Source organism: Halomonas sp. MCCC 1A11062 (assembly GCF_021404355.1).
In the GTDB taxonomy this organism is placed as follows: Bacteria; Pseudomonadota; Gammaproteobacteria; order Pseudomonadales; family Halomonadaceae; genus Halomonas; species Halomonas aerodenitrificans.
This window is the reverse complement of record NZ_JABFTW010000001.1, coordinates 114,022-169,051: the sequence shown is the minus strand read 5'-3', so window position 1 is coordinate 169,051 and position 55,030 is coordinate 114,022. Positions and strand designations below refer to the sequence as shown.

Below are 55,030 nucleotides of genomic sequence, written 5' to 3'. Positions count from 1 at the left end.
ACAAGCGCTTCTATCTGCACTCGACCTCGCACTGGCTGGGACTCGACGTGCACGACGTGGGCAGCTATCGCCTCGACGGCAAGCCGCGGCCGCTGGAAGCGGGCATGGTGCTGACGGTGGAGCCCGGGCTGTACGTGCCGGCCGATGACGACATCCCGCTGCCCTATCGTGGCATTGGCATTCGTATCGAAGACGATGTGGCGGTGACGGCCGAGGGATGCGAGGTGTTGACTGGCGATGTGCCAAAGCGGGTGGCAGATATCGAGACGTTGATGGCTAGCGAGTAACCAGTAAAGGACGTTTTCTTCATGTTATTACGTAATTTACGTTACGAAACGGCAGGCTGTAGTACGGGTCTGGCCTCATGACGGCGGTCGCTGCGCGTCAGGTGGATGTCGCCATCGTCGGCGGCGGCCTGGTGGGGGCCAGTCTGGCCTGTGCCCTGGCGCCGCTGATCGAGCGCCACGGGCTGTCGGTGGCCGTGATCGAGGCCGCTCCCATGCCCGAGCTGGCGGCCACAGCGTGGCAGCCCAGCTTCGATGCGCGCTCCAGTGCCATCGCCCAGGGCTCGGCGGAGCGCTTTCGCGCCATGGGCCTGTGGCAAGAGATGGCCGAACAGGCCGCCGCCATCCGGCGCATTCATGTCAGCGAAAGGGGGCGTCTGGGGGTGACCCGGCTCACCGCCGCCGAGCTCGATCAGCCGGCGCTGGGCTACGTACTGCCCAACGCCTGGATGGGGCAGGTGCTGCATCGACGCTTGGCCGAGCTGCCCATCGAGTGGCACTGCCCGGCCGGCGTCGAGGCGGTCGTGCCCGAGGGAGAGGGGCATCGGCTCACCCTTTCCGATGGCTGTACGCTGCAGGCGGCATTGACGGTGCTGGCCGATGGCGGCCGCTCGGGGCTCAAGGAGCAGTTGGGCATCGCCAGCGACTCGGCGTCCTACGACCAGGTGGCGCTGATCGCCAACGTCGAAGTCAGTCGCCCTCACGACGGTATCGCCTACGAGCGCTTCACCCGTGAGGGGCCCATCGCCCTGCTGCCGCTGCCGGGCCAGCAGATGGCGCTGATCTGGACCCTGCCTGCCGGGCGTGAAGCGGCCCACCTCGCGCTTGGTGACGGCGACTTCCTTGCCGAGCTGCAGCAAGCGTTCGGCGACCGCGTCGGGCGCTTCCGCCGCGTCGGCAGGCGTCACGCTTATCCGCTGAGCCTGGTCACCGCCAAGGAGACGATACGGCCCGGCCTGGCGGTGCTGGGCAACGCCGCCCACTCGCTGCACCCGGTAGCGGGGCAAGGGTTCAACCTGGCGCTGCGCGGCGTGACCGACCTGACGGCTGCGCTCGAACAGGCCTTGGCCAGCGGCGAGTCGCTGGGCGGCATGCTGACGCTGCGCGACTTCGAGGCCAGGCGCATCGTCGACCGTCATCAGGTGATTCGCTTCAGCGATGGCCTGGTACGCCTGTTCGGCATCGACAGCGGCCTGCTGGCCCACGCCCGGGCGGCCGGGCTGGTGGGGCTCAACCTGTTCGGCCCGCTGCGCCGGGGGTTGGCGCGCCGCGCCATGGGGTTGGAGAGATGAGGTTGGAGCGAGCAATGACGGAAACGGCACGGCAGCCAGCGACCCGATTCGAGGTGATCGTGGTCGGTGGCGGCATGGTAGGAGCTGCCCTGGCGGCGCTGCTGGGACAGGCGGGCATCAGCGTGGCGCTGCTCGATGCGCGCCCCGAGCCGCTGGCCGCCGAGGCGGTGGGTACGGGCAGGCCGGCGCTGCGTGTCAGCGCCCTGACGCCGATCTCCCAACGTCTGCTGGAGGGGCTCGGCGCCTGGCCGTGGATGGCGGTGCGCCGGGTGACTCCCTATCGCTTCATGCAGGTGTGGGACAGCGAGGGCAGCGGCGAGGTCAACTTCTCGGCGGAGCAGGCCGGCGTGCCGGTGCTGGGTCATATCGTCGAGAACGACGTGGTGCTGGCCGCACTGGAGCGGCGCCTGGCCGAGCTGCCCACGGTCTGCGTCGAGCTGGGCAGGCGCGTGACCGGGCTCGAAGAGGCGGGCGGTGAGCGCAGCGTACTGCTCGAGGATGGCCGCCGTCTCACGGCACCGCTGGTGGTGGCCGCCGATGGCGCCCAGTCGCCGCTGCGCGAGATGGCGGGCATCGCCGTGGATGCCCGCGACACCGGTCATGTGGCGGTGGTCACGACGGTGCGTACCCAACTGGGGCATGGCGGCGTGGCGCGCCAGGTGTTCCGCGACAGCGGCCCGCTGGCGTTCCTGCCGCTGACTATCGACGGCGACGCGCACTACTGCTCGATCGTCTGGTCGACTACCCCCGAGGAAGCCGAGCGGCTCACAGGGCTCGATGCCAAGACGCTGGGGCAGGCTCTCGAGGTCGCCTTCGAGGCGCGCCTGGGAGCGGTGGAGGTCGTCGATCGGGCAGTGTCGGTGCCGCTTACCCAGCGTCACGCACAAGATTACGTGCAGCCCGGCTTCGCCCTGGTGGGCGATGCGGCGCACAGCATTCACCCGCTGGCGGGCCAGGGCGTCAATCTGGGATTGATGGATGTGGCGGTGCTGGCCGAAGAGCTCGTCACGGCGCGGCGGCGCGGCATCGACCTGGGCGAGCCGCGCATGCTGGCGCGCTATGCGCGGCGTCGGCGCGGCGACAATAGCGCCATGCTGGCGCTGATGGATGGCTTCCGGCTGCTGTTCGGAACGCGTCACCCGCTGGTGACGATGTCCCGTAACCTGGGACTTTCCGGGGTCGACCGGCTGGTGCCGATCAAGCGCCTGCTGATGCGTCAGGCCATCGGCGAGCGGGGGCGGTTACCGGCCTCCTGCCGTTAGACCATGAATGATGGGGAGCCGGCAAGTGCAGCCGGCTCCCTGCGGTCCGTTCAAGCATCAGTCCATTCAACCGCCAGCCCGTTCAGCTATCAGCAATGGCCTAGCGGCGCTCGAGTACGTTGAGCGCCTTCAGCAGATTGAGTGCTTCGCCGAGTTGGTAGTCCTCGCGCAGCCGCTCGCTCATTTCCTGGGTCATGGCCCGCGGCTCGCTGCGCGAGCGCAGATGGCCTTCCAGGTCCGCTTCACGCAGCTGGCGGCTGCTCTCGGTTACTTCCAGGCGGCCGCGCACCACCCTGACGTCGGGCTCGATGCCCATAGCCTGGATCGAGCGGCCGTTGGGCGTGTAGTAGAGCGCCGTGGTCAGCTTCAGCCCTTCACCGTTGCCCAACGGCATCACCTGCTGCACCGAGCCCTTGCCGAAGCTCTCGGTGCCCATGATCACGCCGCGGCGCTGGTCCTGCAGCGCGCCGGCGACGATTTCCGCGGCGGAGGCGCTGCCGCCGTTGATCAGAACCACGAGGGGTACGTCGGGGGCGGCCGTCTCGCGGCTGGCGGAGAAGCGCATCTGGGTGTCCGGCAGGCGCCCTTCGGTGTAGACCACCAAGCCGCTCTGCAGGAAGGCGTCGGCCACGGCGACGGCGGCCTGCAGTACGCCGCCCGGGTTGTTACGCAGATCGAGCACCAGGCCCTGCAGCGGGCCGTCGCGCTCCATTCGGCGAATGGCGTTGTTGACCTGCTCGCCGCTGCGGCTCTGGAATTGGCTGACCCGCAGGTAGCCGTAGCCTGGCTCCAGCATCTCGCTGCGCACGCTTTCGGTGCGAATGATTTCGCGGGTCAGGGTGACGTCGAGAGGCGCCTCCTGGCCGCTGCGCAGGATGTTCAGGCGAATCTGGCTGCCGGGCTCGCCGCGCATCAGCGTCACCGACTCCTGCAGCGACAGTCGTTCGGTGGGGTTGCCGTCGATCTCCAGAATCACGTCGCGGGCCTGCAGGCCCGCGCGGGAAGCGGGCGTGTCGTCGATCGGCGTGATGATCGTCAGACGCCCCTCTTCCAGGCCGACCTCGATGCCGATACCGCCGAACTCGCCTTCGGTGGATTCGCGCAGGCTCTGGAATTCGCTCCGGTCGAGGTAGGCGGAGTGAGGATCGAGTTCGCTGAGCATGCCGCGCATGGCGTTGCGCAGAAGGGTGCTGTCGTCCACCTCTTCCACGTAGGCGCGCTTGATGCGTTCGAACACCTCGGCGAAGGTCTGGATGTCCTCCAGCGGCAGCTCGTCCACGGGAGAGGACTGGGCAAGGGCCGGCGGGGCGGCCAGGGCCAGCATCAACAGCGTTGCCGACGCTAGCGCGCTCATCGTTCGGCTGGCGGCGGAAGGTCGGCGGGCGGTACGTGAAGACATGCTAACTCCGCTGTTACGAGGCGAGGCTGTCCAGCATAGCCCGTGGCCAGGAGCTTGTGAAACACCACGGGTCATCTTCGTGCCATCCAGGCCTGGGGGTCGATGGGGTCGCCGTTGCGGCGGACTTCGAAGTAGAGGGCCGGCGAGGTGTGGCCGCCACTGTTGCCCACCGCGCCGAGCGTGTCGCCGCGTGAGACGGCTCGGCCGACTTGGGCGTCGAAGCGCTGCAGATGGGCATACAGCGTCATCACGTTGTCGCCGTGGTCGATGATCAGCAGATTGCCGAAGCCGCGCATCCAATCGGCGAAGACCACTCGACCGGCATGCACGGCTGCCACCGGCGTGCCCTCGCGGGCTTCGATCAGGATGCCGTTGTAGTGCACGCCGTCGCCGCGCCGGTAGTTCGAGGTCACGTTGCCCTGCACCGGCCAGGGCAGGTCGCCGCGGGTGCGCTCGATGGCGGTGGAGGGCGGTGGGCGCTGCATGCGGGCGAGTTCCTCGCGCACCCGTTCGAGCACCCGCTCCGCCTCGCCGCGGTCACGGTCGAGGCGTGCCATGCGCGACTGCTCGTCGCTGTAGCGCTCGCCCAACTCCGCCACCAGACGCTCACGATCTGCCATGCGCTCGGCCAGCTCGCTGCTGCGGGTTTCCAGCTCGTCGGCCAGGGCGTCGAGCTGCCGACCGCGGGCCTCCCGCTCGCGTCGATTCTCGGCCAGTTCGGCATCGAGGCGGGCGATCTCGTCGAGGCGCTCGTTGCGCGCCCGGGCCAGATGGTTGAGGTAGGTCTGCAGGCGGTCGAGGCGGGCCGGATCATCCTGGTTGAGCAGCAGTTTCAGCTGCGGTGTGAGCCCCAGGCGATAGAGGGCATCGAGCTGGGCATTGAGCATCTCGACCTGTTCGGCCCGCTCGACTTGCAGCTCGTCGCGGGCGGACTCCAGCGCGGCAAGCTCGTCGGCGAGGCTGCGACGGTCGGCCTGGATGCCGTCCAGCCGGCGGTGGGTCTCGCCGAGCGCCGTCTCCACCTGGCGCAATTCGCGGTTGGCCTCGTCCTGGGCCTCACGGGTCTGGCCCAGGCGCCGACTTAGCGCCTGGATCTCGCTGCCGATGGCGTCGAGACGCTCCTGGGCCTCACGTTCGCTGGGCTGGGCCTGTGCGCCGGCCAGCCCCGGCCCGAGCCAGGCCAGGCCCGACAGCAGGAGCAGGATGGCGGTCAAGGCCCGTCGCGGTTGCCGTCGGGCTCGCCTCATGGCCGGTGGTGCTCGCAGACGATGATCATGCCGGCTCGATCAGCACCCGACCGCTCATCTCCTCGGGAATCGGCTGGCGCATCATGGTCAGCAGCGTCGGCGCGATGTCGCACAGGCGGCCGTCGTCGAGCAGCGTCACGGCGTCGGGGCCGACGTAGATCAGCGGCACCTCGAAGGTGGTGTGGGCGGTCTGGGCCACGCCGGTGGCGGGGTTGACCATCTGCTCGGCGTTGCCGTGGTCGGCGGTGATCAGGCCGGCGCCGCCGGCGCGCTCGATGGCTTCCACCACCCGGCCGACGCAGGCGTCCACCGCCTCGATGGCTTTCACCGCGGCGTCGAAGTCGCCGGTATGGCCGACCATGTCGCCGTTGGCGTAGTTGCACACGATCAGGTCGTAGCGGCCCGAGTCGATCGCCTCCACCAGGCGGTCGGTCACTTCCACGGCGCTCATCTCGGGCTTCTCGTCGTAGGTCTTGACGTCCTGGGGCGAGGGCACCAGCACGCGGGTCTCGCCTTCGAACTCGGCCTCGCGGCCGCCGGAGAAGAAGAAGGTGACGTGGGCGTACTTCTCGGTCTCTGCGATGCGCAGCTGGGTCAGGCCGCGCTGCTCCATCACTTCGCCCAGGGTGTTGTGCAGGTCCGACGGCGGGAAGGCGGCCGGGGCGGGAATGTCGGCGGCGTACTGGGTCAGGGTGACCAGGCTGCCGCCGGCAAGCCGCGGGCACACGCGGCGCTCGAAGCCGCTGAAGCCGTCCTCGACGAAGGCACGGGTCAGCTCGCGGGCGCGGTCAGCACGGAAGTTCATGAAGATGGCGGCATCGCCGTCGGCGATGCTGGCCGGCCCCTGCTCGGTGTGGATCACGGTGGCCGAGACGAACTCGTCGTTCTCGCCGCGCTCGTAGGCGTCGCGCAGCCCCTGCTCGGCGCTGGAGGCCTCGAATTCGCCGACGCCCTCGGTGAGCAGCCGGTAGGCCTTCTCGACGCGGTCCCAGCGGTTGTCGCGGTCCATGGCGAAGTAGCGGCCGACGATGGAGGCGACGAAGCCGTTGTCGGCGCCGACCAGCTCGGAGAGGCGCGCGTTGGTGCGCTCGATGGAGGCCAGAGCGCTGCGCGGCGCGGTATCGCGGCCGTCGAGGAAGCCGTGCACGTAGATGCGCTGGGCACCGCGGCGGGCGGCCAGCTCGGCCATGGCCAGGATGTGATCCTCGTGGCTGTGCACGCCGCCCGGCGAGAGCAGGCCCAGCAGGTGCACGGCGCGACCGGCGCTCACCGCGGCATCGATGGCGTCGGTCAGGGCGGGAATGAGGTCGAGATCGCCATCCTCGATCGCCTTGGAGATGCGGGTGAGCTCCTGATAAACGACTCGCCCTGCGCCCAGGTTCATGTGCCCCACCTCGGAGTTGCCCATCTGCCCCTCGGGCAGGCCCACGTACTTGCCGTCGGTATGCAGCAGCGCGTGGGGCTGCTGCTGCCACAGGCGGTCCATGTTGGGCGTGTGCGCGGCGGCCACGGCGTTGTCGGTGGGGTCGGGGTTGTGGCCGTAGCCATCGAGAATGATCAGCGCAACGGGGCGTGGGGCGGTCTGAGTCGTCATCGGGGTAATGAGCCTCTTGAGCGTGGTGGGCGCGACAGCGGGCCGTCCGGGAGGCTGTCCGCGCCGGTCGGGCTAGGTAGTGAAGAGCGCGGCGAGACAGGCTCCTGGACGACGGGGGTCGCGACTTGAGTCGGCTTGCGGCATCATAACGCACGGTCAGGCGAGCGTCATGACCCCGACACGTTGGCGGCGGCGTTGCCGCGGGGCATTGCCGCATGGTGTATACTCTCGCCTTCCGGGTGCCCTACCCTACCGATATTCTCGCTATTTCCGACAAAGAGTGTGCCGGACCCATGATCGATCAGCTGTTCGAATTCGTGCAGAATCACCCGCTTCTGGTGGGCGCCTTCCTCATGGTGCTGACCGCCTGGATCATCTACGAGGTCCGCAACAGTGCCGCCAGCGGCGTGACGTCCACCCAGGCGACCCAACTGATCAACCGTGAGGATGCCGTCGTGGTCGATACCCGCGAGGCGGGCGACTTCAAGGCCGGCCATATCGCCGGGGCGCGCAACATTCCCCAGAGCAAGGTCGACGAGCGCATGAAGGAGCTGGAAAAGCTCAAGGACAAGCCGATCATCGTGGTGTGCAAGAGCGGTCAGTCTTCCGGCATCACCGTGGCCAAGCTGGCCAAGGCCGGCTTCACCCGGGTCTTCAAGCTCAGGGGCGGCATGATGCAGTGGCAGGCCGACGGCCTGCCGATGGTCAAGAAATAGCCAACACACAAGACGCAAGAGAACGCAAAAGGAATCTTCCCATGGCCGAAGAGAACAGCCAGAACGCCGCCGGCGGCAACCAGGCCGCCGCCGACCAGCAGAAGCAGCAGCTTCAGTTCGCCGTGCAGCGCATCTACGTCAAGGACATCTCCTTCGAGGCGCCCAACTCGCCGGCGGTCTTTCAGCAGCCGTTCAAGCCCAAGGTCGGTCTGGATCTGAACACCAGCAGCCGCAAGGTCGGCGAGGATCTCTACGAGGTCTCGATCAAGGTGACCGCCCAGGTGCGTCACAGCGAGGAAGGCACCACCTCCTTCCTGGCCGAGATCGAGCAGGCCGGCCTGTTCCGCATCAGTGGCATCGAGGGTGCCCAGCTCGAGCACACCCTGGGTGCCTTCTGCCCCAACGTGCTGTTCCCCTACGCCCGCGAGTGCATCGACAATCTGGTCAACCGCGGCGGTTTCCCGCCCCTGATGCTGGCGCCGGTCAACTTCGAGGCGATCTTCGCCCAGAAGAAGAAGCGCGAGGCCGAGCAGGCCCAGCAGCAGGGCGAGCAGACCACCCAGTAAGGACAGGCTCGCCGTGTCTTCAGCGCCACGCATTCACGTCGCCGCCGACTTTACCGTCGGCGGCGACGTCGTTCTGCCCGAAGGGCCGGCGCACCACCTGGCTCGGGTATTGCGCCTTAGCGAGGGCGCGCCGGTGCGCCTGTTCGACGGTGCCGGCCTGGAGGCCCGGGCGGTGCTGGTCGAGGCCGGGCGCAAGCGCGTGGTGGCCCGCGTGGAGGCCGTCGAGGCGGGGCGCGGAGAGTCGCCGCTGGCGGTGCACCTGGGCCAGGCGATCTCCAAGGGCGACCGCATGGACTACGCCGTACAGAAGGCCGTCGAGCTGGGCGTGGCCGCCATCACCCCGCTCTATACCGAGCACGGTGACGTGCGCCTCAAGGGCGAGCGCGAAGCGAAGAAGCTGGCCCACTGGCAGGCGGTGGCCGTGAGCGCCTGCGAGCAGTGCGGTCGTGCCGTGGTGCCCGCCGTGCATCCGCCGAGGCCGCTGGCCGAATGGCTCGACCAGCGCCACGAGGCGCTGCGGCTGGTGCTGCATCCGGGCATGGAAAGGGCGCTCGAACAGGTCGACACGCCCGTCGATGCCGCGCTGCTGATCGGCCCCGAAGGCGGGCTCGCCGAGGCCGAAGTCGAAAGCGCCAAGGCCGCCGGCTTCGCCCCGCTCACCCTCGGTCCGCGCATCCTGCGCACCGAAACCGCGCCGGTGGTGGCGCTGTCGCTGCTGCAGCACCGCTTCGGCGATCTGAGCTGAAGTTCTTTTGATTGACACGATGTATTCGAATTAACAACGCTTTTTAGACTTTGGTCTATTTTTTTGCATTTTGTCTTGCAGGGCAGAGAGCAGGTTATTAGCTTGTCAGTTGTATGATGTATGACAACAAACGTGATCGGTCGTCCCAAGCTCGTACGCCAGCGGATCCATAGCCGGCGATGCGTGCAACCGAAGAGGAAGAGTTCGTGAAATTTTCCAGAGCAGCTGTGGTACACGCCGTAGGTGATGGATTGCTGTCGTTTCCCATTACTGATTTCGATAGCGAAGGACGCTTCGATGCGGAAAGCTATCGTCGTCGTCTGGAGTGGTTCATTAGCCACGATATCTCGGCCGTCTTCGTCGCGGGAGGCACTGGAGAGTTCTTCAACCTCTCGCTCGATGAGTATCGTGAGATCGTGCGGGTGGCCGTCAAAGCGGTTGATGGCAAGCTGCCGGTGATCGCCAGCGCTGGTTTGAGCGTCGAGAGTGGCAAGGCCTTCACCAAGGTGGCCGAAGAAGAGGGCGCCGACGGCATCCTGCTGATGCCGCCTTACCTGACCGAGTGCCCACAGGATGGCCTGGTCGAGTATGCCCGGCAGATCTGCGATTCCACCTCGATCAATGTCATCTATTACAACCGCGGCAACGGCATCCTCGATGCCGACTCGGTGCAGGCGCTGGCGAACCAGTGTCCGAACCTGATCGGCCTGAAGGATGGCAAGGGCGATATCCAGGCGCTGAACAAGATCATCAAGACCATCGGCGATCGTCTGGTCTATGTGGGTGGCGTGCCCACCGCCGAGATATTCGCCGAGGCCTACCTCGCCATTGGCGTGAATACCTACTCATCCGCCGTGTTCAACTTCGTACCCGACATGGCGGTGAAGTTCTACCAGGAACTCCGCAAGGGAAACCGTGAGGTCGTCAAACGGATCACCAACGACTTCTTCATTCCTTTCGTGGATCTCAGGGATCGGAAAGCAGGTTATGCGGTTAGCCTGATCAAGGCAGGCGCCGAGATCATCGAACGTCCGGCCGGCAAGGTGCGGGCACCGTTGACCATGCCGACTTCCGAAGAGCGCCAGCAGCTAGAGAGGCTGGTGAATATTGCGAAGCAGTTATAAAGACACAACGCTGCAACAACACGCATAGCATCACGAGGTATAAACATGAAAAAGACAATGATCACACTTTCCCTCGCCGTGGTCGCTACGGGTGTCGCAATGACTTCCACGGCAGCCGACAGCTATCCAGAACGCAGCATCGAATTCATTGTGCCCTATGGACCGGGCGGTGGCTCCGACAATGTCGTTCGCGCGCTCCAGCCGAAAATCGAAGAGGCCTTGGGTGGCACCCTGGTGATTCGCAACATCTCAGGCGGGGGTGGTGCCGTTGGCTATAACCGTGCCGTCAATGCCGCGCCCGATGGTTATACCGTGACCACGCCGAACAATGCGAACTTCACACTTGAAGGCCTGGGCAACGTCGACTTCACCTATGGTGATTTCGAGTACATTGCTCGTGTTGTGGTTGAGCCATACATCCTGGCGGTTCGTCAGAATGATGACTGGACCGATTTCGAGTCACTGATGGAGTCGATCGAGGCGGGAAACCGGTTATCTGTAGGCTTCGCTGGCGTCGGCTCCTCGACCCATGTCACGGCAGTGGCTATCGGTGAAGAGCTGGGAGTCGACTTCAACTTCATTCCCTTCGATGGTGGTTCGGCTGCTGTGTCAGCGGCCATGGGCGGCCATGTGGATGCGGTTGTGCTCAACCCCAACGAGATCCTGTCCGCCGTGGAGGGAGGGCGACTCAGTCCCATGCTCTCTACCGGTGAGGACCGCAGCGACATTTTCCCAGATACTCCGACCATGGTCGAGCTGGGCTACGAACTCGAGCTGAACCAGTGGCGTGGCATAGCTGCACCCAAGGGCATCAGCCAAGAAGTCAAGGATAAGTGGGTCGAAGCCGTCAAGCATGCCGTCGAGGATCCAGCTTTCCAGAGGTTTGCCCTTGAAGGGGGCTCCGAGGTAATGCCGTTGTATGGGGATGATTTGGATGAGTTCGTTCGCCGTACGGCTGACCTCATGATTCCCATCGCCCAAAGCGTTCAGGAATAACCTAAAAGGTTCTTTTATGAACAGGCCTGTCAGTGAAATTGTGGTTCACCTGGTGCTGATGGGCCTTGCGGGATACTTCCTCGTCGAGTCCTTCTCGATACGTGGAAGCGCCGGCGGCGGTAGTCTGCCGCCGGCCTTTTTCCCCAAGGCGATCTGCACGCTTCTCCTGGTGCTTTTGAGTGTCTCTCTGCTCAAGCTGATTTATGCAATGGTCAAGCATAAGGAAGGTGGCGTAGAAATGACTTTCTCTCGGAACGCGATCATCCCTGTTGTCAGCTGGGCCGTGGTTTTCTCTCTGCTTGTCCTCTATGCCGTGGTGCTGGAATCTCTAGGTTATGTAATGTCGACAGCACTGCTGGTGTTTAGTGTGGTGGGCACTCTGGTGATTTTGAGCCCCGGCGATGAAAGCGGGATATCGGCCAAGGGTATCGCCAAGCTAGGCGCATTTTCGCTAATCGTGTCTCTTTCGATCTTTTTCCTGTTTAGCCAAGGGTTCGGCATCATCCTGCCAACCCTTGGCGTGATGGGGGTATAACATGGCGGATTATCTAGACGCCTTTGGGCTGGTGTTTCAGGGCTATGTCCTACTGGCCATCGCTGGCGGCACCCTGCTCGGACTCATCATGGGGGCCTTGCCTGGCCTGACGGCAGCCATGGCCATTGCGCTACTGCTGCCCCTGACCTTCGGCATGCCGCCGGTGATGGGCATCGGTATGCTACTGGGCACCCTCTGCGGTGCCATCGCCGGCGGCTCCGTGTCGGCTACGCTGCTCAATATACCCGGTACGCCGTCTTCGGTGGCGACGACCCTGGACGCCTTCCCCATGGCACGCAAGGGGCAAGCGGGTCGTGCCTTGGGCATCGCCATCGTTGCCTCCTTCCTTGGGGGGATCTTCAGTGCCCTGGTACTGAGCGTGCTGGCTCCCCCCATCGCGGAATTTGCACTGCGTTTCGGTGCAGCTGAATATTTCGCGCTGAGTATCTTTGGACTGGTGATCATAGCCTCGGTGGCCAAGAGTCTGATCAAAGGGTTGGTGGCCGGGATGATCGGCCTGCTGTTGGCTACCGTCGGCACCGACCCTATTGCCGGGGTCACGCGTTTTACCTATGGCAATCCTTCTCTTCTGACGGGTATCAATCTGCTACCAGCGCTGATAGGCCTCTTTGCGGTATCCCAGGTACTGGCCGATGTCGTCGACTACTTCAAGACGGAGAAGGCTGACACATCCAAGACAAAGCTGGACAAGGCGGCGCCACGTTGGCTGGAGGTGCTAAGAAGCTGGAAAGTGCTTATCTCCAGTTCCATCATTGGCACTATCGTGGGTGCGATTCCCGGGGCTGGCGGTAGCATCGCCTCCTTCCTCTCCTACGACCAAGCCAAGAAGATGTCCAAGACGCCCGAGAAGTTCGGGACCGGGCACCCCGAGGGCATAGTGGCCTCCGAGTCCTCCAATAACTCACTGGTGGGCGGCTCGCTGATTCCAATGCTGACGCTTGGCGTGCCCGGCGAGGCGGCAACAGCCGTACTGATGGGGGGGTTGATGATCCAGGGGATTCGCCCCGGGCCCACGCTCTTCGCCGAGCAGGGGGCGATCATCTACGGAATTTTCATTGCCTTTTTCGTCGCCAATATCTTCATGTTGATGTTTCAGTGGTTTGGCATCCGGCTCTTCGTCAAGGTACTGCAGATTCCGCGTAAGTTACTGATGGCGATGATCCTGGTGTTCTGTGTGATCGGTGTCTATGCCGTCGATTCCGACATCTTCAATGTCTATCTGATGCTCGGTTTCGGCGTGCTCGGCTATTTCCTCAACAAGTATGGCTTCGGTACGGCACCGGTCATCCTGGGGCTGATCCTGGGCCCCATCGCTGAGTCCAATCTACGTCGGGCACTGCTGATGTCAGGAGGGGACTGGTCGGTCTTTGTGACCCGTCCCATTAGTCTGACGTTCCTGGCCGTTGCCCTGATCTTCCTGGTCTTCACCTATTGGCAGAACACCCGCCACAAGACTTTATTGACCTAACGAGAGGTGATCCATGTTTCCTTCGATCAAGAGCATGCGTGTGGTCCCGGTAGCCGGCTACGATGGCTTCTTGTTGAACCTCAGCGGCGGGCACGCCCCCTGGTTCATTCGCTGCGTGGTGATTCTCGAGGACGACGCCGGCAACCAGGGCGTCGGCGAAATCCCCGCCAGCACCGGCATCCTCAAGGGGTTGGAGCAGTGCCGCTCCCTGGTGGTGGGCTCGCGGATCAACGATATCAAGCAGACCCTGAACCAGTTGCGCCTATTGCTGGCTCAGAACGGTCGTGAGGAGCGCGGTCGCCAGACCTTCGATCTGCGTGTGGCGGTGCATGTAATCACCGGTATTGAGTCGGCCCTGTTCGACCTCTATGGTCAGGCGCTGCAGATGCCGGTAGCTGACTTGCTGGGTCAGTACGGTCGCCAGCGCGATGAGGTCGAAGCCTTGGGCTATCTGTTCCTTCTCGGAGACCCCGCCAAGACGGATCTGCCCTATCCCAAGACGGAAAATCCGCAGGATGCCTGGGACGAGGTGCGCTACCGCGAGGCGCTGACGCCCGAGGCGGTGGCCGACCTGGCCAAGGCGGCCTATGAGCGCTATGGCTTCAAGGACTTCAAGCTCAAGGGTGGTGTGCTACGCGGTGAGGAGGAAGCGGAGTGCATCCGTGCACTGCACGATGCCTTCCCCGAGGCACGGCTGACGCTCGACCCCAACGGCGCCTGGAAGCTCGACGAGGCAGTACGGGTCCTCGATCCTATCAAGCACCTGCTCAGTTATGCCGAGGATCCTTGCGGCCAGGAGGAGGGCTACTCCGGTCGCGAGACCATGGCCGAGTTCAAGAAGCGCACCGGACTGCCTACCGCGACCAATATGATCGCCACCGATTTCAAGCAGCTGCAGTATGCCGTTCAGCTCAACTCGGTGGATATCCCTCTGGCAGACTGCCATTTCTGGACCATGCAGGGCGCTGTGGCGGTTGGCGAGCTGTGCAACGAGTGGGGCATGACCTGGGGCTCGCACAGTAACAACCACTTCGATATTTCGCTTGCCATGATGACCCATGTGGCCGCGGCTTGCCCCGGCGAGATCACGGCCATCGATACTCATTGGATCTGGCAGGATGGCCAGCGAATCACCAAGAATCCGTTCGCGATCCGCGATGGCAAGCTGAGCGTGCCGAAGGTGCCGGGTCTAGGGGTCGAGCTGGACGAGGAGAAGCTGATGGAGGCGCATCGTCTGTATCAGAGCCTCGACGTGACACAGCGCAACGATGCCATGGCCATGCAGTACCTGATTCCCGGCTGGGAGTTCGACCCCAAGAGGCCGGCTCTCGTCCGCTAGCCCCTGGCCGAGCTAGCCTGGATAAATAGGCGTATGTTTGTGAGAGATACATTCATGCCGAGGAAGTTGATATGCCAGCTGAACTAGGGCAGCTCAATGTGCGCAGGGTCGGCCAGCAGGGAAGCCTCTCTGTACACGTGGCGGACCAGCTTGAAGTCCTGATCACTGAAGGCAAGATCGCGGTTGGTGACAAGTTGCCGCCTGAGAGCAGCTTGTGCGATTCCTTCGGCGTCAGCCGTACGGTGATCCGCGAGGCCATCACCCACCTCAAGTCGCTGGGGCTGGTGGAGACGCGCCGCGGCGTTGGCACCACCGTGCTGCGCTCGACCACCGTCGAGGCGATGCCGGCGAAGCGCATCAGCCCGACCACCGTGGAGGACATCCTCCATGTGCTCGAATTGCGGCTCAACCTGGAGCCGGCGGCGGCGGCCCTGGCGGCCGAGCGGCACGACGAGGAGGACAGTCGCATCCTCGAGGAGAAGCATGCGGCCTTCCTCGAGGCACGTGCGGCCAAGTCCCAGGCCCGGGTCGAAGACTACGAGTTCCACTATGCAATTGCTGCCGCCACCAAGAATCCCTTCTTCAAGGTCTTCTACGAGCAGCTCAGCCAGGGCGCCATTCCCCGCGCCAAGCTGATGAGCATCGAGATCAACACCGCGGCCACCGACAAGTACCTGGCCCGGGTGGAGGAAGAGCACACCTATATCCTCGAGGCCATTCTGGCCCGTGACTCCGAAGCTGCGCGCGAGATGATGTACCAGCATCTCAACCGCGCGCGGACCATGTACGCCAAATACCAGGAAGCCTGAAATGTGGCTCTCCTGGCCACGCCATACCGGAAGACAGGAGCCAACATGACCCTGCTAGGCAAGATGCTGATCGGCCGTGAAGCCATCAGCGGCAGTTCCACGCCCATTCATGCCGTCGACCCCGCCACCGGCGAGCGGCTGGCGCCTGCCTACGCCGGTGGCAGCCAGGCCGAGGTGGCGCGCGCCTGTGCCTTGGCCGAAGAGGCCTTCGGCGTCTATCGCGAAACCACCCTCGACGCGCGTGCGGCGTTCCTCGAAAGCGTGGCCGGCGAGATCGAGGCCATCGGCGATGAGCTGATCGAGCGTGCCATGGCCGAGACCGGCCTGCCCCGTGCCCGCCTGGAGGGCGAGCGCGGCCGCACCTGCGGCCAGCTGCGCCTGTTCGCGTCGGTGGTGCGCGCCGGCGAGTGGCTTGACCTGCGTCTCGATCCGGCGCTGCCGGAGCGTGAGCCGCTGCCCCGCGCCGATCTGCGCCAGCGCCATATTCCGCTGGGCCCCGTCGCCGTGTTCGGCGCCTCGAACTTCCCGCTGGCCTTCTCCGTGGCCGGCGGCGACACCGCCTCGGCGCTGGCCGCCGGCTGTCCGGTGATCGTCAAGGCGCACTCCGCCCACCCCGGCACCTCGGAGCTGGTGGGCCGCGCGGTGCAGCAGGCGGTGGAGAAGAGCGACTTGCCCGAAGGGGTGTTCTCGCTGCTGTTCGGTTCCGGCCGTGAGGTGGGCCAAGCCCTGGTGGCCGATCCGCGCATTCAAGCCGTCGGCTTCACCGGCTCCCGCGCCGGCGGTACCGCGCTGATGAAGACCGCCCAGTCTCGCCCCCAGCCGATCCCGGTCTACGCCGAGATGAGCTCGATCAACCCGGTGTTCCTGCTGCCCGAGGCGCTCAAGGCGCGCGGTGCCCAGCTCGCCGAGGGCTTCGTCGCCTCGCTCAACATGGGCGCCGGGCAGTTCTGCACCAACCCCGGGCTGGTGATCGGCGTGAAGGGGCCTGAGCTGGCCGCCTTCGTCGAGGCCGCAAGCGCCGCCGTCAAACAGAGCGCCGGTCAGACCATGCTCACCCCGGGCATCCACGCGGCGTACGAACAGGGCGTGGACCGACTGGCATCGAACATAAAAGTCAGGGAAGCGGCCCGCGGTCAGGTGGGCGAGACCGCCCATGCCTGTCAGGCGGGGCTGTTCGTCACCACCGCCCAGGACTTCCTCGCCGAGCCTGAGCTGCAGGAAGAGGTATTCGGTGCCACCTCGCTGGTGATCGAGTGCGCCGACACGAGCGAGATGCGCCAGGTTGCCTCGCAGCTCGAAGGCCAGCTCACCGCCACCCTGCAGATGGACGACGGCGATCTCAACGCGGCGAAACAGCTGCTGCCGATCCTCGAACGCAAGGCGGGGCGGATACTCGCCAACGGCTGGCCTACCGGGGTCGAGGTGTGTCACGCCATGGTTCACGGCGGCCCCTTCCCGGCCACCTCGGACGCGCGCACCACCTCGGTGGGCAGCGCGGCCATTCATCGCTTCCTGCGCCCGGTGTGCTATCAGGCGTTGCCACAGGGGCTCTTGCCCGAGCCGCTGCGTGACGGCAATCCCTGGGGCGTGAGCCGGTTAGTCGACGGCAAGCGAGAAATCTAGCGTTTCCCTCTCCCCTATCTCCCTGGAACCTTTGGCGGCCTTCGGGCCGCCTTTTTTCCTCGTATTTGCCATAATGGCTCCCTACCCACCTGTGGAGCTGTGCATGGCCTCTTCCTCCAACGATCGCCGCCAGGGTCGCCCGACCTCTTCTCGGCCCCCCGCGTCCGGCTCGCGGGAACGCGCCTCACGCGTGCCCAAGGCTCAGCTCGGCGAGGTGGCCTATCTGGAGGTGGTCACGGTCAACGAGACCGGCGCCTTTCTCGACTGGGGGCACCCGCGCGACGTGCTGCTGCCCTTCGGCGAGCAGCGCTTCCGACCCACGCCGGGCAAGCGGGTGCTGGTGCGGCTCTACGAGGATCAGCAGGGGCGGCCGGTGGCTTCGCAGAAGCTCGACCGCTTCGTGCAGGACGAGGCGACGGGGTTGGCGCCGGGCGAGGAGGTCGAGCTGATCGTCGCCGACGCCACTGATCTCGGCTACAAGGTGGTGGTCAACCACCGTTACTGGGGGCTGCTCTATCGCGACGACGTCACCCGGCCGCTGCGGCGTGGGCAGCGCACCCAGGGCTACGTCAAACGGGTGCGCGACGATGGGCGCCTGGACCTCTCGCTGCTGCCGCCGGGGCCAGCGCGCCTCGACGTGGTGGGCGAACAGATACTCAAGGCGCTGCGCGAGAGCGGCGGCTATCTGCCGCTCTCCGACAGCAGCGATGCCGCCGCGATCAAGGCTCGCCTGGGGGTGAGCAAGAACGCCTTCAAGCAGGCCATCGGGCGGCTCTACAAGCAGCGCCTGATCGTCATCGAGGCCCACGGCATCCGCCTGGTGCCGGGGGCCACGGCAGATCCGACCTGAGTTCGGCTTGAATGAGGCGCTCAGTCGAGCGCCTTGAACTCCTCCTCGTGCAGCCAGGCGGCGTGCTTGGGTGCGCGCTTGGTCTTCGACCACTCCTCGATCATTGCCGGTGCCACCTCCTTGAGCTGACGCATCTGCTCCGGCGTGCCCTTCACGTAGGTCAGCTCCAGGCGATGGCCGTTGGGGTCGAAGAAGTAGATCGAGCGGATGATGCCGTGTTCGGTAGGGCCGACCACCTCCACTCCCTTGCTCTCCAGTTGCTCCTTGGCTGACAGCAGAGCCGCTTCGTCGGCCACGCGGAAGGCGATGTGCTGCACCCACTCTGGGGTGTTGGGGTCGCGGCCCATCTCGGGGGAGTTGGGCAGCTCGAAGAAGGCCAGGATGTTGCCGTTGCCGGCATCCAGGAACAGGTGCATGTAGGGGTCGGGCGCCTTGGTGGAGGGCACGCGGTCCTCGGCGATGGCGACCAGGAACTCCATGTCGAGCTTGTCCTGGTACCACTCGACGGTTTCCTTGGCGTCGCGGCAGCGATAGGCGACGTGGTGAATCTGCTGGATCTGGATCATGACGGGGCTCGCGGTGGTGGGCTGGGGAGCGTCAGGGCCTGTTCTGCTATTTTTAGTTTCATTTGAAACTAAAAATAGAGGCGCCGCCGTGCCGTGTCAAGCCGCCGTGCCGTGTCAAGCCGCCTTGGTGTTGCCGGGAAGCCTGCGTCATACTGCGCTCATTTCCCCGGTCATGATGGAACGCTGCCGATGAGCCGACAGACGAGCGCACGATCCCTGCGGGTGGGGGTGGTGATGGACTCCATCGCCCATCTCACCTACAAGAAAGACACCACCCTGGCCATGCTGTGGGCGGCCCAGCAGCGTGGCTGGTCGCTGCACTACATGGAGCAGGAGGACCTCTACCTGCGCGATGGCCGCGCCCATGCGCGCATGCGCGACCTCGCCGCCTTCCGCAACCCGGATGACTGGTATGCGCTGGGGGCACCGGAGGAGCGCTCGCTGGCCGAACTCGACGTGATCCTGATGCGCAAGGATCCGCCGGTAGACGCACACTTCCTCAATGCCGTGCACCTGCTGGGCTTTGCGGAACGCGAGGGCGTGCTGGTGGTCAATCCCACACGGGCGCTGCTGGAGTGCAACGAGAAGCTGTTCGCCCAGCAGTTCCCGCAGTGCTGCACACCCACCGTGGTGTCGTGCAGCGAAGCGGTACTGCGCGCCTTCCACACCGAGCACCGCGACGTGATCTTCAAGCCGCTGGACGGCATGGGCGGCAGCGGGATCTTCCACGTGCAGCCCGAGGGGCGCAATCTGGGCGCCATCATCGAGACGCTGACCGAACGTGGTCAGCGCCAGATCATGGCCCAGCGCTACATTCCCGAGATCAAGGATGGCGACACGCGCATTCTGCTGGTGGACGGCGAGCCGGTGCCCTACGGCCTGGCCCGGGTGCCCATGGCCGGCGAGACCCGTGGCAACCTGGCGGCCGGCGGCACCGGTGTCAGCCGCGAGCTGACTGCCCGCGATCACTGGCTGATCGAGCAGGTGCAGCCGATGATCCGCGAGAAGGGGCTGATGTTCGTCGGCCTCGACGTGATCGGCGATTACATCACCGAGATCAACGTGACGAGCCCCACCTGCGTGCGCGAGATCGACGACCAGCGCGGCACCGACATCGCTGGCCTGCTGATGGACGCCATCGAGCGGCGCCTGGCCCAGCGCTGAACGAAGCGACGAGCGAAATACCGGAGGACCCAGCCCACCCATGGTGGCCCCGATCAGCGACCCGATCCACTATGCCCCGGTCACGCGGCCCTATCGCCGCTGGCTGGCGCTGTCGGTCGCGCTGCTGCTGCATCTGTTGCTGATCGGGCTGGTAGCGAGCTGGCAGTTCGCCCCGGCACCGGCAGAGCGCACCAGCCTGGACGTGGTGCTGGTGACCCGACCGGCCGAGGCGCCCGAGGAAGCACAGGCCATTGCCGAGGCGGACCAGCAAGCCGCCGGCGAGCAGGCCGAGGAGGCACCTGCCGAGCAGCGTGCCGCACCGCTCGACGAGCTGCCGGTACTCGAGGCGGCGGAGAGCGCCGTGGACCCCACCACCCCGACAGAGGCCGAGCCGGAGGAGCGCCCCGCCACCGAGCCCGAGGCTCTCGACGAGGCGCCTGCCGACGCCGCGCAGGAACGCCCGGCCCAGCCTGCGGCGGAGCCGCGCGAGAGCGCGCCCCAGGCCGCGGAGTTGCCGTCGGAGCCGGCCGTTGCGGCGCCTTCGGCCTCGGGGCGCGACCTGCTGGCCCAGGCCACCAGCAGCATTCGTCAGCAGGGGCTCGACCAGCACCTTGCCGGGCCGGCCGACGACACGCCCCGCAGCGCGGCACAGCGGGCCGCCGAGGCGCGCTACGTCGACGACTGGACCCGCCGCGTCGAGGACTACGGCAACCGGGTGCATCCCGCACCGAGCCACCTGCACGGCCAACTACGCATACGCGTGGTGATCGGACGAGATGGTCAGCTTCGCCAGGCGGAGGTGGTACAATCCTCAGGACATACCGAACTCGATCAGGCGGCACTGGATACCGTGCACGGTGCCGGGCCCTATCGGCCCTTCGACGGCACCATGGGGGAGCTGGACAGTCTCTCCATCACCCGCGTCTGGCGGTTCGGGCAAGGCAATCATTTCGGTGGCGTGCGCTAGGACGACTGCCCACCGCCCGGGAGTCCCATGCAATCCGTGCAAAACCTAGGCTTGAGAGGTCATTTCCTGCTGGCGATGCCGCATCTGGAAGATCCCAACTTTACCGGCAGCCTCAGCTATCTGTGCGATCACGATGAGAACGGCACCATGGGCGTGATCGTCAACCGCCCGCTGGAGATCACTCTGGACGCGCTGTTCGAGCAGCTCGAGCTCGACGGCGAGGAGAGTCCGCATCGCAACGCGCCGGTCTACTACGGCGGCCCGACTCACAAGGACCGCGGCTTCATCCTGCATCGCGGCTCCAGCACCCCGTGGGATTCCAGCATCCAGGTGGAGGACGACATCGCCCTGACCACCTCCATGGATATCCTGCTGGCGCTGGCCGCCGGCCGCGGCCCCGAGGAGTTCCTGGTGTGCCTGGGCTGTGCCGGCTGGGAGGCGGGCCAGCTCGAGCAGGAGCTGAAGGACAATGCCTGGCTCACCGTCGAGGCGGAGGGCGACATCCTGTTCAAGGTGCCGCCGGAACAGCGCTTGAGTGCCGCCGCCGGCATTCTCGGCGTGGACCTCAATCTGATGTCGCGGGAAGCCGGGCATTCGTGATGACCGCTGCGGGAAAGCGTCTGATCCTGGCGTTCGACTTCGGCACCCGCCGTATCGGCGTGGCGGTGGGCAACGAGCTGCTGGCCAGCGCCCGCCAGCTCGAGCCGCTGCCGGCCCGCGACGGCATCCCCGACTGGAACGTCGTCACGCGGCTGGTCGAGGAGTGGCAACCGGACCTGTTCGTGGTCGGGCTGCCGCTCAACATGGATGGCAGCGAATCGGAGATGAGTGCCAGGGCGCGCAAGTTCGGCAAGCGGCTCTACGGCCGCTACGGCAAGCCCTGCGAGATGGTCGACGAGCGCGGCTCCACCCGTGAGGCCAAGGCCATCGCGCGGGAGTCCGGGCTGCTGCGCAATCCCGCCAAGAGCTACCGCGACGACGGCGTCGACGGCATTGCCGCGGTCTTGATCCTCGAGAGCTGGTTCGCTCGCCAGGAGGGGCTGCCGGAGCGTTGAGCGTCGCCCGGCCCCCGGTCTCTCTCAGCGAGGCTGGCCGGTGCTCATCAGCTCGTGGAACTCCGCCACGGCCGCCGCCGCGAATTCCGGGTCGTTGATATGCCAGGGGCAGCGAATCAGCTGCCGCTCGGACGTTTGCCGTACCGTCGCCTCCAGGGCTGCGAACAGCGCCGCGTCGGCCGCCGGGTCATGGAAGGGCTGGCCGGGGGCATCCAGCGCCGAGACCCCGCCTTCGGGCAGCAGGAAGCGCACCGGCCCCCGGCTGCGATTCAACTTCTCCCCGATCCACTGCCCCATCCAGGCATTCTCCTCGACGGTGGTGCGCATCAGGGTGATCTGGGGGTTGTGCTCGTAGACGAGGCGCTGCCGATAGTGCGCCGGCAAGGTTTCCCGCCCGGCGAAATTGACCATGTCGAGGGCGCCGCAGGAGCCCACGTAGGGCAGCTCGGTATGCGCCAGAACGTCCAGCCGTGTGTCACCGGCGCTGAAGATGCCGCCCATCAGCAGGTCGCAGATCTCGGTGGTGGTGATGTCCAGCAGGCCCTTGAGCAAACCGCTGGTCGCCAGTTTCTCCATCGAGACGCCGCCCGTGCCGGTGGCGTGGAACACCAGGCAGTCGTAGTCTGCGCCCAGCGCACCGGTGATCCCGTTGACGCAGGCGGTGGTCACGCCGAACATGCTCAAGCCGATGGCCGGCTTGTCGTCGTCGGCCTCGGGCACCTGCCCCGCGAGCATGCCGAGCAGTGCATGGGCGGCATTGCCCAGCACCCGGCGCGATATTCGGTTGAGTCCCGCCACGTCGGTGACGGAGTAGATCATGGCGATGTCGCTGGCGCCGACATAAGGCGCCACGTTGCCCGAGGCGATGGTCGAGACCATCACCTTGGGCACGCCGATGTCCAGGTCGCGCATGGCCGGGGTGATCAGCGCGGTGCCGCCGGAGCCGCCAATGCCGATGACGCCGGCCACGTCGTCGCGGCCTGCCAGCAGCTGGCGCAACGCCTCGGCCATGTTCGCCACCGCCTTGCCCCGATCGTCGACGAACACCGCCTGGCTGCCCTGGGGATGGCAGGCGGCCACCTGGTGGGAGGTGATGTCTGCCGCCTGCGCAGCGTTGCCGCTGGTTCCCACGTCGACGATCCGGGCGTCGACCCCGGCAGAGCGCAGCAGCTCGCGAAGGTAGCGCAACTCCTCGGCCTTGGTGTCGCAGGTGCCGATGACGAAGGCTGTCTTTGCCATGATGCCTCCCGGCCGGCGTTCGTCGCGCCGGCCTCGTTGTTGTGAATGAGCGCCTTGATCGATACCGTCAGGCCTTGGCCAGGCTCTCGGCGGCGCATTCGAAGGCGAGCCGGAAGGTATCCGAGACCCGCTGCACGACGTCTTCTCGGTCGGCCTCGGCCACCTCGAACTCCGCCCACCATTCGCCGAAGCACTGCCCGCTGGTGGTGATCGGCTTGAGGCGCATTTCCGCCACGTAGTCCTGAACCGGCAGCGCCGGAGCCTCGAGGATGCGGTAGCAGCAGCGGTGCTCGCGGTCCGAGAGGGTGAGCAGCTCCTCGCGGATGAAGTTGCCGTCGTGGTCGTGGAAGTGGCGCACACAGCCGACCTGGTCGGCTGGCTTGCCCCCCTCGATCTCGCTCCTGGCGAAGAAGGGATGGTAGTTCGGCAGGCCGTTGAAATCGCGCAGCACGCTCCAGGCCTGGGCCAGGGAAATGGGCATCACTGCGCTGACGTAGACACGGGTCATGAGGCGGTCTCCTGATAGTCGCTGATGGCCTTGAAGCGGCGAATCTGCTCGGTGAGGGCGATCTCCGTGGGCAGCCGCTCCATGCTGCTGGCGCCGTAGAAGCCGTTGCAGTGCTCGCTTTCGCGCATCACGTAGGCGGCATCTTCCGGGGTGGCGATGGGGCCGCCGTGGCACAGGATGATCACGTCCCGCCGCACCCGCCTGGCGGCTTCGGCCCAGTCATCGATGAGGCGTACCGACTCGTCGAGGCTCTTGGCCGACTCGGCGCCGATGGTGCCGCCCACGGTGACACCCATGTGCGCCACGATGATGTCGGCGCCCGCCTCCGCCATGGCCACGGCCTCGTCGGCCGAAAACACATAGGGCGTGGTGAGCATGTCCATCTCATGGGCCAGGCGAATCATGTCCACTTCGCTGCCGTAGGAGATCCCCGTCTCCTCCAGGCTGACGCGGAAGGTACCGTCGATCAGGCCCACGGTGGGAAAGTTCTGCACCCCGGAGAAGCCCAACTCCTTCAGCTCCCGCAACAGCTTGGGCATGATCACGAAGGGATCGGTGCCGTTGACCCCGGCCAGCACCGGGGTGCGCTTGACCACCGGCAGCACCTCCAGCGCCATCTCCTGCACGATCTGGTTGGCATTGCCGTAGGCCAGCAGGCCGGCGGAGGAGGCGCGGCCCGCCATGCGGTAGCGGCCGGAGTTGTAGATCACGATCAAATCGATGCCGCCGGCCTCCTCGCACTTGGCCGAGATGCCGGTACCGGCGCCGCCGCCGATGATCGGCTGGCCGCGGGCGACCATCTCCTGGAAGCGGGCCATGAGGGTGTTGCGGTCGAAAACGGGCATGTCAGTACTCCTAGTCAGTGCTGCTGAACGTGTGAGCGGTGCTGAACCTTGGCGGAAGGTGTCGGGGTGCGGCGTGAGCGGAGCCATTGGCCGAGCTGGCCGACCACGCCTTGGCGGAAGGTCAGCACGCAGGTCATGAAGACCAGCCCGGTGATGACCGTGACCCAGGCGCCGAAAGGGTCCATGTAGTGGTTGAGTGCGGAGACCAGGGCAGCGCCTACCGCCGGGCCGAATACCGTGTTCATGCCGCCCAGCAAGGTCATCAGGATCACGTCGCCCGAGGTGTGCCAGTGCACGTCGTAGAGGGCGGCCAGCTGGAACACGATGGCCTTGAGCGAGCCGGCGATACCGGCCAGACCGGCAGAGATGGTGAACACCAGGATCTTGTAGCGCGCCACGGGGTAGCCCAGCGAGATCGCTCTCGGCTCATGCTCGCGGATGGCCCGCAGCACGTTGCCGAACGGCGAATTGACGGTACGCCATACCAGCCACAGCCCGGCAGCGACGATACCCAGCACCACGTAGTAGAGCGCCGTGTCGCTGCGCAGGTCGATCACTCCCAGGAAGGTGCCGCGGGGGATCCGCTGCAGGCCGTCCTCGGCGCCGGTGAACGGCGCCTGAAGGAAGAAGAAATAGACCAGCTGCGACAGCGCCAGGGTGATCATGGCCAGGTAGATTCCGCTGCGACGGATGGCCAGACTTCCGACTATCGCCCCCAGAACGGCCGCCACCAGGCCGCCGGCCAGAATGCCCAGATCGGTAGGGACGCCGTACGCCTTGACCAGCTGTCCGGTCACGTAGGCTCCCGTGCCGAAGAAGGCGGCGTGACCGAAGGAGAGGATGCCGGTATGCCCCAGCAGCAGATTGAAGGAGCAGGCGAAGAGCACGAAGCACAGCGTCTTCATGACGAAGACGATGTAGATCAGCTGGGGCACGAACGGAATGACCAGCAGTGTCAGCACCAGCAGGGCGAGGGCCGTGTAGGACAGAGTGCGCATGTCAGCCCTCCTCCCTGCCGAACAGACCGGCCGGGCGCAGCAGCAGCACCAGCACCATGACCAGGAAGACGATGGTGGAGGAGAACTCCGAGTAGAACACCCGGGTGAAGCCTTCCACCACGCCCAGGCCCAGCCCGGTGACGATGGCACCCATGATCGAGCCTAGCCCGCCGATCACCACCACGGCGAAGATGATGATGACCAGGCTGGAGCCCATGGAGGGATTGACGTGGAAGATGGGCGCGGCCAGCACCCCGGCGAAGGCCGCCAGGCCGACGCCGACGCCGTAGGTCAGGGTGATCAGGCGCGGCACGTTGATGCCGAAGGCCTGGGTTAGCTCCGAGCGCTCCGTGGCGGCGCGCAGGCTGGCGCCCAGCGAGGTGCGCTCGATGACGAACCAGGTGACCAGGCACAGCAGCAGCGCCGAGAGGATCACGAAGCCGCGATAGAGCGGCAGGATCATGAAGCCCAGGTTGATGGTGCCGCGCAGCAGTTCCGGGGTGGCGAAGGGCTGGCCGGAGGAGCCGAAGGCGACGCGGAAGCCACCCTCCAGCACCAGTACCAGGCTGAAGGTCAGCAGCAGGCCGTAGATCGGGTCGAGCCCGTAGAGCCGGCGCAGGAACAGGAACTCGAACAGCATGCCGAAGACGGCTACCAGCAGCGGGGCCACCAGCAGCGTGACCCAGTAGTTGAGCCCCATGTACTGGGCGAGCAGAAAGGCGGTGAAAGCCCCCAGCATGAAGAAGGCGCCATGGGCGAAATTGACGATCTTGAGTACCCCGAAGATGATCGCCAGCCCGAGGCTGAGCACCGCGTAGAAGGAGCCGTTGACGATGCCCAGCATGAGCTGTCCCAGCAGGGCCTGAATGGGAATGCCGAAAATGTCCATGATCACTTGCTCACAAGATCAACGAAGTAGGGGCGCATGCCGGGCCGTGGACCGGCATGCGCGGTAAGTCATCAGTTGCCGTTGAGCAGGTGACAGGTGCTCTCTTCGAGGGGCTGGAAGGCGTCTTCGCCGGGAATGGTGGCCAGCAGGCGCAGGAAGTCGTAGTCGTACTCCGACTCCTCGGGCGACTTCACCTCCCACAGATACTGGTCGTGGACCATGCGCCCATTGGGACGGATATAGCCGCCCGTGGCGAAGAAGTCGTTGATCTCCAGCTCCCGCATCTTCTCGGAGACGGCCGTCGCGTCGTCGGTGCCGGCGGCTTCGACGGCGTTCAGGTAGTGCATGGTGGAAGAGTAGTTGCCGGCGTGCGCCATGTTGGGCATGCGGCCGGTGCGCTCGTAGAAACGCTGCGAGAACTCGCGCGTCCCTTCGTTGGCGTCCCAGTAGAAGGCGTTGGTCAGCATCAGTCCCTGGGCGGTTTCCAGCCCCAGGCTGACGATGTCGTCGTACCACAGCAGCAGGGCGGCCGGGCGCTGGTCGGGCGTGACGCCGAACTCGGCCAGGGCATTGATGGCGTTGATGGCATCGGCGCCGGTGGAGGCGATGCCGATGATCTCTGCGCCCGAGGCCTGGGCCTGCAGCGCGTAGGAGGAGAAGTCGGTGGTGTTGAGCGGGTGGCGGGCCGCCCCGACGACTTGGCCACCGGCGTCGCGTACCACCTGGGACACCTGCTCCTCGAGCCCGATGCCGAAGGCGAAGTCCACCGTGAGGAAGAACCAGGTGTCGCCGCCATCCTCGACGATCGACTGACCGGTGCCCTGTGCCAGCGAGTAGGCGTCGTAGGTGTAGTGGGTCACGTAGGGCGAGCAGTAGTCGTTGGTCAGGCCGATGTTGGACGAAGAGTTGACGATGGCGTGGCGCTGCTGCTCGGCGGCCACGGCGGCCACCGCCAAGGCGACGCCGGAGTTGGACAGATCGTTGATCATGTCGACGCCGTCGTTGTTGTACCATTCCCGGGCACGGCTGGCGCCGGTGTCGGCGCGATTGCGATGGTCGCCATGGATGACCTCGATGGGCACGCCGTTGACCTCGCCGCCGAAGTCTTCGACGGCCATGCGTACGGCTTCCACCGCCGCCTCGCCGGACAGGTCGGTATAGATCCCCGACATGTCCGTCAGCACGCCGATTCGCACTACGCCGTCGGAGTAGGCCTCGCTGGCCATGGCGCTGGTGAAGCCGCCGAGGCTCAGCACCGCGGTGGAAAGGGCCAGGGTCTTGAAGGAGTGTTTGGCTGGCATTGTTATGTCTCCTGTTTCTCGACTCGCTATTGTTTTGGTTTTGCGTTGATTCGAACGGTAGGTACCGTTGGGCCTTTATCAGTTAGAGCCAACATGGGCGAACGCGCCATGGCTGCAGAACACGAACAGCTATCCGAAACCCACATCGTCGGCGACGATACCCAGCAGTGGATCGTGCGCGCCGAGGATTGCGCCGCGCTCGAGCAGCGGCATATCTCCCACGTTGGCGTGGGGGATGCCGCGGTGCCCTATCGCATCGTGCGTACCCGGCTGAGCGGCGCCTATATCCACGGCTCTCTCGGCGGCGAGGGGCGCATGCTGCTCGACGGGCGCTGGTGCACCATGCGCGGCAGCATGATGTCCTTCGCTCCGGCTCATGCGCTGCATGCCTTTCATGCCGTACCCGGGAAGCGCTGGCAGTATTGCTGGCTGCGCTACCTGCCCAGCGCCCCGCGCTCGGTGGTCGGCACCATCGCCCCGATCATGCAGCACTTCGACCCCGAGCCGATGAAGCACGCCGTGATGGGGCTCTACAGCGAGGTGTTCCACGGTCAGGCGGATCCGGCCAGCTGCGTGATGTGGATCGATACCATCGAGAACTACATCGCGCGCTTTGCCGACCCCTGGCGTCGGGATGCCCGCATCGTGGCGGTCTTCGATGCCGTGATCCCGACGCTGGAGCGGCACTGGACCATCGAGGAGATGGCCGAGATCGCCCATGTCAGCACCGAGCACCTGCGACGCATCAGCCGCAAGGTCTTCGGGCGCAGCCCGATGCAGCAGCTCACCCAGCTGCGCATGCAGCATGCCACCCACCTGCTGGCGACCAGCGACCTGCCGATCGAGGAGATCGCCGAGCGGGTGGGCTATCGCAGCGCCTTCGCCTTTTCCAAGACCTTCAAGCGCATGAACGGCATCTCGCCCTCGCACTTTCGCCATCGTTCCCGTAGCTGAGCCGGTGGCTAGACGCCAAGCCGGGAGAGCAGCTCGTCGGCATCCTGCTCGATGCCCTTGCGGTCGTAGCGGGCGGCCACCTGACCGTGATCGATGAGGTAGAAATGGTCGGCCACGCTCATGGCAAAGCGCAGGTTCTGTTCCACCAGCAGGATCGTGTACCCCTGCTCCTTGAGCTGATGGATGGTGCGACCGATCTGCTCCACGATGCTCGGCGCGAGCCCTTCGGTGGGCTCATCGAGCAGCAGCAGCCTGGCGCCGGTGCGCAGGGTGCGACCGATGGCCAGCATCTGCTGCTCGCCCCCGGAAAGCTTGCTGCCGGGGCTGTGCAGCCGCTCGCGCAGGTTGGGAAACAGGTTCAGCACCTGCTCGGTGCTCAGGCCGCTGTCGTCGACCAGGGGCGGCAGCTCGAGGTGCTCGCGCACATCGAGGGTGGCGTAGATGCCGCGATCCTCCGGGCAGTAAGCCACACCGTGGCGAGCGATCTGAAAAGGGCGCATGGCGATGGTTTCGCTGCCCTGGAGGCGGATGTGGCCCTGGCGCCGTGGCACGATACCCATGATCGATTTCAGCGTGGTGGACTTGCCGGCGCCATTACGTCCCAGCAGGGTTACCACCTGGCCCGGCAGCACCTCTAGGTCGATGCCGTGCAGCACGTGGCTCTCGCCGTACCAGGCGTGAAGGTCGCGAATGGCCAGCATCGGCTCGACGCTGTGTGCGATGGCGGCTTCAGGCATGCTGCGCTCCTCCGATATAGGACTCGATCACCCGCTCGTCCCGCGATACGGTGGCGTAATCGCCCTCCACCAGCACCTCGCCCCGCGCCAGCACGGTAATGCGGTCGCAGAGCTCGGCCACCACTCCCAGGTTGTGTTCCACCATCAGCACCGTGCGCTGTGCGGCCACACGCCGGATCAGCTCGGCGGTACGGCCCACGTCCTCGGTGCCCATGCCGGCCAGCGGTTCGTCGAGCAGCATCAGCTCGGGGTCCAGGGCCAGGGTGGTGGCGAGCTCCAGGGCGCGCTTGCGACCGTAGGGCAGCTCGGCGGCCGGGGTATCGGCCCACTCGCTCAAGCCCACCTCCTCCAGCAGGCCCATGGCGCGCTCGCGATATTCGTCGAGCCGACGCTGGGAGGCCCAGAAGTCGTAGGACTCGCCGCGCCGGCGCTGCAATGCCAGCTTGACGTTTTCGAGCACCGTCAGCTGGCTGAAGACCGCCGAGATCTGGAACGAGCGCACCATGCCCAGGCGTGCCACCTGGTCCGGCTTGAGTCGGGTGATGTCTCGGCCCTTGAAGAAGATGCTGCCCGCGCTGGGCTCGAGGAATTTGGTGAGCAGGTTGAAACAGGTGGTCTTGCCGGCGCCGTTGGCGCCGATCAGGGCATGAATGGTACCGGGCTCGACCCGGATGGAGATGCCATTGACCGCCTTGAAGCCCCGGAAGCTCTTGGTCAGCTGCCGGGTCTCGATGATTGCCTCCGCCATCGTGCGCTCCGCGATTGTTGTTGTCGGTATCGAGGCGACGGGCGTCTCGTCGTCAACCCGTCCGCTTCAGTGTTGACCCGGGGAGCAGGCGGCGCCATGGTTGCAGAACACGTGTGGATATCCAAAAACCACAACAGCCCTGTGGTCGAAAGGCCGCAATAGGTGACGGACAAACGCAGAACGGACCCCGTCGGGGTCCGTTCGAAACGAGACGAATGCATGTGGGCACACGAGCCGTTCAGGTCGTCAGCGCGCGCTCCTCTGCATACTGGGCGGCGATGTCGTTGACCGAGATGCAGGTGTACTTGATGACGAAGAAGGCCAGGGTGGCAGGGCAGGCGAACCGCTCTTCGAAGCGCTCCACCTCGACGCCGTTGCCGCGAGTGACGCTAGCGCGGTAGGTGTCGCCCTCCTTGGTCAACTTGACCGTGGCCTGGCGGTCGGCCTCCTGCTTTTCCAGCACCAGCTCGCGTTGCCTGGCCAGCAGCTCACGCAGCATCTTGCCGCCCTCGCACTCCTCGGGCGTGGCCCATACTTCCTGGTCCCGCTTGCCGTACTGGAACAGCATGATGGCCGGCAGCACGGAGAAGATGGCGCCGGTGAGCAGCCAGGTGAGCTCGGCCCCTGAGAGTGAGAGCGAGAACACGGCGAACAGCTGCAGCACGAAACCGACCGCCAGAATACCCGTCAGCGGGCGCCACATGCGTGGGTTCATCACCGGCTTGCCCAGGGTCTGGCCCCACAGGCCGGCGGCCACCAGGGCGCCGAGCAGCAGTATCGCCACCCCCCAGACAGGGCCGCCACCCACCAGCAGGGCGATGGCGCCGATCGCCACCAGGGCGCTATAGAAGACCGCCAGCAATATGTAAGCGCGTTCCAGAGTCATGCGTCACATCTCCTCTCTACGGTTGCCGTGGGCGACAACGCCGTTGTTATTCGTGCTCTTACATTACTCGTTACTGAACAGCATAGCGATGCCCAGCGTTGGTTGCAGCATCGTCAGAGTGCGCTGTCGTCCACACCCACCCGCTCGGGCACGAACCAGCGTACCGGACGCAGGTCCTTCTCGATCAGCTCGTCTACCTGCAGCAGGGTGGCGAAGATCGCCATGCGCACCGGGATGCCGTTGTCGGTCTGGCGGAAGATCGCCAGGCGCGGGTCGCCGTTGAGATCCACGTCGAGGTCGTTGGCCTCCGGCCGGCTGTCGCGGGGCAGCGGATGCATGACGATGGTGTCACGGCCGCAGCGCTTGTCCATGAAGGCGCGGTCGACGGTGAAGTCCCGCGACAGGCTGAAGCCCTCGCTCATCTCGGCGGTGAAGCGCTCCTTCTGGATGCGCGTGGTGTAGACCACGTCCACGTCCGTGTAGTCGTCGGCCAGGCTGGTGCGCTGCTCGATGCGGTGGCCGCGGGAGGCGACCAGATCGATGAGGTAGTCGGGCATCTCCAGCCCCGGCGGCGCCACCAGGGTGATGCGCATGGGGTCGTAGAGCGACAGCAGCTTGATCAGCGAGTGCACGGTACGCCCGTACTTGAGGTCGCCGGTGAGCAGCACGTGGGCGCCGGCGAGCTTCTTGCCCAGCCGGGTGAACTCCTTGTCGATGGTGTAGAAGTCGAGCAGCGCCTGGCTGGGGTGCTCGCCGGGGCCGTCGCCGCCGTTGATCACCGGCACGTGGGTGGCGGCGGCGAATTCGGCCACCGAGCCCTGATCCGGGTGGCGCATGACGATGGCGTCGCAGTAGCCGCTCATCACCCGGCTGGTGTCGTAGAGCGACTCGCCCTTGGCCATGGAGGAGAAGGTGAAGCCGGTGGTGTCGCACACGCTGCCGCCCAGGCGACAGAAGGCGGCGTGAAAGCTGACCCGGGTACGGGTGCTGGCCTCGAAGAAGAGGTTGCCGAGCACGGCGCCCTCCAGCACCCGGGTGACCTGGCGGCGCTGGGCGATGGGTTCCATGCGGGCGGCGACATGCATCAGGTGGTTGACGCTATCGCGGGTCAGGGAATCGACGGAGAGCAGGTGGCGACTCATCGAGGGCCTCGAAGGTGGCGGCGGAGGATGGTCCGTAGTGTAACGCTACCGGAGCCGGGCTTCACGGGCCGCGACGGCGTGCCGCTCAGCGACCGAGCAGCTCGGCCAGCTGGTGGGCGTGAGCCTTCACTTCGCGTATGGCCCGCTCGGTGTCGAGATCGTCCATCGCCACCACGCCCACGCAGGCCTCCACCCCGGGGCGGAACTGCGGCGTGGCCACGGGGCTGGCCACTCCCACTGCGCCGAGTTGCAGCTGGCCGCGGGTCAGGCTGTAGCCGTCGCTACGGGCCTGACGCACCGCCTCGCTGTCGTCTGCGCGCGGCGGGCGTCCGGCCAGAATGGCGATACCCGCCGCCCCCAGCGACAGCGGATGGCGGCTGCCGACCCGGTAGCCCACCCGCAGCAGCCCCTCGTCGGGCTCCGCCACCAGGATCACCACGCACTCCTCGCCCTGGGCCACCGAGACGAAAGCGGTGGCCCGGGTGGCCTTGGCCAGCGCCTGCAGCAGCGGCTGGGCCACCGCGCGCAGCTGCGGCTCGAAGCGTGCCGCCAGCAGGGAAATACCCGCCCCCAGGCGCAGCGGACCCTCGGCGGAGCGTGCCACCAGCCCGTGCTGTTCCAGGGTGGTGACGATGCGATAGGCGATGGCGCGATGCACGTCGAGCCGCTCGGCCAGCTCGGCAACGCTGATGCCCTCGGCGTGCTCGGCGACGATCTCGAGCGCGCGCAGGCCGCGATCCAGGGTTTGCAACGTAGTGGCCATCGAACGACGTTCCTTGGTGGTTGGTGGCAGAGCATGGTAGCGCAGCCGGCGGGGATTGACGCCCCCACACAAACTGCCTATGTTCCTTCATGTGTTCGTTAAACGATATCAAGTGTGCGATAAAAGTAAATAATGAATGGCAAAGCGCCACCATGCATGCCAGCAATGACTTCGAACACAGCAATGACTTCGAACGACTCGGACGACAGCCTGGGGAGGCCTGATGACATCAGCAACACAGCGGACCACCAACGGTGCAGGCGGCTGCCCCTTCCACGCCGCCGCTGAATCGCCGATGGCGCCCAACGGCTGCCCCGTGTCAGCGCAGGCGGCGGCCTTCGATCCCTTCGACTCGCCCTACCAGCTCGATCCCGCCGAGGCGCTGCGCTGGTCCCGCGAGCAGGAGCCGGTGTTCTACAGCCCCAGGCTCGGCTATTGGGTGGTGAGCCGCTATGCCGACATCAAGACGATCTTCCGCGACAACCTCACCTTCTCGCCGTCGATCGCGCTGGAGAAGATCACCCCGGCCAGCCGCGAGGCCCAGGCGGTGCTGGAGCGCTACGACTACGGCATGAACCGTACCCTGGTGAACGAGGACGAGCCGGCCCACATGGCGCGGCGCCGCGAGCTGCTGGAGGCCTTCACTCCCGAGGCGCTGGAAGCCCATGCGCCGATGGTGCGCCGTCTGGTGCGCGAGAAGCTCGATGCCATCGTCGAGCGCGGCCGCGCCGACCTGGTGGCCGAGATGTTCTGGGAAGTGCCGCTCACCGTGGCGCTGCACTTCCTCGGCGTGCCCGAGGAGGACATGGAGCAGCTGCGCCGCTTCTCGGTGGCCCATACGCTCAACACCTGGGGTCGACCCTCGCCGGAGCAGCAGGTCGAGGTGGCCGAGGGGGTCGGCAAGTTCTGGCAGTACTCCGGGCAGGTGCTCAAGAAGATGCAGGACCAGCCGCATGGCCACGGCTGGATGTACGATATGATCGAGAAGAACCGGCAGAAGCCGGATGTCGTCACCGACAACTACCTGCACTCGATGATGATGGCGATCATCGTCGCCGCCCACGAGACCACGGCGCTGGCCACCGCCAATGCCTTCCGCCAGCTGCTCTCGCGCCCCGCGGTGTGGGCCGAGCTGTGCGCCAACCCCGAGCTGATCCCCGCCGCGGCCGAGGAGTGCCTGCGCCACTCCGGCTCGGTGGTGGCCTGGCGGCGCATCGCCACCCGCGAGGTGGAAGTGGGCGGCGTGACCATCCCCGAGGGCGGCAAGATCTTGATGGTCACGGCCTCGGGCAACCACGACCCGGCCCACTTCGAGAACCCCGACGAGCTCGACATCTACCGCGACAACGCCGTCGACCACCTCACTTTCGGCTACGGCAGCCACCAGTGCATGGGCAAGAACCTGGGACGCATGGAGATGCGTATCTTCCTCGAGGAGTTCACCCGCCGCCTGCCGCACCTGGAGCTCGAGGAGCAGGAGTTCACCTTTCTGCCCAATACCTCCTTCCGTGGCCCCGAGGCGCTGTGGGTGCGCTGGGACCCGGCGCAGAATCCGGAGCGCCGCGACCCCGCGGTGCGCAGCGCCCAGCGCGACTTCCCGGTAGGGGCGCCGGAGGCGCGCACCATCGTGCGGCGCGTCCGCGTGGCCCGCGCCGAGCCCGAGGCCGAGGGGGTGCTCGGCGTGTCCCTGGTCGACCCCGCCGGGCGTGCTCTGCCCGCCTGGACACCGGGCTCACACCTCGACGTCGTGCTGCCCAGCGGCGAGTCACGCAAGTACTCGCTGTGTGGCCCGGCGACATCGGGTGACTGGCAGGTGGCCGTGCTGCGCGAGGAAGCCGGCCGTGGCGGCTCGCGCTGGGTCCACGACACGGTGCGAGAGGGTATCGAGCTGCGCGTGCGCGGACCGAAGAACCACTTCCGCCTCGACGAGACGGCCGACCGCTACGTGCTGATCGCCGGCGGCATCGGCATCACGCCGATCATCGCCATGGCCGACCGCCTCAAGCGGCTGGGGAAGTCCTTTGAACTGCACTATGCCGGCCGCTCGCGCTCCAGCATGGCCTTCGTCGAGCGGCTCGAGCGCGACCACGGCGAGGCACTGCGGCTCTATCCCAAGAATGAAGGTGCGCGGCTCGACCTCGCCTCGCTGCTTGCCGAGCCTGACGCAGGCACGCTGCTCTATGCCTGCGGCCCCGAGCGCCTGCTCGCGGCACTGGAGGCCGGCACCGCTCACTGGCCGGAAGGCAGCCTGCATGTGGAGCATTTCACCGCCGAAGGCGCGCTGCTGGATCCGCAGAACGAGCACGCCTTCGAAGTCGAGCTCGCCGACTCCGAGCTGGTGGTCGAGGTGGCGGCGGACCGCACCCTGCTGCAGACGCTGCGCGCCGCCGGTGTCGACGTGCCCAGCGACTGCGAAGAGGGGCTGTGTGGTTCCTGCCAGGTCGAAGTGATCGAGGGCGAGATCGATCATCGCGACAAGGTGCTCACCGCCGCCGAGCGTGCCGGCCAGGATCGGCTGATGAGCTGCTGCTCACGTGCCAAGGGCAAGAAACTGGTGCTGGCCCTCTAATCCCAACACAACCACAACACGCAAGACCTACGCCAACCCTGACAACCGGGACTCACGAGGAACGACAATGAAAATGCACAAGCTCGCGACACTGACCACGCTGACCGCGCTCTCCCTGGGAGTCTTCCACAGCGCCGCGGCCACCGAACTCACGGTGAGCACCTGGGCGGGCCCCAACCACGGGGTCAATACCATCGTCTGGCCGACCTGGGCCAGTTGGGTCGAGGAGGCCACCGAAGGGCGCGTGAGCGTTAACGTGGTACACGACATGGGCCCACCCAACGCCCAGATGGAGCTGATCGCCGATGGCGTGGCCGACGTCACCTGGCTGTTTCACGGCCTGATGCCGGGGCGCTTCGAGTTGACCAAGCTGCCCGAGCTGCCCACCTTCGAGGACTTCTCCTCGGAAGCCGCCTCGGTGGCCTACTGGCGCACGCACAATGAGTACTTCGCCGATGCCGGTGAGCATCGCGGGGTCGAAGTGATCGGCGTGGGCGTGCATGGCCCGGGTTCGATGTTCCTCAACCAGTCTATCGGCAGCCTCGACGATTTGCGTGGCAAGCGCGTGCGTATCGGCGGCGGCGTGATGGGCGATATCTCCAGTGCGCTGGCGCTGACGGGCGTGGCGCTGCCGCCAGCCAGCACCTATGAGGCGGCGACCCAGGGCGTCATCGATGGCGCCATGCTCACGCTCGAGGGCCTCAGGAGCTTCCGCCTGGCCGAGGTGCTGCCCTACACCGTACAGATGCCGGGTGGCTTCTATCGCGGCAGCTTCTCGCTGGTGATGAACCCCGATACCTGGGCCTCGCTCTCCGAAGAGGACCGTGAGGCGATCGAGAGCGTCTCCGGGGAGAAGCTCTCACGTCTGTTCGGCTACATGATGGACGTGGTCGACGTGCGCGGCATCGAGTTCGCCGAGCAGCGCGGCAACACCTTCGTCGAGCTGCCCGCCGAGGAGATCGAACGCTTCCAGCAGATGGCCGCCGACCTGCCCGGCGAGTGGATGGAAGCGGCCGGGGCCAAGGGCGTCGACGGCGAGGCCGCTCACACCTACTTCTTTGAGCAGCTCGATGCCGCCCAGGGCGAGGAGGGCCTTTCTGCCGAGGATGTCATTGATCCCGAGGCGTAAACCGCGCCCTATCACTCACGCTGACCCACGCTTGCGAGCACGGCCCCGGCCGTGCTCGCTGCGTTATGGGATGTCTGCCTTGAGTTTCAAATGAAACTATTTTGATCCCGGTCAATGCTGGCAGAAGGCCGGGGGCCGATACTGAGGCAAACGTACCCTTGGGGAGAAGCATCATGAGTAAGACACCGCACACCTCCTGGTGGAACCGCCTCTGCGAAGGCAGCTATCGCGCCTCCACAAGGCGACTGGTCCGTGAGATCGAGGCGGAATCTCCCGGCGTCTACAGCGAGATGTTGCAGGACCTCGACACCCCGCTGGAGCCCGTCTTCGAGCGTGAAGTGGCACGCCATCTGGACCGCGGCGGCTATCGCGCATTCGTACCGGCCGATACCCTGATGCCGGCCATGCTGCAGCGTTTCGGCCTCGAGCAGGCCAGCGTCGAACGCCACGTCAGCTATCCCAGCCTGCGCGGCAACTGCAATGCCTGCCCGGTGGCCGGTTACTGCTGGGGTGCCATGCGCCGCGACGCTGGGTCTGACGAGTGCCGCGCCTTCTGCCCCAACGCGGCAGCCTTCGAGAGGCTGGCCGACTGCGCTTCTTGATTCCTGTCAGACATTGGCAACCCCGGCATGCCGTGGTGAGCTGCGTTCAGCTTCGCCGACAAAGCGCCACCAGCCGCGCCTTGGAGGGCACGCCAAGCTTGGCATAGGCGCGCTTGCGGTAGGTCTCGGCGGTGGAGAGGGCAATGTCGAGTTCAGTGGCGGCGGTCTTGAGGGTATGGCCGCGCAGCAGATACAGGCAGAGCTGGCGCTCGCGCTCGGAAAGCGGGGCGAGCACGGCGGCCTCCTCGGCGCTGGGGCGCTGCGAGATGGGGCGAGCCTGGGCGTAGTGGCGCCGCATCAGGCTGGCCAGCAGCGGTGCCAGGGCGTCCAGCCGCGCCAGGTCGTGGGGGGCGAAGGGGCCAGCCTCGCTGCCACGGTAGAGGTTGAGATAATAGACGCTCTGTTCGCCGGGCAGGGTCAGCGAGACCTTGTCGACCAGGTCGGGAAAGGCGAACAGGTGGCTGCGATAGGCTTCTGGCATGGCGTCGGCCTGCATCGGCGTCACTTCGGCGTCGGTTTTTTCGCTGGTCATCAACTGGCGCAGGCGCTGGTAGTTGGGGTCCTGGCGGAACAGGCCGCCGGTGTAGAGCTCCGCCAAGCGACCAGCCATCCGCGGCGTGCGCTGGTTGGCGGCCAGCAGACAGTCGACCTCGTCGCGACCGTCAAAGGCGAACACCATGCACTGCTCGATACCCACCGCCTGACGCAGCAACGCCAGTAGCGCTTCGTCGAAGCCTGCCTCGCCCAGCTGTGCCACGCACTCGGCCATGGCCGGCATCAGCCCCGGCCAATCGATGGCTTGCTCGCGGCTGGTTTCGCGCATTCGTTGCTGCCTCTCGTTGCGTGGTGTCCCGGCTTTTGCGGGACACGCCAGGTTGCTACCAAGTAGAGAGTAATGCTCCCTGTGCCAAGGCTGAACTGCTTGCGAAACCCTTCTGAATTCCGGGTAGACTGGCCTCCCGTCTTCTGGTGAAGGTGTTGCTGTGCTGCCCCTGCTTGCTGAGCGTGTCGCCCGACACCTCGAGAAATCCTCCCGCACCCCCAAGTACCTCTGTCTGCGCGATGCCCTGGTCGAGCTGATCGAGGAAGGCAAGCTTGCCGAGGGGAGCCGCCTGCCCACCGAGCAGGAGCTGGCTGCGGCCTTGCCGGTCAGCCTGGGCACGGTGCAGAAGGCGTTGCGCGATCTGGTGGAGAGCGGTGAGCTCTATCGCCGGCGCCGGCTGGGCACCTTCGTGGCCGGCGGCGAGCAGCGCCGCCGCATTACCACGCCCGCTTTCACCTTCCTGCGGCCCGAGGGCGCTCCGGTCAGGATGGTGCTGATTCGCCTGCTTCGGCGTGAGGTGCTGCAACGGCATGGTGCCTGGGTGGAGGTGCTGGGCGACTGTGCGGGCGGCTATCTGCATCTGGTGCGTCAGGACCGCATCGACGGAGCCTTCGACTGCTACACCGAGATCTATCTGCGTGGCGATGTGGCCGGCGAGCTTGCGACCCTGCCCACCGAGGCCCTGGAACATGAGAGCGTGCTGCCGCTGCTGATGGCTCAGGGGCACTCACCGAGCACGGCTGAGAACCGCATCAGCCATATCCGGCTGCCCAAGTCGGTGGCTCGCGCCATCGCACCGGAGCTGGCCGAGGCCCCACCCCCCGGGCTACGTCTGGAGACTCGCTACCAGGACGAAACGGGGCGGGTACTGGCGTGGCAGGTAATGTACATCCCCCCCAGCGATTACCGGCTCACCCTGACCACTCAGCTGAAACCGCTGGATACCTGAAGAGCGCGCAGCGGGTCCCGATTGGTGGTGGTGAAGACTCTGGCTGCTCTGGCGAATACTATATAGTATTGACAGGTCAGGCGGTATGGCTATACTCATTGCGACGGATCAAATAATAAATCGTGCTTCATATTTGAATTGATGCACGAGAGACCCTACGACAATGAGGACCATCCCATGAGTTGGACCACCGTCTGCACGACCGATCAGGTGCAGGAGGACTTCCCCTTCTCCGCCAAGCTGGGCGACAAGGAAATCGGCGTCTATCTGCTGGATGGCGAGTACTACGCCCTCGAGGACGTCTGCCCCCACGCATACGCTCTGCTGTCTCAAGGCTTCGTCGAAGACGGCCAGGTGGAGTGCCCGCTTCACGAGGCGGTCTTCGACATCCGTACCGGCAAATGCCTGCGCGAACCCGCCGACCGCGACCTGCACGTCTACCCGGTACGCATCATCGACCACACCATTCAGCTGCAAGTCGTCGAGGAGGCTTGAATCCCATGTCCGCAACTCTCGAACACAACCCCGAACTCAAGACCTGGGCCCGCATCATCCCTGCTACCGAGCCCGGGCAAGGGCGCATCGAGCGCCCCGGCGGCTTCGACAACCGGGTCTGGCAGAACCGTCAGCGCGCCCCGGAGCCCTTCGAACTGGCCCTGGTGGCCGATCTGGAAGCGGTCTTCGAGACCGGTGCCGAGCAGCTGAGCGATGTTATCGCCGGGCTCAACGCTCGCCATAGTCAGGATCGTCAGGGACAACCCTGGAGCGAAGCGAGCTTCCTCCAGGAGATGGCGGTTCTGGGCCAGTAAGGCCTGCTCGCATGAACGAACAACGATGAGGTCGAGAGAGATGACGACAGCAGCTTCCGTAGACGCTCGCGTGCAGGACTATCTGGACACCGGCCTGCGCTCCCTGTGGTATCCCGTGCTGGCCAGTTGGGAGGTGGGCAGCAATCCCGTGGGCATCACCCGGCTGGGCGAAAATCTGGCCCTGTGGCGTGATCACGACGGTATGGTGCACGCCATCGAAGACCGCTGCCCGCATCGCGGCGCCCGCCTCTCCAAGGGCTGGAATCTGGGCGACCGCTTGGCCTGCTGGTATCACGGGGTCGAGGTAAATGGAGAGGGCACGGTTTGCGACGTACCGGCGATCGGCAACAGCCCCATGGTGGGTACCGCCTGTGTGCGCCATTACCCGGTGCAGGAGGCCCAGGGCGCCATCTTCGTCTTCTTCGGCACCACTCCCGACGAAGCACCGCCGGCCCTTGAGCTGCCCGAGCAGCTTACCGATGAGGCCAGCTATGGCCACTTCCTGTGCACCGCCACCTGGAAGTGCAATTACCAGTATGCGGTGGACAACGTCATGGACCCCATGCACGGCACGTACCTGCATGCGGATTCCCACTCCATGGCCGAGGGCGACCGGCAAGCGGAGATGGTGTTGGAGCCCACCCAGACCGGTTTCATCTTCAAGAAGACCGGCCAGGCCGGGGTCAATTTCGATTGGGTGGAGTACGGCAACAGCGGTGCACTCTGGCTGCGCCTGTCGATTCCCTATCAGAAGCGTTTCGGGCCCGGTGGTCCGTTCTGGATCGTCGGCATGGTGGTGCCTGAGGATCAGGACAACTGCCGTGTCTTCTTCTGGCGGGTGCGCAAGGTGGACGGCTGGCAGCGCCAGGTGTGGCGCTTCTTCTACCGCACCAAGCTCGAGGGGCTGCACTGGGACGTGCTCGAGCAGGATCGCATCATTCTCGAGAATCTGGCTCCCGATGCCCGCCACCACGAGAACCTCTACCAGCACGACGTCGGTCTCTCGCGGCTGCGCCGGGTGATGTTGAAGATGGCCAAGACGCAGTTGGCCAAGCGCCAGGAGGCGGCCTGAAATGGCCACTCATGGTCTGGCCGGCAAGCGGCTGATGATCACCGGGGCTGCCCGCGGTCTGGGTCGTAGCATCGCCGAGGCGGCGGCTGCCGAAGGGGCTCGCCTGGTGATCAGCGACATCCTCGAGGCAGAGCTGGAGCAGACCGCTGCGGCGCTGCGTGATACCGGTACCGAGGTGGAGGCACTGGTCATCGATCAGGGCGATGCCACTTCCATCGAGACGGGGATGGCTCGGGTCGCCAAGGGAGGTGCCCTCGATGGTCTGGTCAACAACGCTGCCATAGCCACCAATGTGGGGGGCAAGACGCTGGACGAGTACGACCCCGCCCTGTGGGACCGGGTAATGGCGGTCAACGTGCGCGGCGTGTGGCAGATGACTCGAGCGGCCTTGCCGCTTCTCGAGCGCTCACGCCGCGGCAAGGTGGTCAACGTGGCCTCCGACACCGCTCTGTGGGGCGCTCCTCGACTGATGGCCTATGTGGCCAGCAAAGGGGCCGTGATCGCGATGACCCGGGCCATGGCGCGTGAGCTGGGCGAACGTGGCGTTTGCGTCAACGTCATCGCACCAGGCCTGACCCGCGGTGAGGCCACCGAGTACGTGCCCAAGGAGCGTTACGCCCACTATGCGGCAGGTCGTGCCCTCAAGGAGGAGCAGCAGCCAGAGGATGTCGATGGCACCGTGCTCTACCTGCTCTCGGACTGGTCGAACTTCGTCACCGGTCAACTGATCCCGGTCAACGGCGGTTTTGTCTTCAACTAGGGGGAATCATCATGTCCAGCGAGGAGATCTCCCATATTGTGGTGATCGGCGGTGGTCAGGCCGGCGGTTATGCCTGCAAGGCGCTGCGCAGCGAAGGCTATAGCCGACGCCTGACGGTAGTGGCCGACGAACCCCACGACTTCTACGAACGACCGCCGCTGTCCAAGGGGGTGGTCACCGGAGGTGAGCCGCTGCCGCGGCTCTTCTCCGAGGAGAGCCTGGCCGCCATGGCGATCGAGTGGCAACGCCCCAAGCGGGCCACGGCCATCGACCGTCAGGCCCGTGAAGTGCTGCTCAGCGACGACCAGCGTCTGCCCTATGACCGCTTGCTGATCGCCACCGGCAGCCGGCCACGACTGCCGGTGCCCGAGTGGGGCGAAATCCCCGGGGTCATGACGCTGCGCTCCTGGGAGGACGCCCAGCGGCTCAAGGCCAGGCTCGAGACGAGTCGCCGCCTGGGAGTGATCGGTGGTGGGTGGATCGGTCTGGAGGTCGCCTCAAGCGCCCGCAAGCTGGGTCTCGAGGTGGTGGTCTTCGAGCGTCAGCAGCGGCTCTGCGAGCGCAGTGTGGGTGCCGAGGTTTCGACCGGTCTGGCCGAGCTGCATCACGGCCATGGTGTCGACTTGCAGCTGGGTTGCCAGCAGCTGGCGCTATTCGAGCAGACCGATGGCCGGGTGGCGATAGAGGCCGGTGGCAACGCCTTCGAGCCGTTCGATCTGGTAGTGGTGGGCACCGGGGTGAGCTTCAATCTGGAGCTGGCACGGGAGGCCGGTCTGGCCATCGAGCAGGGCATCGTGGTGGATGCCGGCGGTCGTACCTCCGACCCCTATATCTTCGCCGCCGGTGATGTGGCCCAGCACCCTCAGCTGGGGCTCTGTTTGCAGTCCTGGTCCTATGCCCAGAATCAGGCACGGGTGGTCGCCGAGACGATGCTTGGCCTGGAAGCTCACTACGACGAGCCCGCCTGGCTGTGGTCCGATCAGCACGGCGTGAATATTCAGATCCTCGGCGTTCCGCGCCCCGGGCTGCAGGCAGTGGTTCGCCACGAGCAGCAGGGGCCGGTGTTCTGTTATCTGGACGAGGCGAGCCGGCTGGTGCAGATGGTGGCCTTCGACCAGCCCCGGGCGATCAAGCTGGGCAAGCGCTGGATCGCTACCCAGCGGGCGTTGGAGCCGGCTCAGCTGGCCGATCCCGCCTTCAACCTGATGACGCTGCGTTGAGGCAGGGGCGATGCCCGGCATCGCCCCTTCGTGGTCAAGCTGCGGGGCTTCACTAGCGTAACCTCGGGGTCTGCAGCCCGCTTGGAGCCGCTCATGCTGTTTCCATCCCGCTACTCTTCCCTGGTGGTCTCGGTACTGATGACCACCTACATGGCAGGCCTGATGACGCTTGCCATAACCTTGGTCAATACCGGTTTCGACAGCGGCTTTCTCGTGCGCTGGGCCAAGGCCTTCCTGATTTCATGGCCCATCGCTTTCTCCCTCATCACCATTGGTCGACCGCTGGTGCTGCGCCTGGCCGAGAAGTTGATTCGTCACTGAAGATTGCGGCCGTCTCCACGGCATCCGGCTTTGTCGCTCACGGATGGCCCAAGCCTCTTCTTGCCGCAGAAAGGAGGAGTGAACGTTGGACTCACGTTGGGTTTGACAAACTGAAAAGGTGGGCCTAGAGTCTAGATATCAAATAATAAACTCTGTTTCATATGTTAAAACAGCAAGAGCCAAGAGTCGGGTGGGGTATGACAAAACTAACGATAGGTATCTGTGGTGGTGGCGTCGGTGGCCTGTGTGCCGCCATCGCGTTGCGCGAGGCCGGCCATGAGGCGATCGTCTTCGAGCAGGCCCGGCAATTTCTACGTATCGGGGCTGACGTCAATCTGACGCCCAACGCGGTGCGGGCCCTTGACCGGCTGGGCGTGGGCGACGTCCTGCGCGAGACGGCAGCGCGCCCCACGCATCGCCTGAGTCGGACCTGGGACAGCGGTGAAGTCACCTCGAAGCTGCCCATGAGCGATGCCGCCGAGGCCCGCTATGGCGCGCCCCAACTGACCATTCACCGCGGCGATCTGCTCAAGGCCCTGGAAGCGAAGCTGCCGGAAGCGGCAATTCGCCTGGGCAGCAAGGTGGCCCGTGTGGAAGCCGAGGGGAAGCGCCCTGTCATTCATTTCGAGGACGGTAGCCAGGAGAGCGTCGACGTGGTGATCGGTGCCGATGGCATTCATTCCGCAGTGCGCCGCTCGCTGTTCGGCGAGGACCGCCCCGAGTTCACCGGCCTGGTCTCCTACCGGGCGGTGGTGCCGCGCTCGGCGGTACCCGAGGTGGAGAACCTCGATGCCTTCACCAAATGGTGGGGTGCCACTGCCGACAGCCAGGTGGTGGTCTTCCCCCTGACCCGCGGCGAGGAGGTTTTCATCTTCGCCACCACGCCCCAGGAAGGTTGGCGTGAGGAGTCCTGGACCCTGCCCGGCGACGTCGAGGAGCTGCGCGAGGTCTACAAGGGCTTCCATCCCGACGTCCGTGCGCTGCTGGCCGCCTGCGATAGCGTCACCAAGTCGGCGCTCTACGTACGTGAGCCCATGACGCAGTGGTCCCAGGGACAAGTGACCATCCTCGGCGATGCCGCCCACCCCATGGTGCCTTTCATGGCCCAAGGGGCCTGTATGGCCATCGAGGATGCCGTGGTGCTGTCGCGCTGCTTGGCCGACGCCGATCCCGAGCGGATACCGGTGGCCCTGACCCGCTACGAAAATGCCCGCAAGGAGCGTACCGCCAAGGTGCAGCGCGGCTCCCGTGCCAACGACTGGCTGAAGGGCGAAGGCAATGCCGACTGGGTCTACGGCTACGATGCCTGGGGCGTAGCCCTGGACTGACCCTTCCTTCGCCATCAATGATCTCCATCACAACCACAAGAGCTCAACAGCCATGAAAACCTTTACCCTGACGAAGCTTGCCGCTGGCCTGGCTCTGGCCGGTCTCTCTCTCTCCGTTGCTGCCGATGAAGTTCGCTTCAACGTGGTGACTTTCACTCCCAAGACCGCGGCGGTCTCCGCCGGCTTCGAGAAGTTCATCGCCGCGGTCAACGAGGAATTCGAGGGGCGGCTCTTCCTTGACTGGCGCGGTGGCCCCGAAGTGATGCCGCCATTCCGTCTGGCCGATGCGGTGCGCAACAACTCCATCGACATGGCGCTGCTCAGCCCCAGCTACTATTCCGGGCTGGTACCGTCTTCCACCACCTCCAACCTGTCGTTCAAGAACTACGAAGAGATTCTCGAGAGCGGCTTCTATGACCGCATGACTGAGATCCACGCCGAGCGCGGCCTCAACTATTTGGGTGAGATTCCCGCCTCCGACGTGCAGTTCTTCCTGTTCTTCAAGAACCGTATCGATGGCCTGGATGATCTGCGCGGCAAGCGCATCCGGGTCTTCCCCACCGGCCTGCCGTTTATCGAGGCACTGGGTGCCAATGGCCTGGTACTGCCCATCGGGGAGATCTATACCGCCATTGAGCGCGGCGCCATCGACGGTTTCATGCAGGGCAACCTCGGCTGGGCCGAGCAGTACGAAGACGTGGTCAACTATTACCTCACCCCGTCCTTCTACCGTGCCGGCTTCAGCATCCTGGTCAGCGACCGCGCCCTGGGGCGCCTTTCCGATGATCTGCGTGAAGAGCTGTCCGATTACGTGCGCCATACCCTTGGCCCCGAGCTTGATCGCAGTTGGGGCGATGTCATCGCCGCCGGTTATGCCGAGGTGGAAGCTGCCGGCTTCGAGGAGATCGCTCTGGAGAGCGAAGAAGCCGACCGCTATCTGCAACTGGCCATCGACACCGCCTGGGAGCATATGGCAGGCCAGATCGGTAACGATGAGCTGACCGCCGAACTGCGGGCCATGCTGGTCGACTGAACCGTTCTCCATGGTAGTGCGCCCCGGGGCCGGGGCGCATCGAGCCTCTCCCCTCCGGACGATACGCCATGCAACGGTCATATCCCCAAGACAAGCCGTATCCAACGCACTTCCTTACTCTCAGGTGGTTCGATATGCGCCAACCACACTCTCTCGGCAAGTCCTTGCTTATCCTTCTGATGCGGGGCCTGAGCCGCCTGAACTTCCTGCTGGCGGTCATCAGCGCAGTGGTGCTGGTGGCTGCTACCGGCGCCGTCTTCGCCGAGATCATGTCGCGCCTGTTGTTCGGCAAGTCGTTGCTCTGGGTGGTGGAGCTAAGTGGCTATGCGCTGCTCTACATGACCTTCCTCGGGGCGCCCTACCTGCTGGAGAAGAACCGCCATGTGGCCATCGACATCGTCACCGAGAACCTGCACCCGCGCTGGCGGGCACCGCTCGGGTGCACGATGTCGCTGTTGGGTGCAGCGGTCTGCTTCTACGCGACCTGGTACGGACTGGCAGTGACGCTCGACCAGTATCAGTTCGGTACCCGCGAGACCACCGTTCTGGCGCCCCACAGTTATCTGCTCACCTGGGTCTTTCCGCTCGGCATGTTCCTGGTCGCCATTCAGTTCGTGGTCCAGGCGCTGGCCTGCCTGAAGCGCTGACCTCGCCCCACTCTGGAGATAGTTATGGAATGGTGGCTGACGCTATCGCTCATTCTCGGTGCCCTGCTGACGTTGATGATGCTGGGATTGCCGGTGGCCTTTTCCTTCCTGGCGGTCAACCTGGTGGGGGCCTATCTGTTTCTCGGAGGCACTTCGGGTATAGAACAGCTGGTGATCAATACCACCGATGCGCTGACCAGCTTCACCCTGGTCCCCATCGCCATGTTCATGATCATGGGTGAAGTGATGTTTCGCTCCGGCATCGCCAACGACCTGATGGATACCCTGGACAAGTGGTTCGGTCGGCTGCGCGGTCGGCTGGCCTACATGGCGGTGGGTGGCGGCGTGCTCTTCTCCACCCTCACCGGCAACAGCATGGGTTCCATCGCGCTGCTGGGCTCTAGCCTGACCCCGGAAATGGAAAAGCGCGGCTACAAGAAGGCCATGTCACTGGGACCCATCATTGGCTCTGCGGGGCTGGCCATCATGATTCCACCCAGCGCGCTGGCGGTGGTCTTGGGCGTGGTGGCGGAGATATCAATCGGCCGACTGCTGATCGCCATCATCGTTCCCGGGCTGCTGATGGCAGTGCTCTATGCTGTCTATATCTGGGCGCGCTGCACCCTCCAGCCCGACGTGGCGCCCTCCTTCGACGTGGCGCCTACGCCTCTCAAGGCCAAGGTCACCGCGGGTATCCGTAATATCTTGCCCATCGGGTTCATCGTCTTTGCCGTGGTCGGGGTGATCTTCCTCGGCCTGGCCACGCCCACCGAGGCAGCCGCCTCCGGGGCGGTGGCCACCATCCTGCTGGCCCTGTTCAAGCGCCGCCTGACGGTGGATAACTTCTCCCGCTCGATGTTCGAGAGCGCCAACATCTCGGTGATGGTACTGCTGATCGTTGCCGGCGCGGTGGCTTTCAGCCAACTGCTGGCCTTTACCGGCACCACCTTCGGGTTGATGGATGCGGTGATGAACCTGCCGGTCAACGACCACATGATCGTGCTGGCCATGGTCTTCACCGTGGTGCTGCTCGGCATGTTCATGGGGCCGCTGCCGATCATGCTGATTACGCTGCCGATCTTCGTGCCGGTAGTGGATCAACTCGGCTTCGACACAATCTGGTTCGCAGTGCTCTTCCTGCTCGCCATCGAGACCGGCTCCACCTCGCCTCCGCTGGGCGCGGCGCTGTTCGTGATGAAGGCGGTGGCGCCGGAGGGCACCACCATGGGCAGCATCTACAAGGCCGCCATTCCCTTCCTGATTTGCGACTTCCTGGCGATCGGCATCATCTTCGCCTTCCCGCAGATCGTCACCGGGCCGGTGAGCTGGATGTTCGGCTGAATGCCCAGGAGAGGAATTGTCATGCGACGTCCCAATTTCGTGCTCTTCATCACCGACCAGCAGCGTGCCGACCATCTAGGCTGCTACGGTAACCCGACGCTGCGAACGCCGCATCTCGACGCCCTGGCGTCACGTGGGGTGCACTTCACCCGCTTCCACGTGGCCACGCCAATATGCCAGCCCAACCGGGCGGCGCTGGTCACCGGGCAGATGCCTTCGGTCAACGGGGTGCGCCAGAACGGCATCCCCCTGGGGCTCGACAGCCTCACCTTCGCCGAGGTGCTGCGTCAGGCCGGTTACCGTACCGGTTATGTCGGCAAGGCTCACTTCCAGAACGTCACGGACATCCCGGCGCCGCCCCGTACCCTGGGAGGAGTGGGCGAGGCACCGCCGGCGGAAACGACCCTGGCTCGACGCCACCAGCGCGAAGGACCCGACTATGGCTGGGAGGTGCGTCGCCGCTGGGTTGAGCAGCCCGGCCTATCTCTCCCGACGCCCTACTATGGCTTCGAGCACGTGCGGTTGTGTATCGGCCATGGTGATCTGGTGGACGGTCACTACACCGCCTGGCTTCGCGAGCGACATCCTGACCCAGCGTCGCTGCGAGGGCCTGCCAATGCTCTGCCGTCTAGCGTTACGGCGCCCCAGTGCTGGCGCACGGCAGTGCCCGAGGCGCTCTATCCGACCACATACGTGAAAGTGCAGGCTTGCGACTTCCTGGCCGCGCAGGACGCCCAGACCCCCTTCGTGCTGGTGGTCTCCTTTCCCGACCCCCATCACCCCTTTACCCCGCCGGGGCGTTACTGGTCCTTGTACGACCCCGACGAAGTCGAGCTGCCGAATTCCTTCCATCATCCGGTGAAGGCGATACGAGGCATCCCCGCTCCGGCCCTGGAGGCTTATCGCTGGGGCAGTGAGGATCCCGAGAGCCACTGGCCTTTCGCGGTGAGCGAGCGCCAGGCGCGGGAGATCATCGCCCTGAACTACGGCAGCATCAGCATGGTCGACGATGCCGTGGGTGAGGTGCTGGCCGCTCTGGCGGCACAGGGCCTCGCCGACGACACCGTGGTGGCCTTCACTTCCGATCACGGCGATTACATGGGCGATCACGGCTGCATGCTGAAGATGGGCCTTCACTTTCAGAGCGTGCTGCGGGTGCCGTTGATCTGGCACGACCCACAGGATGCGAAGAGGCGGGGTGTCTCCACGCGTCTGGGCAGTGCCATCGATCTGGCGCCGACGTTGCTGCAGCGGGCTGGTTTGCGTGTCCCGATCGGCATGCAAGGCCAGGACCTGTTCGGCACGATGCCGGCGGCGGACGTTCTGGTGGAAGACCCCGGCATTCAGGTATTTCGCGATAGCGAGGCGTCTTCCAGCATCGTCAGCCTAGTCACCGAGCGCTGGCGGCTGAGCCTCTTCGAGGGGCATGAGGGTGGCGAGCTCTACGATCTCGAGACCGATCCCGACGAACTCGACAACCGTTGGGACGACCCGGTTTGCCGCGAGACCAGACTCGAGTTGCAGCATCGCCTGGGACAACGGCTCGTTGCCCTGCGCGACCGCAGCCTGGTGGCGACCGCACGCGCTTGAATGGTGCCGGACTCATCGCATTTTCCTTACTTTTTAATTATTAAATATCAGTAAGTTAGGTTTGTTTCTTCAGAGAGAAATAGGTCCTTGACAAGCTCTGGAGGAGTGCCTATCTTGATCGTATCAAATAAGAAATCTAGTTTCATATGTTAAAAGATAAGCATTGCTCTCCCAGGGTCGAGCCCTGACAATCGCGATGGAATGCTGATGGGCATAGGCAGGGGTATGCTGAAGCCTGGAACGACCCACACCGGAGAGGACGCCCTATGAATGACAAAGATGCACGTAAATATCTGATTCCCGGCCTGGAGCGCGGCCTGACCATCTTGATGGAGCTGAGCCGTAGCCATCGCGAGATGAGCTTCGCCGAGATCGCCAAGCGAGTGGACATTCCCAAGGCCACTGCCTACCGGGCGATCCAGACCCTCGAGTACATGGGGTTTCTGCGGCGTCATCCCACCACGGGGCTCTACTCCCTGGGGGTCAACGTGTTGCGTTTGGGTTTCGAGTACGTCGCCTCCCTGGACGTAGTCCAGGTGGGCCAGCCGGTGATCGAGTCGCTGCGCGATGCCACCGGCTGCTCTAGCCATATCGCCATTCGCGATGGCCAGGACGTCATCTATGTGGCCAGGGTCAGTGCCGCCAACGCCACCATTCGACGCGTCAGCGTCGGCACCCGACTGCCGGTGCACCGTACCTCCCTGGGGCGCATGCTGCTGACCGGCCTGAGCCGAGCGGAGTTCGAGGAGCTCTATCCCGACGAGGCGTTGCCCGATACCCAACCGGGGGCACCGGCCAGCCGGGAGGCATTGTGGAGACTGGTTCAGGAGGATCGTAGCCGTGGCTATGTGATCGCCGAATCCTTCTTCCAGCTTGGCATCTCCTCCATCGTGTACCCCATCTACAACGCCGATGGGGATATCGATGCGGTAGTGAGCATCATGGTGCCGGTGCATGAGATCCCGGCCGATGAGCGTGAACGGTTACGCAGTTCGGTGGAGGGCGCGGCAGAGACGATCTCCGGGCTGCTTGGCTACCGCAGCACCACCGAGCGCCAGGGCACCTAGCCCTGGTTAAAGCCGGCACTGCCGGCAGGCATGCCCCCGCCTTTCTGTGTGGGCCCAGCAGCAGACAACGGCGTCCCGTAGACGCAGGAGTGAGACATGAGCATCGTTGGTATCGAAGCCCTGGATTTCGGCGTCGAGGATCTGGAGGTCGGCAAGCGGTTCGTGACCGATTTCGGATTGTCGCAGGTGAGCGATACGGCTTTTGAAACCCTCAATGGCGCACGCCTGAACCTGGCGCCGATTGACGACCCTGCGCTGCCGCCGGCCTTCGAGTCGGGATCGACCCTGCGCCGCATGACCTGGGGAGCCGCCGACTCTGCGGCCTTGGAGGCACTGAAGACACGGCTCGCCGACCAGCCCGGCTTCGTGGATCGCGGCGATCATATCGAGTGTCAGGATCCCAATGGAATGACAGTGGCCATCCGCGTCGACTCCCTGCGTGAGGTCGAGCTCGACGTTACCCCGATCAACCAGTACGGCGACATGCGCCGTGTCGACCAACCGAGTCCGGTCTACGAGCGGGCGACCCCGGTTGGCATCGGTCATGCGGTGTTCTTCGTCGACGATCTCGAGGCCACTGAGGCGTTCTACCGTGACAGGTTGGGCTTCGCCGTCTCCGATCGCTACACCGACCGTGCCGTCTTTCTGCGTATGCAGGCCCGCGGCGGGCATCACAACCTCTTCCTGCTCAAGCTGCCCCACCGTGGCGCCGGCCTCAATCATGTGGCCTTCACCGTGCGCGACATTCACGAGGTGATCGGCGGCGGTCTGGCCATGAACCGCAAGCAGTGGAGCACGTTCCTGGGGCCGGGGCGGCACCCGATCTCCTCGGCCTATTTCTGGTACGTCAATAGCCCCCTGGGTGGAGCCTTCGAGTACTACACCAATGAGGACTACCTGACCGAAGCTTGGGAGCCGCGTGAGATGCAGCACTCGCTGGAATCTTTCACCGAGTGGGCCGTGGAAGGTGGAATCGATGCCGAGACTCGTCGGCAAAAGAAAGCCGAGGCATGACCCGTGGCGATAAAACATCGCCTGAACGATCGCCAAGAGGAAAGCAGAGATAAATAAAGTCTGAGATAAACGCGACGACACCTCCCGTTTAACGAGTTCGTTTAAGCGAGTTCGATACCGAAGGAAAAGTGCCCACGAGATGCCCAAAACCGGCGTCCAGGGATCGCTTTGTCTCGATTTGCCCAGAAAGCGCAGTTTAAAGCGCTTGTGATGCAGCTGGAATGCGACCAAGAAGAGAGGAAATCACGATGAACGTCATGCTGGAAACATGGAAAAAGCCTGAAGGCACCACTTTCGAAGAGTGGATGCAGACGCGTATTGCGCGTTTCAAAGGGCGCAAGTACGACTGGGATGCACTGAAGTTCCAGGCCGATTACGACCCCAAGTATCGCCGTGCCCAGATGCGCTATATCGGCACCGGTGCCACCGGGGTCAAGGATGATACCAATACCATTCCCGCCGAGCACTTTACCTTCTCGACCATGGTATTGCCCGCCAAGTGCGAAGGGCCTCTACACGTGCACGACGACGTGGAAGAAGTCTTCTTCGTGCTCAAGGGCACCATCACTCTCTTTCTCAAGGATGGCGACGACTATATGGAAACCGTGCTCGAGGAGCGCGATGTGATTTCCATTCCGCCGCGCATCTACCGGGGCTTGTTCAATCATGGTGAGGAAGAGGCGCTGATGTGCGTGATGCTGGGTACGCACAAGCCGCAGATCCCCACCTACCCGGAGGATCATCCTCTGTCCAAGGTCAAACGCAACTAAGGAGGTCGGCCGTGGATGCCAAACGCCTGCAGTTGGACGGCGCTGTGCAGTGCTACCGGGAGCGGAGCCATGGGGCGTCGGGCAAGGCCCCGACGCTGGTGCTGCTGCACGGTATCAGCTCCGGCGCCGGCTCCTGGGCGAAGCTCGCCGAGCAGCTGCCTGGCTATCGTCTGCTGGCCTGGGATGCCCCGGGCTATGGCGACAGCCAGCCCCTGGCGGGTGAGGCTCCCACCGCTGCCGACTATGCCGCACGCCTGGAAACCTGGCTGGCAGCGCTTGGCATCGAGCGTTGCGTGCTGGTGGGTCACTCCCTGGGCGCCATGATGGCCTCCGCCTACCTGGCTGCCCATCCGGGGCGCTTGGCCGGGGTGGTGCTGGCCGATCCGGCCCAGGGCTACGGCGATGCCGAGGCGGCCAAGCGCGACGAGGTCTATCGCAGCCGCTGGACCCAGCTTGAGGCTCAGGGCCATGCCGCCTACGCCCGGGCCAGGGCGCCGCGGCTGCTGCGCGAGGGCGCCGACACGACGGACATCGCCCGGGTCGAGGCGGAGATGCAAAAGCTCCATGTGGCGGGCTTCGCCCAGGCCGGCTGGATGCTTGCCAATGACACCCTGGCCCGCTACCTGCCGGCGACACCGGAGGTACCGACCCTGGTGGTATGTGGCGACGAGGATCGTATCACTCCGCCCGAGGATGCCCACGCCCTGGCCGTCCGCTTGGGGGCGCCCTATGGCGGCATCCCGCGGGCCGGTCACGCCAGCTATATCGACGCCCCCGAGGCCTTCGCCCGGGCCCTGGACGACTTCTCTCGCTCGTTGCTCGGCGCCGCCGACGCGTCAGAGACCCCTTAGGAGATTGCCATGAGCTTTCTGATCGAACGACGTGTCGCCGTCGTCACCGGCGGTTCCTCGGGTATCGGCCTGGAGACCGTGCGCCTGCTGCTGGCCGAAGGGGCACGGGTGGCCTTCTGCGGTCGCAATGGCGAGCGCCTGGCCGCCGCCGAGGCCGAGCTGCGAGAAGCGTTTCCCGAAGCCGAGCTGCTGACCAAAGCGTGCGACGTGCTCGACGAGGCTTCCTGCGCTGACTTCGCCGTCGCGGTGGCCGAGCGCTTCGGTGGCGCCGACATGCTCATCGCCAACGCTGGTCAGGGCTACGTGGCGCACTACGACGACACCCCCCGAGAGGCCTGGCTGGCCGAAGCCAACCTCAAGCTGTTCGGGGTGATCAATCCGCTGAACGCATTCCGTACCCAGCTCGCCGCCTCCGATATCGGCTCGCTGACCTGCGTCAACTCCTTGCTGGCGCTGCAGCCGGAGCCCCACATGATCGCCACCTCGGCGGCACGCGCGGCCCTGCTCAACATGACCCATTCGCTCGCCCACGAGCTGATCGACGAGGGCATCCGGGTCAACTCCATTTTGCTCGGCATGGTGGAGTCGGGTCAGTGGCGGCGGCGCTTCGAGGCTCGCGACGACAAGTCGCTGGGCTGGGAGGAGTGGGTCGCCGGTATTGCCGTCAAGCGCGGCATACCGATGAAGCGCCTGGGGCGCCCCGAGGAGCCGGCCCGTGCGCTGGTGTTCCTGGCCTCGCCCATGGCTTCTTTCACCACCGGCGCCGCTCTGGATGTGTCCGGCGGCTTCAATCACCACCTCTGACCCCCGAGGACACCTCCGCAATGACGACCAAACGCTTGATGATCATCGGCTATGGGGCCATGGCCCAGGAAGTGCACCGCCTGCTGCCGGCGGGCCTGGAGCTGGCCTGGGTGGTGGTGCCCGAGTCCCAGGTGACCCTCACTCGCGAGCGGCTGGATGCAGGTGTCGAGGTGTTGACCTCGGTTGCCCAGTGCGAGGAGCGCCCCGAGCTGGTGGTGGAGTGCGCCGGCCAGCCAGGCCTCGCCGAGCACGGTGAAGCGGTGCTTGCCCGCGGCTTGACCCTGGCCATCGTGGCCACTGGTGCCTTGGCCGACGAGGGGCTCTACGGCCGCCTGCGTCAGGCCGCCGAGGCGGGCAGCGGGCGCATGCTGGTGCTCTCCGGTGCCGTGGCAGGTATGGACGGCCTGGCCGCCGCCCGTGAGGGCGGGCTGGAGAGCGTCACCTATGAGGCCTGCAAGGCACCGCGCAGTTGGAAAGGCAGCCACGCCGAGCAACTGGTGGACCTCGACGCCCTCCGCGAGGCGACGGTCTTCTACGAGGGTACTGCCGGCGAGGCGGCGCGCCTCTTCCCGGCCAACGCAAACGTGGCGGCGACCATCGCCCTGGCCGGCATCGGTATGCAGGCCACTACCGTACGTCTCACCGCCGACCCGGCGGCGACCCGCAATACCCACCGTATCCATGTCAAGGGGCGCTTCGGCGAGTTTCGCATCGAGCTCAACGGCCGCCCCCTGGAACACAACCCCAAGACTTCGATGCTCGCCGCCCTGTCGGTGGTTCGCGCCTGTCGCCAGGTGCTGGACCCGGTGACGGTGTGAGTGAAAGGAGCAAGACGATGACGCAACCGATCTTCATTGCCGGTGAGTGGCGTGTCGGCCGCGGCGACCCCCTGGCCTCGATCTTTCCCGCCGACGGCTCGGTGAACGCCCGGCTCAAGGCTGCCAGCCTGGAGGATGTGGAAGAGGCCATCGAGGCGGCCGACGCTGCCTGGCGCCGCCCCGAATGGCGCGACCTGGTGCCACACCAGCGGGCCACCATCCTCTACCGGGTTAGCCAACTGATCGAGTCGCGTCTCGAAGAGCTGGCGGCCCTGCAGACTCGCGACAACGGCAAGCCCCTGGCCGAGACCCGTGCCCTGGTGACAAGCGCCGCCGGCACCGCCCGCTACTTCGCAGCGGCCTGCGAGACCCTGGAGGGCGAGCTGCCCACGCCGCGCAGCGCCGATCTGATGACGCTGAGTACCTATGAACCGCTCGGCGTGATCGCAGCGATAACCCCCTGGAATTCGCCCATCGCCAGTGAGATGCAGAAGGTCGCCCCGGCACTGGCCGCCGGCAACGCTGTGGTGCTCAAGCCCGCCGAGGCCACGCCGCTGATGGCGCTGAAGCTAGCCGAGCTGTTCGAGGAAGCAGGCCTGCCAAAGGGGCTGCTCAGCGTGCTGCCGGGGCGTGGCAGCGTGATCGGAGAGGCCCTCGTGCGCCACCCCAAAGTGCGCAAGATCTCTTTCACCGGTGGCACGCGAACCGGTCGTCACTTGGCCCATATCGCCGCCGACAAGCTGATTGGCACCTCGCTGGAGCTGGGGGGCAAGTCGCCCACCATCGTCTGTGAGGACGCCGACCTGGAGGAGGCCGCCCAGGGCATCACCTATGGCATCTTCAGCTCTGCCGGCCAGGCCTGCATCGCCGGCTCGCGGCTC

57 protein-coding genes (2 of these 57 running past the window's edge) are annotated in these 55,030 nt (G+C 65.3%); 41 read left to right on the top strand and 16 right to left on the bottom strand.

Annotated elements, in window-relative coordinates; all coding sequences use genetic code 11:
• The 3 genes from pepP to HOP58_RS00790 form a co-directional block, all read left to right on the top strand.
• A protein-coding gene (pepP, locus tag HOP58_RS00800) for a Xaa-Pro aminopeptidase (protein ID WP_234259225.1) crosses the window boundary here: on the top strand, nt 1-287 show its final stretch. The gene continues 1,051 nt to the left of window position 1, outside the view; 287 of the gene's 1,338 nt are visible here — the last part of the coding sequence; its start codon lies off the left edge, out of view; its stop codon occupies nt 285-287.
• 77 nt (nt 288-364) lie between these two features.
• A complete protein-coding gene (gene ubiH / locus HOP58_RS00795) occupies nt 365-1,576 on the top strand; it encodes a 2-octaprenyl-6-methoxyphenyl hydroxylase (RefSeq protein WP_234259222.1) in 1,212 nt (403 codons plus the stop codon).
• Nucleotides 1,577-1,590: 14 nt separating this feature from the next.
• Complete coding sequence (locus HOP58_RS00790) at nt 1,591-2,838, top strand: UbiH/UbiF/VisC/COQ6 family ubiquinone biosynthesis hydroxylase (protein WP_234259220.1); 1,248 nt, start codon at nt 1,591-1,593, stop codon at nt 2,836-2,838.
• A gap of 100 nt (nt 2,839-2,938) precedes the next feature.
• On the opposite strand, the gene HOP58_RS00785 is transcribed toward HOP58_RS00790, so the two are convergent.
• The 3 genes from HOP58_RS00785 to gpmI form a co-directional block, all read right to left on the bottom strand.
• Nucleotides 2,939-4,162, bottom strand: coding sequence for a S41 family peptidase (locus HOP58_RS00785; protein WP_010626031.1), 1,224 nt, complete (start codon nt 4,160-4,162; stop codon nt 2,939-2,941).
• A gap of 146 nt (nt 4,163-4,308) precedes the next feature.
• The gene (locus HOP58_RS00780; RefSeq protein WP_234259218.1) at nt 4,309-5,451 is read right to left on the bottom strand and encodes a peptidoglycan DD-metalloendopeptidase family protein; all 1,143 of its coding nucleotides are present in this window, start codon (nt 5,449-5,451) and stop codon (nt 4,309-4,311) included.
• A gap of 58 nt (nt 5,452-5,509) precedes the next feature.
• Nucleotides 5,510-7,078 (bottom strand): 2,3-bisphosphoglycerate-independent phosphoglycerate mutase, encoded by a 1,569-nt coding sequence (gpmI, locus tag HOP58_RS00775; protein WP_234259216.1) that lies wholly within the window; start codon nt 7,076-7,078, stop codon nt 5,510-5,512.
• Between the two features lie 293 nt (nt 7,079-7,371).
• On the opposite strand from gpmI, the gene HOP58_RS00770 reads away from it, so the two are divergent.
• The 11 genes from HOP58_RS00770 (at nt 7,372) to HOP58_RS00720 (ending at nt 17,870) form a co-directional block, all read left to right on the top strand.
• Nucleotides 7,372-7,794, top strand: a complete 423-nt coding sequence (locus tag HOP58_RS00770) for a rhodanese-like domain-containing protein (RefSeq protein ID WP_010626034.1) — start codon at nt 7,372-7,374, stop codon at nt 7,792-7,794.
• Nucleotides 7,795-7,835: 41 nt separating this feature from the next.
• Nucleotides 7,836-8,360 carry a protein-export chaperone SecB gene (gene secB / locus HOP58_RS00765; RefSeq protein ID WP_010626035.1) on the top strand — a complete coding sequence of 175 codons (525 nt, stop codon included), beginning with the start codon at nt 7,836-7,838 and terminating at the stop codon, nt 8,358-8,360.
• A 13-nt stretch (nt 8,361-8,373) separates the two neighbouring features.
• The gene (locus HOP58_RS00760; RefSeq protein ID WP_234259214.1) at nt 8,374-9,105 is read left to right on the top strand and encodes a 16S rRNA (uracil(1498)-N(3))-methyltransferase; all 732 of its coding nucleotides are present in this window, start codon (nt 8,374-8,376) and stop codon (nt 9,103-9,105) included.
• Nucleotides 9,106-9,311: 206 nt separating this feature from the next.
• Nucleotides 9,312-10,229, top strand: coding sequence for a 5-dehydro-4-deoxyglucarate dehydratase (gene kdgD / locus HOP58_RS00755; protein ID WP_234259438.1), 918 nt, complete (start codon nt 9,312-9,314; stop codon nt 10,227-10,229).
• A 45-nt stretch (nt 10,230-10,274) separates the two neighbouring features.
• Nucleotides 10,275-11,225 carry a tripartite tricarboxylate transporter substrate binding protein gene (locus HOP58_RS00750; protein ID WP_234259212.1) on the top strand — a complete coding sequence of 317 codons (951 nt, stop codon included), beginning with the start codon at nt 10,275-10,277 and terminating at the stop codon, nt 11,223-11,225.
• 16 nt (nt 11,226-11,241) lie between these two features.
• The gene (locus tag HOP58_RS00745; protein WP_234259210.1) at nt 11,242-11,760 is read left to right on the top strand and encodes a tripartite tricarboxylate transporter TctB family protein; all 519 of its coding nucleotides are present in this window, start codon (nt 11,242-11,244) and stop codon (nt 11,758-11,760) included.
• Nucleotide 11,761: 1 nt separating this feature from the next.
• Nucleotides 11,762-13,249, top strand: coding sequence for a tripartite tricarboxylate transporter permease (locus tag HOP58_RS00740; RefSeq protein WP_234259207.1), 1,488 nt, complete (start codon nt 11,762-11,764; stop codon nt 13,247-13,249).
• A 13-nt stretch (nt 13,250-13,262) separates the two neighbouring features.
• Nucleotides 13,263-14,588, top strand: a complete 1,326-nt coding sequence (locus HOP58_RS00735; RefSeq protein WP_234259205.1) for a glucarate dehydratase family protein — start codon at nt 13,263-13,265, stop codon at nt 14,586-14,588.
• A gap of 71 nt (nt 14,589-14,659) precedes the next feature.
• Nucleotides 14,660-15,397: a FadR/GntR family transcriptional regulator gene (locus tag HOP58_RS00730; protein ID WP_234259203.1), complete on the top strand. Its 738-nt coding sequence runs from the start codon at nt 14,660-14,662 to the stop codon at nt 15,395-15,397.
• 45 nt (nt 15,398-15,442) lie between these two features.
• The gene (locus HOP58_RS00725) at nt 15,443-17,020 is read left to right on the top strand and encodes an aldehyde dehydrogenase (NADP(+)) (RefSeq protein ID WP_234259201.1); all 1,578 of its coding nucleotides are present in this window, start codon (nt 15,443-15,445) and stop codon (nt 17,018-17,020) included.
• Between the two features lie 103 nt (nt 17,021-17,123).
• Nucleotides 17,124-17,870: a S1-like domain-containing RNA-binding protein gene (locus tag HOP58_RS00720; RefSeq protein ID WP_234253374.1), complete on the top strand. Its 747-nt coding sequence runs from the start codon at nt 17,124-17,126 to the stop codon at nt 17,868-17,870.
• A gap of 20 nt (nt 17,871-17,890) precedes the next feature.
• Here HOP58_RS00720 and HOP58_RS00715 read toward each other — a convergent pair whose 3' ends face one another.
• Nucleotides 17,891-18,436 carry a VOC family protein gene (locus HOP58_RS00715; protein WP_010626047.1) on the bottom strand — a complete coding sequence of 182 codons (546 nt, stop codon included), beginning with the start codon at nt 18,434-18,436 and terminating at the stop codon, nt 17,891-17,893.
• Nucleotides 18,437-18,625: 189 nt separating this feature from the next.
• Here HOP58_RS00715 and gshB point away from each other — a divergent pair, with 189 nt between their 5' ends.
• From gshB to ruvX, 4 genes are read left to right on the top strand one after another with little or no spacing between them, the layout of a single operon-like run.
• Nucleotides 18,626-19,600, top strand: coding sequence for a glutathione synthase (gene gshB, locus HOP58_RS00710; RefSeq protein WP_234259199.1), 975 nt, complete (start codon nt 18,626-18,628; stop codon nt 19,598-19,600).
• A 40-nt stretch (nt 19,601-19,640) separates the two neighbouring features.
• Entirely contained in the window at nt 19,641-20,567 is a 927-nt protein-coding gene (locus tag HOP58_RS00705) for a TonB family protein (RefSeq protein WP_234253372.1), read from the top strand.
• A gap of 27 nt (nt 20,568-20,594) precedes the next feature.
• Nucleotides 20,595-21,167: a YqgE/AlgH family protein gene (locus tag HOP58_RS00700; protein ID WP_234259198.1), complete on the top strand. Its 573-nt coding sequence runs from the start codon at nt 20,595-20,597 to the stop codon at nt 21,165-21,167.
• Nucleotides 21,167-21,622 carry a Holliday junction resolvase RuvX gene (gene ruvX / locus HOP58_RS00695; protein WP_234259196.1) on the top strand — a complete coding sequence of 152 codons (456 nt, stop codon included), beginning with the start codon at nt 21,167-21,169 and terminating at the stop codon, nt 21,620-21,622. Before HOP58_RS00700 ends, ruvX begins: the two co-directional genes overlap by 1 nt.
• A gap of 24 nt (nt 21,623-21,646) precedes the next feature.
• Here ruvX and HOP58_RS00690 read toward each other — a convergent pair whose 3' ends face one another.
• The 6 genes from HOP58_RS00690 to HOP58_RS00665 form a co-directional block, all read right to left on the bottom strand.
• Nucleotides 21,647-22,861 (bottom strand): Tm-1-like ATP-binding domain-containing protein, encoded by a 1,215-nt coding sequence (locus HOP58_RS00690; protein WP_234259194.1) that lies wholly within the window; start codon nt 22,859-22,861, stop codon nt 21,647-21,649.
• Between the two features lie 67 nt (nt 22,862-22,928).
• The gene (locus tag HOP58_RS00685) at nt 22,929-23,369 is read right to left on the bottom strand and encodes an SRPBCC family protein (protein ID WP_234253369.1); all 441 of its coding nucleotides are present in this window, start codon (nt 23,367-23,369) and stop codon (nt 22,929-22,931) included.
• Nucleotides 23,366-24,214: a phosphoenolpyruvate hydrolase family protein gene (locus HOP58_RS00680; protein WP_010626054.1), complete on the bottom strand. Its 849-nt coding sequence runs from the start codon at nt 24,212-24,214 to the stop codon at nt 23,366-23,368. Before HOP58_RS00680 ends, HOP58_RS00685 begins: the two co-directional genes overlap by 4 nt.
• 14 nt (nt 24,215-24,228) lie before the next feature.
• A complete protein-coding gene (locus HOP58_RS00675) occupies nt 24,229-25,212 on the bottom strand; it encodes a branched-chain amino acid ABC transporter permease (protein ID WP_010626055.1) in 984 nt (327 codons plus the stop codon).
• 1 nt (nt 25,213) lies between these two features.
• Entirely contained in the window at nt 25,214-26,104 is an 891-nt protein-coding gene (locus tag HOP58_RS00670; RefSeq protein ID WP_026037819.1) for a branched-chain amino acid ABC transporter permease, read from the bottom strand.
• A 68-nt stretch (nt 26,105-26,172) separates the two neighbouring features.
• Nucleotides 26,173-27,402 (bottom strand): ABC transporter substrate-binding protein, encoded by a 1,230-nt coding sequence (locus HOP58_RS00665; protein WP_010626057.1) that lies wholly within the window; start codon nt 27,400-27,402, stop codon nt 26,173-26,175.
• A 108-nt stretch (nt 27,403-27,510) separates the two neighbouring features.
• Here HOP58_RS00665 and HOP58_RS00660 point away from each other — a divergent pair, with 108 nt between their 5' ends.
• Complete coding sequence (locus tag HOP58_RS00660) at nt 27,511-28,356, top strand: AraC family transcriptional regulator (protein WP_035589846.1); 846 nt, start codon at nt 27,511-27,513, stop codon at nt 28,354-28,356.
• 8 nt (nt 28,357-28,364) lie between these two features.
• On the opposite strand, the gene HOP58_RS00655 is transcribed toward HOP58_RS00660, so the two are convergent.
• The 5 genes from HOP58_RS00655 to HOP58_RS00635 form a co-directional block, all read right to left on the bottom strand.
• Nucleotides 28,365-29,093, bottom strand: a complete 729-nt coding sequence (locus HOP58_RS00655; protein WP_010626059.1) for an ABC transporter ATP-binding protein — start codon at nt 29,091-29,093, stop codon at nt 28,365-28,367.
• Entirely contained in the window at nt 29,086-29,841 is a 756-nt protein-coding gene (locus tag HOP58_RS00650; RefSeq protein ID WP_010626060.1) for an ABC transporter ATP-binding protein, read from the bottom strand. The genes HOP58_RS00655 and HOP58_RS00650 overlap by 8 nt, the downstream gene beginning before the upstream one ends.
• Nucleotides 29,842-30,079: 238 nt before the next feature.
• Nucleotides 30,080-30,727 carry a hypothetical protein gene (locus HOP58_RS00645; protein ID WP_010626061.1) on the bottom strand — a complete coding sequence of 216 codons (648 nt, stop codon included), beginning with the start codon at nt 30,725-30,727 and terminating at the stop codon, nt 30,080-30,082.
• A 113-nt stretch (nt 30,728-30,840) separates the two neighbouring features.
• Nucleotides 30,841-31,869 carry an aspartate carbamoyltransferase gene (locus tag HOP58_RS00640; RefSeq protein ID WP_010626062.1) on the bottom strand — a complete coding sequence of 343 codons (1,029 nt, stop codon included), beginning with the start codon at nt 31,867-31,869 and terminating at the stop codon, nt 30,841-30,843.
• Between the two features lie 85 nt (nt 31,870-31,954).
• On the bottom strand, nt 31,955-32,632 hold the full coding sequence (locus tag HOP58_RS00635) for a helix-turn-helix domain-containing protein (RefSeq protein ID WP_086510655.1): 678 nt from the start codon (nt 32,630-32,632) through the stop codon (nt 31,955-31,957).
• A 223-nt stretch (nt 32,633-32,855) separates the two neighbouring features.
• On the opposite strand from HOP58_RS00635, the gene HOP58_RS00630 reads away from it, so the two are divergent.
• The 3 genes from HOP58_RS00630 to HOP58_RS00620 all read left to right on the top strand — a co-directional run bounded on the left by HOP58_RS00630 (nt 32,856) and on the right by HOP58_RS00620 (nt 36,932).
• Entirely contained in the window at nt 32,856-35,201 is a 2,346-nt protein-coding gene (locus HOP58_RS00630; RefSeq protein ID WP_234253359.1) for a cytochrome P450/oxidoreductase, read from the top strand.
• A 73-nt stretch (nt 35,202-35,274) separates the two neighbouring features.
• The gene (locus tag HOP58_RS00625) at nt 35,275-36,330 is read left to right on the top strand and encodes a TRAP transporter substrate-binding protein (protein ID WP_234253492.1); all 1,056 of its coding nucleotides are present in this window, start codon (nt 35,275-35,277) and stop codon (nt 36,328-36,330) included.
• Nucleotides 36,331-36,503: 173 nt separating this feature from the next.
• Nucleotides 36,504-36,932, top strand: a complete 429-nt coding sequence (locus HOP58_RS00620) for a hypothetical protein (RefSeq protein WP_234253358.1) — start codon at nt 36,504-36,506, stop codon at nt 36,930-36,932.
• 46 nt (nt 36,933-36,978) lie between these two features.
• Here HOP58_RS00620 and HOP58_RS00615 read toward each other — a convergent pair whose 3' ends face one another.
• Entirely contained in the window at nt 36,979-37,755 is a 777-nt protein-coding gene (locus tag HOP58_RS00615) for a helix-turn-helix transcriptional regulator (RefSeq protein WP_234259192.1), read from the bottom strand.
• A gap of 160 nt (nt 37,756-37,915) precedes the next feature.
• On the opposite strand from HOP58_RS00615, the gene HOP58_RS00610 reads away from it, so the two are divergent.
• The 19 genes from HOP58_RS00610 to HOP58_RS00520 form a co-directional block, all read left to right on the top strand.
• Nucleotides 37,916-38,704 (top strand): GntR family transcriptional regulator, encoded by a 789-nt coding sequence (locus HOP58_RS00610; RefSeq protein WP_010626101.1) that lies wholly within the window; start codon nt 37,916-37,918, stop codon nt 38,702-38,704.
• A 177-nt stretch (nt 38,705-38,881) separates the two neighbouring features.
• Nucleotides 38,882-39,199: a non-heme iron oxygenase ferredoxin subunit gene (locus tag HOP58_RS00605; RefSeq protein ID WP_010626102.1), complete on the top strand. Its 318-nt coding sequence runs from the start codon at nt 38,882-38,884 to the stop codon at nt 39,197-39,199.
• Nucleotides 39,200-39,204: 5 nt separating this feature from the next.
• On the top strand, nt 39,205-39,513 hold the full coding sequence (locus HOP58_RS00600) for a recombinase-like helix-turn-helix domain-containing protein (RefSeq protein WP_234259190.1): 309 nt from the start codon (nt 39,205-39,207) through the stop codon (nt 39,511-39,513).
• Between the two features lie 40 nt (nt 39,514-39,553).
• Nucleotides 39,554-40,585, top strand: a complete 1,032-nt coding sequence (locus HOP58_RS00595) for an aromatic ring-hydroxylating dioxygenase subunit alpha (RefSeq protein ID WP_010626104.1) — start codon at nt 39,554-39,556, stop codon at nt 40,583-40,585.
• Nucleotide 40,586: 1 nt separating this feature from the next.
• Nucleotides 40,587-41,345 carry an SDR family oxidoreductase gene (locus tag HOP58_RS00590; protein WP_234259188.1) on the top strand — a complete coding sequence of 253 codons (759 nt, stop codon included), beginning with the start codon at nt 40,587-40,589 and terminating at the stop codon, nt 41,343-41,345.
• A gap of 11 nt (nt 41,346-41,356) precedes the next feature.
• Nucleotides 41,357-42,565, top strand: coding sequence for an FAD-dependent oxidoreductase (locus tag HOP58_RS00585; protein ID WP_234259186.1), 1,209 nt, complete (start codon nt 41,357-41,359; stop codon nt 42,563-42,565).
• A gap of 93 nt (nt 42,566-42,658) precedes the next feature.
• A complete protein-coding gene (locus tag HOP58_RS00580) occupies nt 42,659-42,886 on the top strand; it encodes a DUF2798 domain-containing protein (protein ID WP_010626107.1) in 228 nt (75 codons plus the stop codon).
• Nucleotides 42,887-43,083: 197 nt separating this feature from the next.
• Complete coding sequence (locus HOP58_RS00575) at nt 43,084-44,214, top strand: FAD-dependent monooxygenase (protein WP_010626108.1); 1,131 nt, start codon at nt 43,084-43,086, stop codon at nt 44,212-44,214.
• 52 nt (nt 44,215-44,266) lie between these two features.
• A complete protein-coding gene (dctP, locus tag HOP58_RS00570; protein WP_234259184.1) occupies nt 44,267-45,247 on the top strand; it encodes a TRAP transporter substrate-binding protein DctP in 981 nt (326 codons plus the stop codon).
• Between the two features lie 134 nt (nt 45,248-45,381).
• A complete protein-coding gene (locus HOP58_RS00565) occupies nt 45,382-45,894 on the top strand; it encodes a TRAP transporter small permease (protein ID WP_234259181.1) in 513 nt (170 codons plus the stop codon).
• Between the two features lie 24 nt (nt 45,895-45,918).
• Nucleotides 45,919-47,235 (top strand): TRAP transporter large permease subunit, encoded by a 1,317-nt coding sequence (locus HOP58_RS00560; protein ID WP_010626111.1) that lies wholly within the window; start codon nt 45,919-45,921, stop codon nt 47,233-47,235.
• 21 nt (nt 47,236-47,256) lie between these two features.
• Nucleotides 47,257-48,825, top strand: a complete 1,569-nt coding sequence (locus tag HOP58_RS00555) for a sulfatase-like hydrolase/transferase (protein WP_234259180.1) — start codon at nt 47,257-47,259, stop codon at nt 48,823-48,825.
• A 266-nt stretch (nt 48,826-49,091) separates the two neighbouring features.
• Entirely contained in the window at nt 49,092-49,892 is an 801-nt protein-coding gene (locus HOP58_RS00550) for an IclR family transcriptional regulator (RefSeq protein ID WP_010626113.1), read from the top strand.
• A gap of 96 nt (nt 49,893-49,988) precedes the next feature.
• On the top strand, nt 49,989-50,906 hold the full coding sequence (locus HOP58_RS00545; protein WP_010626114.1) for a VOC family protein: 918 nt from the start codon (nt 49,989-49,991) through the stop codon (nt 50,904-50,906).
• A 248-nt stretch (nt 50,907-51,154) separates the two neighbouring features.
• Entirely contained in the window at nt 51,155-51,676 is a 522-nt protein-coding gene (locus HOP58_RS00540; RefSeq protein ID WP_010626115.1) for a cupin domain-containing protein, read from the top strand.
• An 11-nt stretch (nt 51,677-51,687) separates the two neighbouring features.
• Nucleotides 51,688-52,527: an alpha/beta hydrolase gene (locus HOP58_RS00535; protein WP_010626116.1), complete on the top strand. Its 840-nt coding sequence runs from the start codon at nt 51,688-51,690 to the stop codon at nt 52,525-52,527.
• 9 nt (nt 52,528-52,536) lie between these two features.
• The gene (locus HOP58_RS00530) at nt 52,537-53,331 is read left to right on the top strand and encodes an SDR family oxidoreductase (protein ID WP_234259178.1); all 795 of its coding nucleotides are present in this window, start codon (nt 52,537-52,539) and stop codon (nt 53,329-53,331) included.
• Between the two features lie 20 nt (nt 53,332-53,351).
• Entirely contained in the window at nt 53,352-54,149 is a 798-nt protein-coding gene (locus HOP58_RS00525) for an aspartate dehydrogenase (protein WP_010626118.1), read from the top strand.
• Nucleotides 54,150-54,166: 17 nt separating this feature from the next.
• Nucleotides 54,167-55,030, top strand: the 5' portion of a protein-coding gene (locus HOP58_RS00520; RefSeq protein WP_010626119.1) for an aldehyde dehydrogenase. 603 nt of this gene lie beyond the right edge of the window; the window shows 864 of its 1,467 coding nt (coding positions 1-864); it begins with the start codon at nt 54,167-54,169; the stop codon falls past the right edge of the window.

What these genes read in the sequence shown, in the direction of transcription:
- ubiH (WP_234259222.1), top strand. Translation starts at nt 365, where the DNA reads ATGACGGCGGTCGCTGCGCGTCAGGTGGATGTCGCCATCGTCGGCGGC.
- HOP58_RS00790 (WP_234259220.1), top strand. Translation starts at nt 1,591, where the DNA reads ATGACGGAAACGGCACGGCAGCCAGCGACCCGATTCGAGGTGATCGTG.
- HOP58_RS00785 (WP_010626031.1), bottom strand. Translation starts at nt 4,162, where the DNA reads ATGCTGGCCCTGGCCGCCCCGCCGGCCCTTGCCCAGTCCTCTCCCGTG.
- gpmI (WP_234259216.1), bottom strand. Translation starts at nt 7,078, where the DNA reads ATGACGACTCAGACCGCCCCACGCCCCGTTGCGCTGATCATTCTCGAT.
- HOP58_RS00770 (WP_010626034.1), top strand. Translation starts at nt 7,372, where the DNA reads ATGATCGATCAGCTGTTCGAATTCGTGCAGAATCACCCGCTTCTGGTG.
- secB (WP_010626035.1), top strand. Translation starts at nt 7,836, where the DNA reads ATGGCCGAAGAGAACAGCCAGAACGCCGCCGGCGGCAACCAGGCCGCC.
- HOP58_RS00750 (WP_234259212.1), top strand. Translation starts at nt 10,275, where the DNA reads ATGAAAAAGACAATGATCACACTTTCCCTCGCCGTGGTCGCTACGGGT.
- HOP58_RS00745 (WP_234259210.1), top strand. Translation starts at nt 11,242, where the DNA reads ATGAACAGGCCTGTCAGTGAAATTGTGGTTCACCTGGTGCTGATGGGC.
- HOP58_RS00740 (WP_234259207.1), top strand. Translation starts at nt 11,762, where the DNA reads ATGGCGGATTATCTAGACGCCTTTGGGCTGGTGTTTCAGGGCTATGTC.
- HOP58_RS00735 (WP_234259205.1), top strand. Translation starts at nt 13,263, where the DNA reads ATGTTTCCTTCGATCAAGAGCATGCGTGTGGTCCCGGTAGCCGGCTAC.
- HOP58_RS00730 (WP_234259203.1), top strand. Translation starts at nt 14,660, where the DNA reads ATGCCAGCTGAACTAGGGCAGCTCAATGTGCGCAGGGTCGGCCAGCAG.
- HOP58_RS00725 (WP_234259201.1), top strand. Translation starts at nt 15,443, where the DNA reads ATGACCCTGCTAGGCAAGATGCTGATCGGCCGTGAAGCCATCAGCGGC.
- HOP58_RS00720 (WP_234253374.1), top strand. Translation starts at nt 17,124, where the DNA reads ATGGCCTCTTCCTCCAACGATCGCCGCCAGGGTCGCCCGACCTCTTCT.
- HOP58_RS00715 (WP_010626047.1), bottom strand. Translation starts at nt 18,436, where the DNA reads ATGATCCAGATCCAGCAGATTCACCACGTCGCCTATCGCTGCCGCGAC.
- gshB (WP_234259199.1), top strand. Translation starts at nt 18,626, where the DNA reads ATGAGCCGACAGACGAGCGCACGATCCCTGCGGGTGGGGGTGGTGATG.
- HOP58_RS00705 (WP_234253372.1), top strand. Translation starts at nt 19,641, where the DNA reads ATGGTGGCCCCGATCAGCGACCCGATCCACTATGCCCCGGTCACGCGG.
- HOP58_RS00700 (WP_234259198.1), top strand. Translation starts at nt 20,595, where the DNA reads ATGCAATCCGTGCAAAACCTAGGCTTGAGAGGTCATTTCCTGCTGGCG.
- ruvX (WP_234259196.1), top strand. Translation starts at nt 21,167, where the DNA reads ATGACCGCTGCGGGAAAGCGTCTGATCCTGGCGTTCGACTTCGGCACC.
- HOP58_RS00690 (WP_234259194.1), bottom strand. Translation starts at nt 22,861, where the DNA reads ATGGCAAAGACAGCCTTCGTCATCGGCACCTGCGACACCAAGGCCGAG.
- HOP58_RS00685 (WP_234253369.1), bottom strand. Translation starts at nt 23,369, where the DNA reads ATGACCCGTGTCTACGTCAGCGCAGTGATGCCCATTTCCCTGGCCCAG.
- HOP58_RS00680 (WP_010626054.1), bottom strand. Translation starts at nt 24,214, where the DNA reads ATGCCCGTTTTCGACCGCAACACCCTCATGGCCCGCTTCCAGGAGATG.
- HOP58_RS00675 (WP_010626055.1), bottom strand. Translation starts at nt 25,212, where the DNA reads ATGCGCACTCTGTCCTACACGGCCCTCGCCCTGCTGGTGCTGACACTG.
- HOP58_RS00665 (WP_010626057.1), bottom strand. Translation starts at nt 27,402, where the DNA reads ATGCCAGCCAAACACTCCTTCAAGACCCTGGCCCTTTCCACCGCGGTG.
- HOP58_RS00660 (WP_035589846.1), top strand. Translation starts at nt 27,511, where the DNA reads ATGGCTGCAGAACACGAACAGCTATCCGAAACCCACATCGTCGGCGAC.
- HOP58_RS00655 (WP_010626059.1), bottom strand. Translation starts at nt 29,093, where the DNA reads ATGCCTGAAGCCGCCATCGCACACAGCGTCGAGCCGATGCTGGCCATT.
- HOP58_RS00650 (WP_010626060.1), bottom strand. Translation starts at nt 29,841, where the DNA reads ATGGCGGAGGCAATCATCGAGACCCGGCAGCTGACCAAGAGCTTCCGG.
- HOP58_RS00645 (WP_010626061.1), bottom strand. Translation starts at nt 30,727, where the DNA reads ATGACTCTGGAACGCGCTTACATATTGCTGGCGGTCTTCTATAGCGCC.
- HOP58_RS00640 (WP_010626062.1), bottom strand. Translation starts at nt 31,869, where the DNA reads ATGAGTCGCCACCTGCTCTCCGTCGATTCCCTGACCCGCGATAGCGTC.
- HOP58_RS00635 (WP_086510655.1), bottom strand. Translation starts at nt 32,632, where the DNA reads ATGGCCACTACGTTGCAAACCCTGGATCGCGGCCTGCGCGCGCTCGAG.
- HOP58_RS00630 (WP_234253359.1), top strand. Translation starts at nt 32,856, where the DNA reads ATGACATCAGCAACACAGCGGACCACCAACGGTGCAGGCGGCTGCCCC.
- HOP58_RS00625 (WP_234253492.1), top strand. Translation starts at nt 35,275, where the DNA reads ATGCACAAGCTCGCGACACTGACCACGCTGACCGCGCTCTCCCTGGGA.
- HOP58_RS00620 (WP_234253358.1), top strand. Translation starts at nt 36,504, where the DNA reads ATGAGTAAGACACCGCACACCTCCTGGTGGAACCGCCTCTGCGAAGGC.
- HOP58_RS00615 (WP_234259192.1), bottom strand. Translation starts at nt 37,755, where the DNA reads ATGCGCGAAACCAGCCGCGAGCAAGCCATCGATTGGCCGGGGCTGATG.
- HOP58_RS00605 (WP_010626102.1), top strand. Translation starts at nt 38,882, where the DNA reads ATGAGTTGGACCACCGTCTGCACGACCGATCAGGTGCAGGAGGACTTC.
- HOP58_RS00600 (WP_234259190.1), top strand. Translation starts at nt 39,205, where the DNA reads ATGTCCGCAACTCTCGAACACAACCCCGAACTCAAGACCTGGGCCCGC.
- HOP58_RS00595 (WP_010626104.1), top strand. Translation starts at nt 39,554, where the DNA reads ATGACGACAGCAGCTTCCGTAGACGCTCGCGTGCAGGACTATCTGGAC.
- HOP58_RS00590 (WP_234259188.1), top strand. Translation starts at nt 40,587, where the DNA reads ATGGCCACTCATGGTCTGGCCGGCAAGCGGCTGATGATCACCGGGGCT.
- HOP58_RS00585 (WP_234259186.1), top strand. Translation starts at nt 41,357, where the DNA reads ATGTCCAGCGAGGAGATCTCCCATATTGTGGTGATCGGCGGTGGTCAG.
- HOP58_RS00580 (WP_010626107.1), top strand. Translation starts at nt 42,659, where the DNA reads ATGCTGTTTCCATCCCGCTACTCTTCCCTGGTGGTCTCGGTACTGATG.
- HOP58_RS00575 (WP_010626108.1), top strand. Translation starts at nt 43,084, where the DNA reads ATGACAAAACTAACGATAGGTATCTGTGGTGGTGGCGTCGGTGGCCTG.
- dctP (WP_234259184.1), top strand. Translation starts at nt 44,267, where the DNA reads ATGAAAACCTTTACCCTGACGAAGCTTGCCGCTGGCCTGGCTCTGGCC.
- HOP58_RS00565 (WP_234259181.1), top strand. Translation starts at nt 45,382, where the DNA reads ATGCGCCAACCACACTCTCTCGGCAAGTCCTTGCTTATCCTTCTGATG.
- HOP58_RS00560 (WP_010626111.1), top strand. Translation starts at nt 45,919, where the DNA reads ATGGAATGGTGGCTGACGCTATCGCTCATTCTCGGTGCCCTGCTGACG.
- HOP58_RS00555 (WP_234259180.1), top strand. Translation starts at nt 47,257, where the DNA reads ATGCGACGTCCCAATTTCGTGCTCTTCATCACCGACCAGCAGCGTGCC.
- HOP58_RS00550 (WP_010626113.1), top strand. Translation starts at nt 49,092, where the DNA reads ATGAATGACAAAGATGCACGTAAATATCTGATTCCCGGCCTGGAGCGC.
- HOP58_RS00545 (WP_010626114.1), top strand. Translation starts at nt 49,989, where the DNA reads ATGAGCATCGTTGGTATCGAAGCCCTGGATTTCGGCGTCGAGGATCTG.
- HOP58_RS00540 (WP_010626115.1), top strand. Translation starts at nt 51,155, where the DNA reads ATGAACGTCATGCTGGAAACATGGAAAAAGCCTGAAGGCACCACTTTC.
- HOP58_RS00530 (WP_234259178.1), top strand. Translation starts at nt 52,537, where the DNA reads ATGAGCTTTCTGATCGAACGACGTGTCGCCGTCGTCACCGGCGGTTCC.
- HOP58_RS00525 (WP_010626118.1), top strand. Translation starts at nt 53,352, where the DNA reads ATGACGACCAAACGCTTGATGATCATCGGCTATGGGGCCATGGCCCAG.